The 54068-nt window shown below is 70.7% G+C and carries 62 protein-coding genes and 1 pseudogene (2 of these 63 running past the window's edge); 26 read left to right on the forward strand and 37 right to left on the reverse strand.

The features are described from left to right. Positions 1-49: the start of a phosphoribosylformylglycinamidine synthase subunit PurS gene (gene purS, locus CRYAR_RS40315; protein ID WP_245620636.1), read on the reverse strand. 212 nt of this gene lie to the left of the window's left edge; 49 of the gene's 261 nt are visible here — the first part of the coding sequence; the start codon lies at positions 47-49; its stop codon lies off the left edge, out of view. 193 nt (positions 50-242) lie between these two features. Continuing rightward, the gene (locus CRYAR_RS40320; protein WP_051571667.1) at positions 243-773 is read right to left on the reverse strand and encodes a TetR/AcrR family transcriptional regulator; all 531 of its coding nucleotides are present in this window, start codon (positions 771-773) and stop codon (positions 243-245) included. Between the two features lie 122 nt (positions 774-895). On the opposite strand from CRYAR_RS40320, the gene CRYAR_RS40325 reads away from it, so the two are divergent. Next, complete coding sequence (locus CRYAR_RS40325) at positions 896-1522, forward strand: NAD(P)-dependent oxidoreductase (RefSeq protein ID WP_035858707.1); 627 nt, start codon at positions 896-898, stop codon at positions 1520-1522. A gap of 59 nt (positions 1523-1581) precedes the next feature. Here the strand turns inward: CRYAR_RS40325 and CRYAR_RS40330 are convergent, their stop codons facing one another. The 7 genes from CRYAR_RS40330 to CRYAR_RS40360 all read right to left on the reverse strand — a co-directional run bounded on the left by CRYAR_RS40330 (position 1582) and on the right by CRYAR_RS40360 (position 6922). Next, entirely contained in the window at positions 1582-1929 is a 348-nt protein-coding gene (locus CRYAR_RS40330; RefSeq protein WP_169745156.1) for a hypothetical protein, read from the reverse strand. A 103-nt stretch (positions 1930-2032) separates the two neighbouring features. Beyond that, on the reverse strand, positions 2033-2479 hold the full coding sequence (locus CRYAR_RS40335) for a hypothetical protein (RefSeq protein WP_157018463.1): 447 nt from the start codon (positions 2477-2479) through the stop codon (positions 2033-2035). A gap of 140 nt (positions 2480-2619) precedes the next feature. After that, positions 2620-3084 (reverse strand): hypothetical protein, encoded by a 465-nt coding sequence (locus CRYAR_RS40340; protein ID WP_157018465.1) that lies wholly within the window; start codon positions 3082-3084, stop codon positions 2620-2622. A 164-nt stretch (positions 3085-3248) separates the two neighbouring features. Next, a complete protein-coding gene (locus CRYAR_RS40345) occupies positions 3249-3698 on the reverse strand; it encodes a hypothetical protein (protein ID WP_157018467.1) in 450 nt (149 codons plus the stop codon). Between the two features lie 140 nt (positions 3699-3838). After that, on the reverse strand, positions 3839-5593 hold the full coding sequence (locus CRYAR_RS44355) for a branched-chain amino acid ABC transporter substrate-binding protein (RefSeq protein WP_084701598.1): 1755 nt from the start codon (positions 5591-5593) through the stop codon (positions 3839-3841). A gap of 130 nt (positions 5594-5723) precedes the next feature. Further along, entirely contained in the window at positions 5724-6563 is an 840-nt protein-coding gene (locus tag CRYAR_RS40355) for a helix-turn-helix domain-containing protein (RefSeq protein ID WP_035858715.1), read from the reverse strand. Between the two features lie 125 nt (positions 6564-6688). After that, positions 6689-6922 (reverse strand): hypothetical protein, encoded by a 234-nt coding sequence (locus CRYAR_RS40360; protein WP_035858718.1) that lies wholly within the window; start codon positions 6920-6922, stop codon positions 6689-6691. A 382-nt stretch (positions 6923-7304) separates the two neighbouring features. On the opposite strand from CRYAR_RS40360, the gene CRYAR_RS40365 reads away from it, so the two are divergent. Both CRYAR_RS40365 and CRYAR_RS40370 read left to right on the forward strand, forming a co-directional pair. After that, positions 7305-7538: a hypothetical protein gene (locus CRYAR_RS40365; protein ID WP_035858721.1), complete on the forward strand. Its 234-nt coding sequence runs from the start codon at positions 7305-7307 to the stop codon at positions 7536-7538. Between the two features lie 101 nt (positions 7539-7639). Continuing rightward, on the forward strand, positions 7640-7858 hold the full coding sequence (locus tag CRYAR_RS40370) for a hypothetical protein (RefSeq protein WP_035858724.1): 219 nt from the start codon (positions 7640-7642) through the stop codon (positions 7856-7858). Between the two features lie 8 nt (positions 7859-7866). Here CRYAR_RS40370 and purB read toward each other — a convergent pair whose 3' ends face one another. The 4 genes and pseudogenes from purB to CRYAR_RS51140 all read right to left on the reverse strand — a co-directional run. Next, a complete protein-coding gene (gene purB, locus CRYAR_RS40375) occupies positions 7867-9285 on the reverse strand; it encodes an adenylosuccinate lyase (protein ID WP_035858727.1) in 1419 nt (472 codons plus the stop codon). 14 nt (positions 9286-9299) lie between these two features. After that, positions 9300-10226 carry a zinc-binding dehydrogenase gene (locus CRYAR_RS40380; protein WP_035858730.1) on the reverse strand — a complete coding sequence of 309 codons (927 nt, stop codon included), beginning with the start codon at positions 10224-10226 and terminating at the stop codon, positions 9300-9302. 46 nt (positions 10227-10272) lie between these two features. Then, positions 10273-11589, reverse strand: a complete 1317-nt coding sequence (locus CRYAR_RS40385; RefSeq protein ID WP_035858732.1) for an MFS transporter — start codon at positions 11587-11589, stop codon at positions 10273-10275. A 566-nt stretch (positions 11590-12155) separates the two neighbouring features. Beyond that, positions 12156-12338: pseudogene (locus CRYAR_RS51140) on the reverse strand (TetR/AcrR family transcriptional regulator); the annotation flags it as partial. Between the two features lie 46 nt (positions 12339-12384). Between CRYAR_RS51140 and CRYAR_RS40395 the strand changes: the two are divergent. Next, complete coding sequence (locus CRYAR_RS40395; RefSeq protein ID WP_035858735.1) at positions 12385-12837, forward strand: anthrone oxygenase family protein; 453 nt, start codon at positions 12385-12387, stop codon at positions 12835-12837. Positions 12838-12948: 111 nt separating this feature from the next. Here the strand turns inward: CRYAR_RS40395 and lpdA are convergent, their stop codons facing one another. Next, positions 12949-14349: a dihydrolipoyl dehydrogenase gene (lpdA, locus tag CRYAR_RS40400; protein WP_035858738.1), complete on the reverse strand. Its 1401-nt coding sequence runs from the start codon at positions 14347-14349 to the stop codon at positions 12949-12951. A 165-nt stretch (positions 14350-14514) separates the two neighbouring features. Here lpdA and CRYAR_RS40405 point away from each other — a divergent pair, with 165 nt between their 5' ends. From CRYAR_RS40405 to CRYAR_RS40425, 5 genes are all read left to right on the forward strand, one after another. After that, positions 14515-15924: a sensor domain-containing phosphodiesterase gene (locus tag CRYAR_RS40405; protein ID WP_211247880.1), complete on the forward strand. Its 1410-nt coding sequence runs from the start codon at positions 14515-14517 to the stop codon at positions 15922-15924. A gap of 62 nt (positions 15925-15986) precedes the next feature. Next, the gene (locus tag CRYAR_RS40410; protein WP_084701604.1) at positions 15987-17657 is read left to right on the forward strand and encodes a PAS domain-containing sensor histidine kinase; all 1671 of its coding nucleotides are present in this window, start codon (positions 15987-15989) and stop codon (positions 17655-17657) included. Positions 17658-17769: 112 nt separating this feature from the next. Continuing rightward, entirely contained in the window at positions 17770-18222 is a 453-nt protein-coding gene (locus tag CRYAR_RS40415) for a response regulator (protein ID WP_035858753.1), read from the forward strand. A 99-nt stretch (positions 18223-18321) separates the two neighbouring features. After that, a complete protein-coding gene (locus CRYAR_RS40420; protein ID WP_035858756.1) occupies positions 18322-18633 on the forward strand; it encodes a hypothetical protein in 312 nt (103 codons plus the stop codon). Then, positions 18630-19178 carry a GAF domain-containing protein gene (locus CRYAR_RS40425; protein WP_051571671.1) on the forward strand — a complete coding sequence of 183 codons (549 nt, stop codon included), beginning with the start codon at positions 18630-18632 and terminating at the stop codon, positions 19176-19178. Before CRYAR_RS40420 ends, CRYAR_RS40425 begins: the two co-directional genes overlap by 4 nt. 67 nt (positions 19179-19245) lie before the next feature. On the opposite strand, the gene CRYAR_RS40430 is transcribed toward CRYAR_RS40425, so the two are convergent. Both CRYAR_RS40430 and CRYAR_RS40435 read right to left on the reverse strand, forming a co-directional pair. Continuing rightward, positions 19246-19560 (reverse strand): STAS domain-containing protein, encoded by a 315-nt coding sequence (locus CRYAR_RS40430; RefSeq protein WP_035858759.1) that lies wholly within the window; start codon positions 19558-19560, stop codon positions 19246-19248. Between the two features lie 123 nt (positions 19561-19683). Beyond that, positions 19684-20109 (reverse strand): OsmC family peroxiredoxin, encoded by a 426-nt coding sequence (locus tag CRYAR_RS40435; protein WP_035858762.1) that lies wholly within the window; start codon positions 20107-20109, stop codon positions 19684-19686. Between the two features lie 149 nt (positions 20110-20258). On the opposite strand from CRYAR_RS40435, the gene CRYAR_RS44360 reads away from it, so the two are divergent. Beyond that, a complete protein-coding gene (locus CRYAR_RS44360) occupies positions 20259-20846 on the forward strand; it encodes a hypothetical protein (protein WP_157018469.1) in 588 nt (195 codons plus the stop codon). A gap of 7 nt (positions 20847-20853) precedes the next feature. On the opposite strand, the gene CRYAR_RS40445 is transcribed toward CRYAR_RS44360, so the two are convergent. Beyond that, positions 20854-21228 carry a cupin domain-containing protein gene (locus CRYAR_RS40445; RefSeq protein WP_035858765.1) on the reverse strand — a complete coding sequence of 125 codons (375 nt, stop codon included), beginning with the start codon at positions 21226-21228 and terminating at the stop codon, positions 20854-20856. Between the two features lie 72 nt (positions 21229-21300). On the opposite strand from CRYAR_RS40445, the gene CRYAR_RS40450 reads away from it, so the two are divergent. Together CRYAR_RS40450 and CRYAR_RS40455 are read left to right on the forward strand one after the other, a co-directional pair. Next, the gene (locus CRYAR_RS40450; RefSeq protein WP_035858768.1) at positions 21301-21744 is read left to right on the forward strand and encodes a MarR family winged helix-turn-helix transcriptional regulator; all 444 of its coding nucleotides are present in this window, start codon (positions 21301-21303) and stop codon (positions 21742-21744) included. Positions 21745-21816: 72 nt separating this feature from the next. Next, positions 21817-22566: a hypothetical protein gene (locus CRYAR_RS40455; protein ID WP_157018471.1), complete on the forward strand. Its 750-nt coding sequence runs from the start codon at positions 21817-21819 to the stop codon at positions 22564-22566. A 126-nt stretch (positions 22567-22692) separates the two neighbouring features. On the opposite strand, the gene CRYAR_RS50475 is transcribed toward CRYAR_RS40455, so the two are convergent. Together CRYAR_RS50475 and CRYAR_RS40465 are read right to left on the reverse strand one after the other, a co-directional pair. Further along, positions 22693-22899: a DUF397 domain-containing protein gene (locus tag CRYAR_RS50475; protein WP_035858774.1), complete on the reverse strand. Its 207-nt coding sequence runs from the start codon at positions 22897-22899 to the stop codon at positions 22693-22695. 23 nt (positions 22900-22922) lie between these two features. Further along, entirely contained in the window at positions 22923-23765 is an 843-nt protein-coding gene (locus CRYAR_RS40465) for a helix-turn-helix domain-containing protein (protein WP_035858777.1), read from the reverse strand. Positions 23766-24193: 428 nt separating this feature from the next. On the opposite strand from CRYAR_RS40465, the gene CRYAR_RS40470 reads away from it, so the two are divergent. Further along, the gene (locus CRYAR_RS40470; protein WP_035858779.1) at positions 24194-24682 is read left to right on the forward strand and encodes a hypothetical protein; all 489 of its coding nucleotides are present in this window, start codon (positions 24194-24196) and stop codon (positions 24680-24682) included. Between the two features lie 290 nt (positions 24683-24972). Beyond that, complete coding sequence (locus CRYAR_RS40475) at positions 24973-25551, forward strand: hypothetical protein (RefSeq protein WP_157018473.1); 579 nt, start codon at positions 24973-24975, stop codon at positions 25549-25551. 56 nt (positions 25552-25607) lie between these two features. On the opposite strand, the gene CRYAR_RS40480 is transcribed toward CRYAR_RS40475, so the two are convergent. From CRYAR_RS40480 to CRYAR_RS40490, 3 genes are all read right to left on the reverse strand, one after another. After that, positions 25608-26837, reverse strand: a complete 1230-nt coding sequence (locus tag CRYAR_RS40480; RefSeq protein ID WP_035858783.1) for an outer membrane protein assembly factor BamB family protein — start codon at positions 26835-26837, stop codon at positions 25608-25610. 88 nt (positions 26838-26925) lie between these two features. After that, complete coding sequence (locus CRYAR_RS40485) at positions 26926-28416, reverse strand: hypothetical protein (protein WP_051571676.1); 1491 nt, start codon at positions 28414-28416, stop codon at positions 26926-26928. Positions 28417-28427: 11 nt separating this feature from the next. Beyond that, positions 28428-29078 carry a TetR/AcrR family transcriptional regulator gene (locus CRYAR_RS40490; RefSeq protein WP_051571678.1) on the reverse strand — a complete coding sequence of 217 codons (651 nt, stop codon included), beginning with the start codon at positions 29076-29078 and terminating at the stop codon, positions 28428-28430. A 48-nt stretch (positions 29079-29126) separates the two neighbouring features. Between CRYAR_RS40490 and CRYAR_RS40495 the strand changes: the two genes are divergently transcribed. Both CRYAR_RS40495 and CRYAR_RS40500 read left to right on the forward strand, forming a co-directional pair. Further along, positions 29127-30245, forward strand: coding sequence for an NAD(P)H-dependent flavin oxidoreductase (locus CRYAR_RS40495; protein WP_035858786.1), 1119 nt, complete (start codon positions 29127-29129; stop codon positions 30243-30245). A 21-nt stretch (positions 30246-30266) separates the two neighbouring features. Then, on the forward strand, positions 30267-31082 hold the full coding sequence (locus tag CRYAR_RS40500) for a MerR family transcriptional regulator (RefSeq protein WP_035858788.1): 816 nt from the start codon (positions 30267-30269) through the stop codon (positions 31080-31082). Here CRYAR_RS40500 and CRYAR_RS49330 read toward each other — a convergent pair. Next, a complete protein-coding gene (locus CRYAR_RS49330; protein ID WP_051571680.1) occupies positions 31069-32298 on the reverse strand; it encodes a helix-turn-helix transcriptional regulator in 1230 nt (409 codons plus the stop codon). The two genes, CRYAR_RS40500 and CRYAR_RS49330, sit on opposite strands and share 14 nt — an antisense overlap. 306 nt (positions 32299-32604) lie before the next feature. On the opposite strand from CRYAR_RS49330, the gene CRYAR_RS40510 reads away from it, so the two are divergent. Further along, the gene (locus tag CRYAR_RS40510; RefSeq protein ID WP_035858791.1) at positions 32605-32838 is read left to right on the forward strand and encodes a hypothetical protein; all 234 of its coding nucleotides are present in this window, start codon (positions 32605-32607) and stop codon (positions 32836-32838) included. On the opposite strand, the gene CRYAR_RS40515 is transcribed toward CRYAR_RS40510, so the two are convergent. The 3 genes from CRYAR_RS40515 to CRYAR_RS44365 are packed head-to-tail and all read right to left on the reverse strand — an operon-like array spanning position 32828 to position 36122. Beyond that, entirely contained in the window at positions 32828-33580 is a 753-nt protein-coding gene (locus CRYAR_RS40515) for a VWA domain-containing protein (RefSeq protein ID WP_035858794.1), read from the reverse strand. The two genes, CRYAR_RS40510 and CRYAR_RS40515, sit on opposite strands and share 11 nt — an antisense overlap. Further along, entirely contained in the window at positions 33577-35052 is a 1476-nt protein-coding gene (locus CRYAR_RS40520; RefSeq protein WP_157018475.1) for a hypothetical protein, read from the reverse strand. Before CRYAR_RS40520 ends, CRYAR_RS40515 begins: the two co-directional genes overlap by 4 nt. Then, positions 35049-36122, reverse strand: a complete 1074-nt coding sequence (locus CRYAR_RS44365; protein WP_157018477.1) for an OmpA family protein — start codon at positions 36120-36122, stop codon at positions 35049-35051. The genes CRYAR_RS40520 and CRYAR_RS44365 overlap by 4 nt, the downstream gene beginning before the upstream one ends. A gap of 279 nt (positions 36123-36401) precedes the next feature. Between CRYAR_RS44365 and CRYAR_RS40530 the strand changes: the two genes are divergently transcribed. Then, positions 36402-36983, forward strand: a complete 582-nt coding sequence (locus tag CRYAR_RS40530) for a sensor histidine kinase (RefSeq protein ID WP_157018479.1) — start codon at positions 36402-36404, stop codon at positions 36981-36983. On the opposite strand, the gene CRYAR_RS40535 is transcribed toward CRYAR_RS40530, so the two are convergent. From CRYAR_RS40535 to CRYAR_RS40545, 3 genes are read right to left on the reverse strand one after another with little or no spacing between them, the layout of a single operon-like run. Continuing rightward, positions 36942-37613: a response regulator transcription factor gene (locus CRYAR_RS40535; RefSeq protein ID WP_211247882.1), complete on the reverse strand. Its 672-nt coding sequence runs from the start codon at positions 37611-37613 to the stop codon at positions 36942-36944. The two genes, CRYAR_RS40530 and CRYAR_RS40535, sit on opposite strands and share 42 nt — an antisense overlap. Continuing rightward, positions 37604-38377, reverse strand: coding sequence for a sensor histidine kinase (locus tag CRYAR_RS44370; RefSeq protein WP_051571685.1), 774 nt, complete (start codon positions 38375-38377; stop codon positions 37604-37606). The genes CRYAR_RS40535 and CRYAR_RS44370 overlap by 10 nt, the downstream gene beginning before the upstream one ends. A gap of 55 nt (positions 38378-38432) precedes the next feature. Then, positions 38433-39416: a nitronate monooxygenase gene (locus CRYAR_RS40545; RefSeq protein ID WP_211247883.1), complete on the reverse strand. Its 984-nt coding sequence runs from the start codon at positions 39414-39416 to the stop codon at positions 38433-38435. Between the two features lie 64 nt (positions 39417-39480). Between CRYAR_RS40545 and CRYAR_RS40550 the strand changes: the two genes are divergently transcribed. Next, positions 39481-40260: an alpha/beta fold hydrolase gene (locus tag CRYAR_RS40550; RefSeq protein ID WP_035858801.1), complete on the forward strand. Its 780-nt coding sequence runs from the start codon at positions 39481-39483 to the stop codon at positions 40258-40260. On the opposite strand, the gene CRYAR_RS40555 is transcribed toward CRYAR_RS40550, so the two are convergent. Further along, on the reverse strand, positions 40245-40793 hold the full coding sequence (locus CRYAR_RS40555) for a DUF6300 family protein (RefSeq protein ID WP_035858805.1): 549 nt from the start codon (positions 40791-40793) through the stop codon (positions 40245-40247). The genes CRYAR_RS40550 and CRYAR_RS40555 overlap by 16 nt on opposite strands. Before the next feature lie 3 nt (positions 40794-40796). After that, entirely contained in the window at positions 40797-44339 is a 3543-nt protein-coding gene (dnaE, locus tag CRYAR_RS40560) for a DNA polymerase III subunit alpha (protein ID WP_035858807.1), read from the reverse strand. Positions 44340-44628: 289 nt separating this feature from the next. Between dnaE and CRYAR_RS44375 the strand changes: the two genes are divergently transcribed. Together CRYAR_RS44375 and CRYAR_RS40570 are read left to right on the forward strand one after the other, a co-directional pair. Then, positions 44629-45933 (forward strand): serine/threonine-protein kinase, encoded by a 1305-nt coding sequence (locus CRYAR_RS44375; protein WP_051571693.1) that lies wholly within the window; start codon positions 44629-44631, stop codon positions 45931-45933. A 4-nt stretch (positions 45934-45937) separates the two neighbouring features. After that, the gene (locus CRYAR_RS40570) at positions 45938-47368 is read left to right on the forward strand and encodes a nitroreductase family protein (RefSeq protein WP_035858810.1); all 1431 of its coding nucleotides are present in this window, start codon (positions 45938-45940) and stop codon (positions 47366-47368) included. Here CRYAR_RS40570 and CRYAR_RS40575 read toward each other — a convergent pair. Continuing rightward, the gene (locus CRYAR_RS40575; protein ID WP_051571694.1) at positions 47365-47589 is read right to left on the reverse strand and encodes a helix-turn-helix domain-containing protein; all 225 of its coding nucleotides are present in this window, start codon (positions 47587-47589) and stop codon (positions 47365-47367) included. The genes CRYAR_RS40570 and CRYAR_RS40575 overlap by 4 nt on opposite strands. Positions 47590-47621: 32 nt before the next feature. On the opposite strand from CRYAR_RS40575, the gene CRYAR_RS40580 reads away from it, so the two are divergent. Beyond that, on the forward strand, positions 47622-47867 hold the full coding sequence (locus tag CRYAR_RS40580; protein WP_211247884.1) for a VOC family protein: 246 nt from the start codon (positions 47622-47624) through the stop codon (positions 47865-47867). Here CRYAR_RS40580 and CRYAR_RS44380 read toward each other — a convergent pair. Continuing rightward, positions 47854-48597 (reverse strand): maleylpyruvate isomerase family mycothiol-dependent enzyme, encoded by a 744-nt coding sequence (locus tag CRYAR_RS44380; RefSeq protein ID WP_051571696.1) that lies wholly within the window; start codon positions 48595-48597, stop codon positions 47854-47856. The genes CRYAR_RS40580 and CRYAR_RS44380 overlap by 14 nt on opposite strands. Positions 48598-48677: 80 nt before the next feature. Continuing rightward, positions 48678-48857: a glycine zipper domain-containing protein gene (locus CRYAR_RS40590; RefSeq protein WP_035858814.1), complete on the reverse strand. Its 180-nt coding sequence runs from the start codon at positions 48855-48857 to the stop codon at positions 48678-48680. Between the two features lie 77 nt (positions 48858-48934). On the opposite strand from CRYAR_RS40590, the gene CRYAR_RS40595 reads away from it, so the two are divergent. Together CRYAR_RS40595 and CRYAR_RS40600 are read left to right on the forward strand one after the other, a co-directional pair. Then, a complete protein-coding gene (locus CRYAR_RS40595) occupies positions 48935-49729 on the forward strand; it encodes an alpha/beta fold hydrolase (protein ID WP_035858817.1) in 795 nt (264 codons plus the stop codon). A gap of 23 nt (positions 49730-49752) precedes the next feature. Further along, positions 49753-50841 carry a hypothetical protein gene (locus CRYAR_RS40600; RefSeq protein ID WP_035858820.1) on the forward strand — a complete coding sequence of 363 codons (1089 nt, stop codon included), beginning with the start codon at positions 49753-49755 and terminating at the stop codon, positions 50839-50841. Here CRYAR_RS40600 and CRYAR_RS40605 read toward each other — a convergent pair. From CRYAR_RS40605 to CRYAR_RS40615, 3 genes are read right to left on the reverse strand one after another with little or no spacing between them, the layout of a single operon-like run. Continuing rightward, positions 50802-51308 (reverse strand): GNAT family N-acetyltransferase, encoded by a 507-nt coding sequence (locus CRYAR_RS40605; protein WP_035858824.1) that lies wholly within the window; start codon positions 51306-51308, stop codon positions 50802-50804. The two genes, CRYAR_RS40600 and CRYAR_RS40605, sit on opposite strands and share 40 nt — an antisense overlap. Positions 51309-51318: 10 nt before the next feature. Continuing rightward, positions 51319-52893 carry a tetratricopeptide repeat protein gene (locus CRYAR_RS40610; protein WP_035858828.1) on the reverse strand — a complete coding sequence of 525 codons (1575 nt, stop codon included), beginning with the start codon at positions 52891-52893 and terminating at the stop codon, positions 51319-51321. A 49-nt stretch (positions 52894-52942) separates the two neighbouring features. Then, entirely contained in the window at positions 52943-53338 is a 396-nt protein-coding gene (locus tag CRYAR_RS40615) for a VOC family protein (protein WP_035858831.1), read from the reverse strand. A 78-nt stretch (positions 53339-53416) separates the two neighbouring features. Here CRYAR_RS40615 and CRYAR_RS40620 point away from each other — a divergent pair, with 78 nt between their 5' ends. Both CRYAR_RS40620 and CRYAR_RS40625 read left to right on the forward strand, forming a co-directional pair. Next, positions 53417-53959: an RNA polymerase sigma factor gene (locus tag CRYAR_RS40620; protein ID WP_035858834.1), complete on the forward strand. Its 543-nt coding sequence runs from the start codon at positions 53417-53419 to the stop codon at positions 53957-53959. After that, positions 53956-54068: the start of an anti-sigma factor family protein gene (locus CRYAR_RS40625; RefSeq protein ID WP_035858837.1), read on the forward strand. 694 nt of this gene lie beyond the right edge of the window; the window shows 113 of its 807 coding nt (coding positions 1-113); the start codon lies at positions 53956-53958; the stop codon falls past the right edge of the window. The genes CRYAR_RS40620 and CRYAR_RS40625 overlap by 4 nt, the downstream gene beginning before the upstream one ends.

Raw genomic sequence — 54068 nt, forward strand, 5'->3', positions numbered from 1 at the left:
TCTCGGGCTTGGGCATGACATCGACGACGACGCGGGTCGGCGCGGGCACGGAAACTCCTGGATAAGGATGAACGGGATGCTGTGCTCTCAGGCCAGAGCCTACCGAGCCCGTCGGACACTCTGACCGTGCCCGCCGCCCGCACGCCCGGCCCCCGGCGCGCCACCCCGCGTGTTCGCCCCGGTCAACCCCGCTCCGATGCACTTCCGTCGCAGTTTCCACCGGCTGTGGACGAACGACACGATCAGAGGCCGAGCGCCGGTGCCAGCGCGGCGACGAAGCGATCGGCGGCGTCGGGCTCGGCGTCGTCGTCAGCGAATTGCCGGAGGAAAGCGTGCTGGAAGCACGCGCCGAGCAGGAGCGCGGCGAGCGTCGCCGGGTCGGCGTCCGCGCCGATCCGGCCGAGTTCCTGTTCGGCCGACAGGTACGCCGTGAGGCTCTCGTTCGCCTTGTGGGGCCCGGATCCGGTGCGGCGCAGACCGACGCGATGGGCGTCGAGCACCTTCGGCTCGGCGAAGATCGAGCCGGAGATCGGGAAGCTGTCGGTGTAGAACTCGATCGCCGAGGCGGCCACCGTTCGCAAGTTCTCCAGCACGGTTCCGGCGCCGGGGCTCAGCTGCTTGACGATCGGCACGAACCGCGGCAGCCGCTCGGAGAGCACCTGGACGAAGAGCTCGGTCTTGTCGGTGAAGTGCTTGTAGAGCGTCGCCTCGGAGAACCCGGCGGCTCGGGCGATCTCCTTGGTCGTGGCGTGGGCCAGGCCGCGCTCGCGCATGACCGCGACGGCGGCGTCGAGGATCCGATCCCGGGTGCTCAGCGAACTCTCCCTTGACGACGGACGGTGCTTCCGTTCAGTCTAGGGTGGTAAGTACTTACTAACCATCTCAGGGAGACCTCGTGAAGATCACCGTGCTCGGCGCGACCGGAGGCGTCGGACGACAGGTCGTCACCCAGGCGCTGGCCGACGGGGACCAGGTCACCGCGGCGGTGCGCGATCCGTCCCGGCTGGCGGCCCATCCCCAGCTGGACGTCGTCGAGACCGACGTCCTGGATCCCGCCGCCCTGGCTCCCCTGCTGCTCGGGCGGGACGCGGTGGTCTCCAGCCTCGGCCATCGCGGCGGCGGACCGCAGACGGTCCTGGCCGACGGCGCGCGCTCGCTGGTGACCGCGGCCGCGGAGGCCGGGGTGCGTCGAGTGCTCGTCGTCAGCGCCAGCGGCGCGTACACCGAGAAGGACGACGACCTGGTGACGCGAGCGGTGGCCAAGCCGCTGGTGCGGCTGTTCCTGCGCCAGAACTTCGTCGACACCGAGAACATGGAACAGGTGATCCGGACCAGCGGCCTGGACTGGACGATCGTCCGGCCACCGCGGCTGACCGACAAGCCCCACACCGGCCGCTACCGGACCGGCTACGACGGTGTCCGGGGCGGGTACACGGTGGCCCGCGCGGACGTGGCCGACTGCCTGCTCTCGCTCATCGACCGCACTGAAGCCGTCGGCCGGACCGTGACCGTGGCCAACTGAGCACACGAACACGGGCCCCCGCTCCGCCGGGCGCGGAACGGGGACCCGTGTGGCTCTGCTCAGCGAGCGGAGAGGCCACGCAGCTTGCTCGGGTAGAAGGCCGCACCCCACTGCTGGGTGCTGGCGTTCGCGTTCCCGAACTGAATGTTCCCGGCGGTCACGTTGATCGCGACCAGACCCGCGGTCTGGTTGTTGGTGTTGTTGAAGATCTGCCCGACGCCGGCCGAGGAACTCGCACCCTGCCGGTAATCGAACTTCCCCGGAGCGTCATCCGCGTGCGCGGCGGTCGCGCCCACCACCATCAGACCGGCCGACAGAACGGCGACACCAGCTCCACGACGAACCCAGGTATTCACAGATTCCCTTTCTTGGCAACAAGAAGAATAACGATCAACCAGCAATTTCACCGATGACCGCTGGGCTGGAATATCGTGAACATCGAGATTGGTACCGACACTCCGTCAGCGGATCGACCGATTGATCGGGCGGCTCGCTCGAGCCGCCCGAACATCAGCGGAAGCCGGCCAGGTTGGACAGCGGGCTCCGGAAGAACTTCGGGCCTTCCTGCAGCGTGATGGCGTTCGCCTCGCTGTAGTTGACGTTCCCCGCGGTGACGTTCACCGGCGCGAGGCCCTTCTGGTAGTTGACGTTGTTGAAGGTGCTCGTGCTGTTCGCCGTGGTCGACGCGTTCTGCTCGAACTTGATCGACTGGCGGGCCTTGTCGATGTCGGGCTTGTCCGCGGCCGAAGCGGCGGTGGCACCCGCGGCGACGAGTCCGGCCGAGATCATGACGACGCCGGCAGTGCGCTTCATCCACACGTTCATGTACGTGGTTTCCTTTCGGATTGATTGAGGACCTCGGCGCTTGTCGTGAACTTTGTTGACGCGGAACAATCGCAATCCGAGCCGTTCAACGAACAGCGAAACCCCGAATGCGAATGCGGGGTCGACGTCCACCTGGGACAGATGCTCCGACGTGTGGAGCTCACCGCCGGAACGGGGCAAACGTTAATCGTTCGGTTCGAATCGCCGCAACCCCGGCACTATCGGGCCAGAACCGAATTTTTCGGAGTTACTTTCACGACTAACGAAGCTCGCTACGGAAGAAGCAATTCACCGACCAGGTCCTGCATTTCCGTCCGCAGCTCGGCCTTCATCTGCGTCGCCTGGGCCTTGGCCTTCGCCTTCGCCGCGGCCGCCTGCCGCTGGGCCCGGACCTGAGCCTGACGCGCCGTGGCCAGGCACTGGGCAGCGCTCATCCGCGACACACCCGGAGCGCTGACGAGCACGACGGACTGCCGACCGACCTGACTCACCTGCAGGCTGGTACCAGGAACGCTCCGCCCGCGACCGTCCCGGTGCTCCACGCAGACGATCCGGGTGTTTCCCCGGACTACGACCCGGACGTCGGACCCACCGCTTCGAACCGTCGCCTCGTTCATCGTCGGCCCTCGGCCGCTCCCGGCAGCGTGCGCCGAGACGGCGTGCGCCGAGGCGGCCGTCGCCGGGCCGGCGACCGCGATGCCGATAGCCAGACCGGCCACCACTACGCGCTGATTCATCTCCGATTCCCTCCGCTGGAAGCTGCGTCCAGGTAGGGACCGCGGCACTGTCACCCGACAGGGAGTCGCGAGAATGGTGAAACCGTCGCATCCCCATTGGACTCGTGCCGAATCAGCCTATACAGAAATCTGCACCGCGAGATGCCCCTAAATCGGCGAAAGGGTCAGCTGTACATCCAGCGTTCCGGTGCGCGTCGAGCCCGTCGGATGCCGAGGGTGATGAACAGGATCGCCGCGCCCACCAGCAGCGGCGGGCCGGCCAGACCGGCGGCGGAAGTGATCGCCGGGGGCTCCGTGCGGGCCGTGTCGCCGACGGCGCGGGCCTTGATCATGTCGTACTCGAACGCCCCGCCGCCCTGCCGGTAGTCGACGAGCGACCCGGAGTGCTCGCTACCTCCGACCGGCCAACTCGCGTCCCAGCACTCGATGGTCTCGGTCGTGCCGCTCTGGTACTTCCCGAGGCATTCGTCACCGATGCTGACCGTGACCGCGCTCCCGAACTGGTACGAGTACGCCATCCACGACCAGATGCAACATAGTGCGGCCACCACGGCCAGCCCGATCGCCAGCACGCCGGTAGTCCCGATGGAACGCTTCGTGTTCGCTCGTCGCATGACGCTAATTGATGGGTCAACTAGACGCCTCGGGGGTCATGTTTACTGGATCTTTACCCCACGAATCGCGCCGCGCCCCCGGCTGGGGGCGCAGCGCCGGTCAGACGGACTCCACGCTCACGAGGGGTAAGAAGACCCCACTACTGGATGCGGCTCTTCCCGAGGAACCCGTCGGTGCCGACGACGAAGTACCACTCCGGCGGCGTGCCCTTGAGTTCACCCTTCTCGTCGAACGCGATCTGCCCCGTGACGCCCTTGGCCGAGTACGTCGAGAGGAACTTGTTGACGTCTGCGCGGGTCTTGTTCCCGGCTGCGAACGCCGCCATCAGCGCGTTCGCCGCGTCGTACATCTCGCCGACGTAGAGGTTCGGCCGCGTGGTGGTCTTGTCCTCGACCCTCTTCTTGAACTCGTCGGACAGACCCGCCCCGGGAGTGCACGCGCAGACGATCACCGTGTCCTGGCCGGTGTCGACGGTTTCGGTGACGTACGCGCTGTCGATCATGCCGGGACCGCCGACGAGGTCGATGTCCTTGCCGCCGGCGGCGGTGATCGCGTTCCGGATGCCCGCGCCCTCCGGAGCGAACCCGGCGAACGCGACCACGGTGGCGCCGGCCTCCACGACCGACGAGGCAAGCAGCGTGAAGTCGGTCTGGCCCGTCTTCACGGTCGAGGTGCCGACGACCAGGTCGCCCAGCTCCTTCTTCGCCGTGGCCACCATCGCCTTCGGGTACTGCGTCCCGTCGTCGACGACGTAGACCTTCGCGGCCGGATCGCCGCCCTTGATGTACTTCGCCATCGCGACGCCGGAGTCGCCGTCCGTACCCACCGTGCGGTGGAAGAACTTCATGCCCATCTCGCCGAGCGACACCGTGGACGTCGTCGGGTTCACCATCGGCAGACCGGCCTTGTCGAACAGCGGCGACGCGGCGATCGCTTCCTTCGAGTACAGCGGCCCGACCACACCCAGGATCGACTTGTCCTTGATGATCTTGTCGGCCAGGATCTTCGCCTTGCCTTCCTCGCCACCGCTGTCGAACTCGCGCACCGCGACCGTGCAGTCGGGATTCTTGGCGTTGTACTCCTCGGCCGCGAGCGTCGTGATCGCCACCGCGGCCTCACCGGGGTCGTCCGACGAGCCGCCGGTGTCACCGACGACCGCGACCGTGCCACTGGCACAGCCCTTCTTCTCGTTCGCCGGTGCCGTGGCCGTGTCGGCCTTGCCGCCGTCGTCCTTCGTGAAATACCAGGCGGCACCGCCCCCACCACCGACAACGACCAACGCCAGGACGACGACGAGCACGATGCCGACGACCGAGCGCTTCTTCTCCGGCGGGGCCGGGGGTGGCCCGGCGGCGTACTCCTGCCCGTAAGCAGCCTGCTGGTCGTACTGGCCGTACTCCTGCGGCTGCGCGTACTGCTGCTGCCCGTACTCCTGGGGCTGCTGCCCGTACTCCTGGCCGTACTCCTGGCCGTACTGCTGCGGCTGCCCGTATTGCGGCTGCCCGTACTGCTGGGGCTGCCCGTACTGGGGCTGGCCGTACTGCTGCGGCTGGCCGTACTGCTGCGGCTGCCCGTACTCCTGAGGCTGCCCGTACTGCTGGGGCTGCCCGTACTCCTGAGGCTGGGAGTACTGCTGCCCGTACTCCTGGCCGTACTGCGGCGGCTGGCCGTACTGAGGCTGCTGGCCGTACTCCTGGGGCTGGGCGTACTGCTGCTGCCCGTACGAGGGCGGGTACTGCCCAGCTGGCGGTAAGTCGCTCTGCGGTGGCCCCGACGCCTGACCGGGCATCGGTGGCCCGGTCGGCGATTGCTCCGGTGGGAGCGTCCAGCCGGGCTCTCCGCCGGGATGCTCGCCTTCGCTCGGTTGGCCGCCGCCGGCCGGATACTGGGTCATCACCGTTCCCCGTGGTCACACTGAAGTCACTCGGAAGCTTTCGTTCTCCCGAGAAGCGCCCAGAATACGTACCGCCAGCTACTTGTGCGACGGACCGGGGTGATGACGGCCGAATAGCAGGATGCCGAGGTCACCCTGCGTACCGACGCGTTGCGCCGAGTATCAGGTCCGAGACGGCCGAGCCCCGAACCGCCAGTCGGGAGAACGTCTCGAAGATGCGCTCGTACACCGCGATCTCGTCGGGCTCACGGAGCGTCAGCTCGGCGCCCAGCGTCTCCACGAGCGCGTAGTCACGGTCGAAGATCCAGAATCCGTTCAACGGCCCCACCGGCCACCGCGCTCCCAGCGGCACCACCGCGAGGTCGACCGCCGGAATTCGGGCCACTGCGAGTAAGCGCTCCAACTGCGCCCGCATAGTCGCCGAATCGGCTATGCGGCAATAAAGCGCCGTTTCGGCCAGGACGAAGTGATATCGCCGTCCGGGCTGGAGAAGGAGCTCTTGCCGGCTCAGTCGCGCCCGCACGCCCTCCTCCACGTCGTCGGAGATTTGGTAGGTACTGACGAGCCCTTGGAAAACGGCGCGGGCGTAATCCGCGGTCTGGAGCAGCCCGGGCAGCACGCCGGGCTCGAACGCGCGGATCAGCGTCGCTTCGGCTTCGGCGTCGCGGCGCTGGAGCTGACGCGCGCGGGTGCCGGTCGACAGCCGCTGCCGCCACTCGGTGTACTCGGTGCGCGCCTTGCGGAGCGCCCCCTGCAGCCGGTCGGCGTCGTCGGATCCGGCCCCGGTTGCCTGCACCCAGGCATCGACGTCCGAGACGGTCGCGGTCTGCTGACCGCGCTCCAACTTGGACACCTTGGAATGCGGCCAGCCGGTGCGGTCCGCGACCGCTCGACCGGTCAGGCCGGCGTCTTCGCGCACTTGGCGCAGTTGCAATCCGAAGACGCGCAAGGCGTCATGAGGCTTGGCCACGGAACCGGTCTTCCCTCCCGGCACGAGGGTAACGGTCGGGGTCCGAGCACTCGGACACCGACCACCGCCTTGGACGACACCACTGTCCTCAGTGGTCTATCCCAGCCACAGGGGTCACTTCCGTATCAGGATCGGGTCGAAGAAGACCCCAAACCGTGGTCGGCCGGGAAGTACCCGAGCAGCTCCAACGGAATCTCCACCGCCGTCTCGTGCGCGGGCAGCCCCCGCTCGGCCAGCGCGGCGATGGCCTCCGCGTCGGTGACCCGCCAGCCCTGCACCACGAGCGTGCCGCGATCGGTCTCGTAGACCGACGGACAGGAGCCGTACGAACTGTTGGTGCCGCGGAATGTCAGCTTCATGATTTATCCCCCCGGGTCCACTCTGGACGGCTCAGCACCATGCGGCACAGCACTGAGCACACAAATGGTTGCTAAACGCGGCGAAAATCCCAACCCCGCAAGGGGTACTTGGAAGCTATTTCTCGCAATTTCTTGAACTTCAGTGGCGAAAGCCGTCATCCTCGAAGATGGGTGCCGAACGCCAAGGATGTCGCACGGCGCCCCCCAACTCCGTCACCGTGAGTGCTCCGGTGAAGGCGATCGGAGGGCGTATGCCACGCACAGCCAGGGACGGCGTTCAGTCGCGGCCGCACGGTGACAGTACGACCCGCCCCCGTCCGGGACGTCCGCGGCCAGCGGGGCCACGTCCACCGCACCCGTCGAGCGGCTGCCGGACGTCGGAGTGAGCCTGCCTCTGCCGCCCTCCGACGCGGGTGACGCGGAACTCTGGCTCGCCGGCTACGAGCTGCGGGCCGCCCACCGGCCGGCGGACGGCTCAGCCGAGTGCCCGATCTGTCACACGAACTGGGAGTGCGCGGCCTACCGCAACGGCGTCGAGATGATGCGTTCCGCGACCGAGGGCCCGCCGTCGCCCCTGGAGGACCGCTGGTTCGGGCGCGGGCGAGCGCTCGGCTGAACCCGGCACCCGAACAGCAACCGTCGCGCGACTGTCGGCACTCCTGCGGGATCGCACGGTTGCAGTGTCGCCTCGGGGGAGGCGCGGTCAGGGGGAAGATCATGACGCTCACCGTCAAGGCCGAAGCGCTGTTCGTCAGCGCGGTGCAGCCCTCCGAGGACACCACGAGTGCCCTCCTGGAAGCGGCGATCGAGGCCAGCCTGGAGCGGTTCGGCGGCCCCGCCGGGTGCGCTCAGCGTCTGGCCGCCGAGTTCGGCGACCACCCCGAGACCGCCGTCCCCCGCATGCGCTGGGCCCTGGACGCCGTCTCCGACTCCTAGCTCGACCCCTACAGGATGTCGCCCGGGGTGTAGAGGGCGGCCTTCGGGTGGCGGCCGGCCACCTCGCCCACCCGCCGAGCCACCTCGGCGACCTGCGCCGACGCCGCCCCGGTGAACGACGACGGGTCCGCGACCAGCGACGCGACGGTGGCGGAGTCCAGCCGCAGCCGCTCGTCGGAAGCCAGGCGGTCCAGCAGATCGTTGCGCTCGATGCCCTTCTCCCGCATCTCCAGCGCCACCGCGACCGCGTGTTCCTTGATCGCCTCGTACGCCACCTCGCGCCCGACCCCCCGCTGCACCGCGGCGACGAGCACCTTCGTCGTCGCGAGGAAGGGCAGGTAACGGTCGAGCTCGCGCTGCACCACCGCCGGGTACGCGCCGAACTCGGTGAGCACGGTGAGGAACGTCTGGAACAGGCCGTCCGCGGCGAAGAACGCGTCCGGCAGCGCGACCCGACGGACGACGCTGCAGAACACGTCCCCCTCGTTCCACTGGTTGCCGGCCAGCTCACCGGTCATCGACGCGTACCCGCGGATGATCACCGCGAGCCCGTTCACCCGCTCGCACGAACGCGTGTTCATCTTGTGCGGCATCGCCGACGACCCGACCTGCCCGGCCTGGAACCCCTCGGTGACCAGTTCCTGGCCCGCCATCAGGCGGATCGTCGTCGCCAGGCTCGACGGCCCGGCGGCGGCGACGACGAGCGCCGACACCGCGTCGTAGTCCAGCGACCGCGGGTAGACCTGCCCCACGCTCGTGAACACGCGTGCGAACCCGAGGTGCCGCGCCACCGCCTCTTCCAACGCGGCCAGCTTCAGCGGGTCACCGCCCAGCAGGTCCAGCTGGTCCGCCGCGGTACCGACCGGCCCCTTGATCCCGCGCAGCGGATACCGGTCCAGCAGCTCGGAGAGCCGCTCGTAGGCCAGCAGCTGCTCCTCGGCGGCCGAGGCGAACCGCTTGCCGAGCAGCGTCGCCTGCGCCGGCACGTTGTGCGAGCGGCCGGTGAGCACGAGCGCGTCAAACTCGACCGCCCGGGCCGCGAGCCGCACCAGCGACGACACCACCCGGTCGCGGATCAGCTCCAGCGACGCCCGGACCTGCAGCTGCTCGACGTTCTCGGTCAGGTCCCGGGAGGTCATCCCCTTGTGGATGTGCTCGTGGCCGGCCAGCGCCGAGAACTCCTCGATGCGTGCCTTCACGTCGTGCCTGGTCACGCGTTCACGCGCGGCGATCGACGCCAGGTCGACGTTCTCCACGACGGCCTCGTACGCCTCGACGACACCGTCGGGCACCGGTGTGCCCAACTCGCGCTGCGCCTTGAGCACCGCGATCCAGAGCTGTCGCTCCAGCACGATCTTGTGCTCGGGCGACCAGATCTGGGTCAGCTCGGGCGAGGCGTAACGGGCGGCGAGAACATTCGGGATCACCTACCCATCTTCGCTCACACGATCAGCAGCGTCTTCCCGACCGTGGTCCTCGCCTCGATCGCGGCATGTGCGTCCGCCGCGCGCTCGAGCGGGAACGTCGACCCGATGAGGGGTTTCACGCCGGACTCGAGCGCGGCGCGAGCCAGCTCCGGGACTGTTCCACGCACGTCGCGCAGCGTGAGCACGCGCCCGGCCACCGTCTGCGGATCGGTCATCCGCCCCCCGGCACCCCCGTGGATCACGAACCGTCCCGCCGGCTTCAGCGCCCCGGCCGCGGCCGCCCCGATCTCCCCGCCCACGCCGTCGAACACCAGGTCGAGACCACCGGACAGCTCGCGGACCCGCTCCGCCCAACCCGGCTTCCCGTACTCGACGGCCACGGCCTTCTCGTTGACGACGCCCAGCTTGGCGCTACTACCCACCGCGCCGATCACGCGGGCACCGACACCGAGAGCGAGCTGAACCAGCAGACTGCCGAGCCCGCCGGCCGCCGCCTCGACCAGCACCCACTCCCCGGCCACCGGTGCGGCGAGCCGGAACAGCCCCACTGCGGTCCGCCCGTCGGTGGCCAGGCCGACGGCGTCGGCGGTGGACAGCTCGTCCGGGATCGGAACGATGTCCGCGACGTTCACCGCGGCCTGCGACGCGTAACCGCCCGTTCCGCCGGTCGTGCTGAACACGCGGCGCCCGATCAGGTTCTCGTCGGCTCCGGGCCCGACCGCGCTGATCACCCCGCCGACGCCGTTACCCGGCACGTACGGCGGCTCGGGGAGCGGAAACGGGCCCGGGGGCCGGCCGGCCCGGATCTGCGTCTCGACGAACGAAATGCTCACCACCTCGACGTCGATCAAGGCCTGGTCCGGAGCCGGGACGGGCGTGGGCAGCTCGACGGGTACCAGAACGGAGGGATCGCCGAAGCGGGTCAGCTGGATCGCGCGCATCGGACCAGCGTGCAACCTCAACCGCGGTTGAGATCAAGGCGCTCGTTCACGCGGGCTTCGGCGAGCCGGTGCCGTCGCTGACCGGCCAGCACGAGGTGGCCTGCGCCAGCGGCGCGCGCGGTGCCAGCCACATCGCGACCGCACCGAGGAGGCCGGCCAGCGCGAACACGTAGAAGCTCCACACCCCGGCGTCGGCGTCGAGCAGTACCCCGCCGAGCGTCGGCCCGACCACCGAGCCGATCCGCCCGACACCGGCGATCCAGCCGAGCGCGGTCGCGTGCGTCGCCGACGGGTAGTGGTAGCCGACGTGCGCGTAGAGCACGACCTGGGCCGTGAACAGGAAGAAGCCCGCCAGCGCGGCCGCCAGGTAGATCAGTACCGACGGCATCCGGATGCTGATCAGCCCCACGAACACCGCTCCGGTGAGGAACCAGATCGCCGAGGCCCGTTTCGTGCCGAGCCGATCGGCGATCGGTCCGGTCAGCAGGAGCCCGGCCACCGCCCCCACGTTCGTGATCACCAGGAAGGACAGCGCCGAGCCGAGCCCGTAGCCGGAGTCGCGCATGAGCTGCGGCAGCCAGGTACCGAAGCCGTAGACCAGGAGCAGCCCACAGAACGAGGCGACGAAGAACAGCAGCGTGGCGGCGAGGTAACCGCGCCCGAAAATCGTCCGGAGCGCCGCGGACCGATCGGGGGTGGCGGCGCCGATGCGGTTTCTCGCGGCGTCGAGATCGACGTCGTGGCGCCGGGCCACCTCCGCGGCCTCGTCGTCCCGTCCGCGCGCGAGCAGGAAGTCGACCGACTCGGGCAGGTACCGCCAGAGCAGCGGGAGCATGACGACGATCGGGATCGCGCCGGCCCAGAACATCGCACGCCACCCGAACGCGGGCAGCACGGCGATCGCGAGCGCGGCGACGACGAGCCCGCCGACGTGGTATCCGGTCATCATCCAGGTCGCGCCTGCACCGCGGCGGCGCTCGCCGATGTACTCCATGACCAGCGGCATCGCGGTCGGGATCAGGCCACCGAGCCCGAGGCCGGCGAGGAAGCGCCCGACGCTGAACACCGTGGGGTTCGGGGCCACCGCGCAGAACGCCATCAGCACCGAGAACCAGGTGGCGCAGGCCATGATCGTCCTGCGGCGGCCGAACCAGTCGGTGAGCGTGCCGATCGTGAGCGAGCCGATCAGCATGCCGAACGTGGCGTAGCTACCGATCCGGCCCGCTTCGGACGCGGTGAGCTGCCATTCCGGATCGTCGAGCAGGTCGGGGATGACCGTGCTGTAGACGAACAGGTCGAACCCTTCGAGCAGGACGACGATCCAGCACAGCGCCAGAACGGTACGGGCGATGCGGTTCGGCACGGCGAACCTCCCGGGGATGCGGCGTGCTCGCTCCCGTGCCCGTCGTCCCCCTGGGAAAACACCAGCGTTTCACTGGCCGGAACACCCTGGCGCTGAACGGCCACGCTGATCGCCCTCGTCCATGTCGAGCAGCGGCTCCGGATCATCGGAGCGATCAGCGCGGCCGCGCGCGCGACGTCGGCGGTGACCCGGGCGTGCAGGTCGGGGGCGGTCAGGTGGCGGCTGACGCTGTCGGCCTGCACGCGCCACAGCCCCGCGACCGCGATCGCCGCGATGCGCGACTCGGGAGCGGACCCGCCGAGGTGCTCGGCGATCGCGTCGGTGAGGCGCTCGGCCATCTCGTGCCGGTACGCGCGCAGGCCGGGCGTGCTCACCGCGAGCGCACGGAACCGGCCGATCTGCTCGACCGCGTCGGCGGGATCGGGATGATCGGCGATCCAGCCGGTCAACGCACCGAGTTCGGCATCGAGCACGCTGACCGCGGCGTCCAGCGGCCCGGCGTCCGCGGCGGACAGCGCGGCCCGCAGAGCCGTGAGCGTGTCGGCGAACCGGTCGAGCAGCAGCGCTTCCTTGGTGGGGAAGTAGTTGAAGACGGTCTTCTCGGACACTCCGCAGGCGTCGGCGATCTCAGAGACGCGGACCGCCTCGAAGCCGCGCTCGAGGAACATCCGCGTCGCGGTCGAGGTCAGCCGCGCCCGGAGCGCGCGCTTCTTCTGCTCCCGGAGGCCGGGCTGCCAGTCGACGGTCACGCTGTCACTTTACAGCGACGGTAAAAATACTGTTACTGTAAAAATCATGGTCGCACTGCAGATCGTCGGGTTGGTCCTCGCCGGGCTCCTGGCCGGCGAGGAGTTCATCGTGCGGTACGGCGTGCAGCCGGCGCTGCGTAGCCTGGACGACCGGTCGCACATCGGCGCGCGGGTCGCGCTGGTCCGCAGCTTGCGGATCGTGGTGCCCGCGCTGATGCTCCCGACGGTGCTGTGCGCGGTGGCGGTCCTGGTCGCCGGCGGAGCCGGCCCGGGCGCGTCGTTGCGGTGGGCCGGCACCGGGGCGCTCGTCGCGTTCGTGCTGATCTCGTTCCTCGGCACCGTGCCGATCAACATGAAGGTCGTCGACTGGCGCGCCGACGCTCCGCCGCCGGACTGGCGGGCGACGGTGCTGCGCTGGGAACGCCTCGACGGGGCCCGATCGGCGGCGGCGATCGTCGCGTTCGTCTGCTTCGTGGCCGCGCTCGCGGTCCAGGCCTAGGCGTACCCCGGCACCCTCGACCACAGGAGACTGGCCGCCGGCCGAGCGCTCGCACGAGCGTCGGCCGACGGCCAGTCGAAGGAAAGTGCGCCAGGGAGATGCGCTACGGACCTAGAAGTTGATCATGTGCCCGGCGAGGCCGTGGACGGCCTCCTTGACCGCCTCGGACAGCGTCGGGTGCGCGTGCACGTTGCGCGCCACCTCGTGCACGGTCAGATCCCACTGCTGTGCCAGCGTGAGTTCCGGCAGGAGCTCGGTGACGTCGGGGCCGATCATGTGCGCGCCGAGCAGCTCGCCGTACTTGGCGTCGGACAGGATCTTCACGAAGCCGCCCGGGTCGCCCAGGCCGTGCGCCTTGGCGTTCGCGGTGAACGGGAACTTCGCGACCTGGACGTCGTAGCCCTTCTCGCGCGCCTGCTCCTCGGTGTAGCCGAAGCTGGCGATCTGCGGCTGGCAGTACGTCGCCCGCGGGATCATCACGTAGTCGAGCGTCTGCGTCTCGGCGCCGGCGATCGTCTCGGCCGCGATGATGCCCATGGCCTCGGCGGCGTGCGCGAGCATCAGCTTGGCGGTGCCGTCACCGATCGCGAAGATGTGCGGGACGTTCGTCCGGCAGTACTCGTCGATGTCGATCGCGCCGCGCTCGGTGAGCTGCACGCCGGTCTTGTCCAGGCCGAAGCCCTCGGTGCGCGGCGCGAAGCCGATCGCCTGGAGCACCTTGTCGGTCTCCAGCACCTGCTCCTGGCCGTCCTTGGAGACCGTGACCCGCACCGAAGAACCGGAGTCGTCGATCGACTCCACCCGGGTCGAGGTGAGCACCTTGATGCCGAGCTTCTTGTAGCGCTTCGCCAGCTCGGCGGAGACCTCCGGGTCCTCCAGCGGCACCAGCCGGTCGAGGAACTCGACGATCGTCACGTCGACGCCGTAGTTCTTCATGACGTACGCGAACTCGACACCGATCGCGCCCGCACCGGCGATGACGATGCTCTCGGGCAGGTTGTCGGTGAGGATCTGCTCCTCGTACGTAACGACCCGCTCCGACAAAGAAGTGCCCGGCAGCAACCGGGTGGTGGCGCCGGAAGCGATGATCGCGTTGTCGAACGTGACGGTCTCGCTACCGCCGTCGTTGAGCGCGACCTCGATCGTGTTCGCGTCGGTGAACGTTCCCCAGCCCTGGAACTGCTGGATCTTGTTCTTCTTCATCAGGAAGTGGACGCCCTTGACGCGACCGTCGGCCACCTTGCGGCTCCGGTCGAACGCGGGCTTGAAGTCCACCGAGACCGTGCCGTCGACGGTGATGCCGAACTGCTTGGCCTCCTTCTGGAAGATGTAGGCCAGTTCGGCGTTCCGCAGCAGCGCCTTGGACGGGATGCAGCCCACGTTGAGGCACACCCCACCCCAGTACTGCTTCTCGATGATCGCCACTTTTTTGCCGAGCTGCGCGGCTCGGATCGCGGCGACGTATCCACCCGGGCCGGCACCCAGTACCACGACATCGAAGTGTGTGCTCACGCTTTCCACCCTATTCCGGATCCCGCGCCGAAGGTCAGGCGCCTGGCAGCCAGTTACCGCCAACGCGGCAAACGTGAAAATCATTCCCGATAGACCGATGGCCCCGCAACGTAACCGCACCCGCGAGCGACTCGGCGGACACCACCACGAACCGATCACACTGTCGTGACCGACACCCGCACTCCGTACCGTCCGGCGGCCAAGGCCCTGCCCACCGGCGCCGGTGCCGTCCGCGTCGTGCCGCGCCCCGGATCGATCGCCGCCCAGGCCCGCGGGGGCGCGGTCGGCGCGCCCCGTCCCGGCCGCGCCGACCGTGCCTCGAGTCGGTTCCCGAACATCGACGCGGTACTCGACGCCCGCGCGATCTTTCCGGTGTTCCAGCCGCTGGTCCGCGCCCACGACCGGGCCCTGGTCGGATACGAGGCGCTGAGCCGCGGCCCGGCGGGCACCCCGTGGGAGTCACCGACCGCGCTGTTCGAAGCAGCCGGTGAGGCCGGTCGGCTCGCCGAGCTCGACTGGGCCTGCCGGGCCCGGATCGGCCGCGCCGCGATCGCCGCCGGCCTCGACCGGTCCACGGCGCTGTTCGTCAACGCCGAGCCGCCCGCGGCCGCGCTGCCGTGCCCGGAGGACCTGCTGCCGGCGATCCGGGAGGCCGAGCGTCGGCTGCACCTGGTCGTCGAGATGACCGAGCGGTCGATCGCCGCCGACCCGGCCGGGCTGCTCACCGCGGCCTCGACGCTGCGCGCCGCCGGCTGCGGCATCGCGCTCGACGACGTCGGCGCGATCCCGGCCTCGCTCGCGCTGATGCCACTGCTCGACCCGGACGTCATCAAGCTCGACATGCACCTCGTGCGACGCCCCAACGACCTGGCCACCGCGCGGGTCGTCAACAGCGTGATCGCGCAGGCGGAGCGCTCCGGCGCCGCGATCCTCGCCGAGGGCGTGGAGACCGCGCAGCACCTGGCGACCGCACGCACGATGGGCGCGTCGATCGTCCAGGGCTGGCTCACCGGCCGACCGGCGCCGCTGCCGGCCGAGCGGGCCGCGTCGCTGCCGCCGGAGCGGCTCTACCGCCGGGTCGTGGAGGAGCCGACCGGCACGCCGTTCGAGATCCTCGCCGGGTGCAGGCCGGCCCGCCGCGGGGACAAGGAGTCCCTGCTGACGATCAGCCGCTACCTGGAGACGAAGGGCCTGGACAGCGAGGAGCCCCCGGTCGTCCTCGGCTGCTTCCAGCACGACCGCTACCTGACCCCGGCGACGCGCAAGCGGTTCGCGAAGCTGGCGGCGTCGGCCGGGTTGGTGGCCGCGCTCGGCGAGGGCGTGTCGAGCGAGCCCGCGCCCGGTGTGCGTGGAGCGGCGCTCAAGGCGAGCGACCCGCTCCGCAACGAGTGGAACGTCGTCGTCGTGGGGCCGCACTTCGCCGGCGCGCTCGTCGCCCGGGACCTCGGTGACACCGGCCCGGACGGTGAGCGCCGCTTCGACTACGTGCTCACCTACGAGCGTTCGCTGGTGCTGAAGGCCGCCCGTGCGCTGCTGCGCTGGGTGGCTCCGGTGGCTACGGACCACCACCGGTGAAGGCTATGCACGTCCCTGGGTAGGGACGAGAATTACACCGTTTCTGGATTAATGTCCGCGAGATGGCGCAGCCTTCTACGTCTTCCGCCCTCATCTCGGCCGATCAGGTCCTCCCGTTCTTTCGCGCGCTTGTCGAATCCCTGGAAACCGCCGTCGTGCTGTGCGATTCCGGCGGACGAATTCTGCTGTTCAACCGGGCGATGGCGCGGGCCTGCGACTCCGGCGATGCGGCGAGCTGGGAGAACCCGACCGGTCAGCTGCGGGTGGGAGCCGAGCTCAGCCGCATCACCAGTTGTCTGCGCAACCCCGACGGCTCCCGGGTGGTGCGCGCCCAGCTGCCGCTGAGCCGGGCGCTGCGCGGCGAACGGATCCGGGACGAGGAACTGCACCTGGGGCCGGACGGCCGGCGTCCACGCACCTACCGCGCCCACGGTGGGCCGGTGTACGGCCCGGACGGCCGGGTGGCCGGCGCGCTGCTGGCCCTGCACGACGTCACCGAGCGCCGGTTGGCCCTGCGCTTCGCCGACTGCGAGCTCGCGGTCTCCGCAGCGCTCGTCACCGAGGCCACTCTGGCCGAGGCGGGGGCAGGCGCGCTGGCCGCGGTCGGCACCCGCCTGTCCTGGCCCTACGGCGAGCTCTGGCTGACCGACGAGGCCGACGAGACCCTGTACCCGGCGGCCCGCTGGGTGGCGCCGGGCCACCAGCCCTCCGATCCCCGGCCCGAGCGGCTCGCCCGCGGCTCCGGGCTGCCCGGCGAGGTCTGGGCGAGCGGGGTGCCGTGCTGGTACTCCGACGTCACGACGAGCGGCCAGGCCCGCTTGGTCGCCACCGCCGGCCGGTACGGGCTCCGGTCGGCGATCGGCGTCCCGATCCGTACGCCGGAACAGTTCATCGGCGTCCTGGTGTTCTTCGGCTCCTGCGTCGAGGAGCCCGAGGAATCTCTGCTCGCGCTGCTGAGCGGGGTCGCCGCGCACGTCGGTCAGTTCCTGGTGCGGCGAAGAGCGGACGAGCTCGCGCTCGAGCTCACCCGGACCAGGGACGACTTCCTCGCGCTCGTCGGGCACGAACTGCGGACGCCGCTGACGTCGATCGTCTCGCACACCGAGCTGGTGCTCGCCGACGAGGACGGCATCACCGGCGACAACCGGACGCTGCTGACCGCGGTCGACCGCAACGCCCACGCGCTGCGCCGAATCGTCGTCGACCTGCTCGACCTGGCCGGCCTCGAGTCCGGCGACCTCCCGCTCGACCTGGCGCCCGTCGATCTCGCCGAGCTGGTGACCACGGCGGTGTCCGCGGCCCGGCCGACGGCCGAACCCAACGACGTCAAGATCGAGGTGGACGCTCCGCGGGTGCTGCCGGTCCGCGGCGACCCGACGCGGCTGCGGCAGCTGATCGACCAGTTGCTCTCCAACGCGGTGAAGTACTCCCCCGACGGGGGCGACGTCCGGGTACGGCTCGAGCGGGACGGCGACCGGGCCGAACTCACGGTCACCGATGCGGGCATCGGTATTCCGGAGGCCGAGCGACCCCGGCTGTTCGAGCGGTTCTTCCGCTCGACGACCGGGACGGAGCGCGGGCTCGCCGGCACCGGTCTGGGCCTGCCGCTGGCGCGGGCGATCACGCTCCGGCACGGCGGCACGATCAAGGCGCGGCACGGCCACCCGGGCACGACGATCGTCGTCACGCTGCCCGTCGCCGGAGCGGCCGGAGGCCGGTTCCAGGGCGGTTGACCGCCGTATCGTCGGGAGTCCTACCGGCCCGTACGATGAGCGCCAGTCTCCCGTCCAGCAGCGCGCGGGACGTCTTTACCGACTGCTGCCCGCTGCCCGTAGGAGGCCCTCGATGGCAGAGTTCTCGCCCCCCACTCCGTTCGAAGTCCTGATCGTCGACGACGACGCGGGCGACGTGATGATCATCGAGGAAGCGCTCGAGACCCACGGGCTCGGCAGCACCTTGCACGTGGTTCCGGACGGCGTCGTCGCGATGCAGTTCCTCCGCCGCGAAGGCGAGCACAAGGACGCCCCGCGGCCGCACCTCGTGCTGCTCGACCTGAACATGCCCCGCAAGGGCGGGCGCGAGGTGCTCGAGGAGCTGAAGGAAGACGACGAGCTGGCCAGCATCCCGGTGGTGGTGCTGACGACGTCGGCCGCCGACGAGGACATCCTGCGCTCGTACGACCTGCACGCGAACGCGTACGTCACCAAGCCCGTCGACTTCGCCGAGTTCGAGGGTGTGGTCGTGCAGATCGAGTCGTTCTACGGCAACACCGCCCAGCTCCCGGGCCGCCGTCGCTGACCGCTCGAATCGCCCGAGGTTGGCGAAATCGGAAAAATGGGTGATCATTCTCGTAACCGCCAGTTGTCTCACGGTGGCGGAACGTGAGGATGGACGACAATGATCGATCTCCCGCACCCCCCGCCCGGCGCGTCGTCCGGGCCGTACGGCCTGCCCAGACCGGACCTCGACGAGGCCCACCTGGCCTTGGCCGAGATCTACGCCGAGATCACCGACCGCATCTGGACCCAGATCCTCAACGAGACCGGGCTCTCCGGGCGTGAAACCGACCCGGATGCGCTCGACCGTGTCATCGACGCGATGAAGTCGAGCGATCCGATCACCGCGCTGTGCGGCCGCTCGCTGGAGATCCGGGTAGCGGCCTTCGACGCGATCGCCACCGACCGGGAACTGATCGGGAGCCCCGCATGAGCACCCTGCTGCACCACCGCCTGGCCGGCCGCGAGCGCCTCGAGGCCCTGGCCCGCTACGACGTCGACGATCCGCACCTCAAGCAGCAGCTGGACGCGATCGCCATGCGCACCGCGATGCACCTGCACATGCCGACCGCGCTCACCACGCTGGTGCTCGACAACGCGACGCTGATCGCCGGCGCGCACGGCGTCGACGGCTGGATGCGCGGCGGGCCGGGCGGGCCGGCCGAGTGGTCGTTCTGCGCGCAGACCGTGCTCGCCGGCGAGCCGTACATCGTCACCGACGCCAGCCGGGACCCGATGCAGTGCACGAACCCGGTCGTCGAGCTCGACGGTGTCCGCGCCTACGCCGGTGCGCCGCTGATCACCTCGTCCGGCCAGGTGCTCGGGTCCCACTGCGTGATCGACACCGCGCCGCACGTCTTCAGCGAGGACGAGATCGCCGAGCTTCAGGCCGCCGCGGCCGACGTGGTCGTCGCGTTCGAACAGCACCCGAGCCGGTACTCCACCGAGTACCGGCCGTCGTTCTTCAACCTCGACTGAGCCACCTGCCACCCGCACGACGCCGGCGCCGGACCTCGTCGAGGTCCGGCGCCGGTCGGCGTTCTGGTCAGGCGACCGGGATCAGGTCGCTCAGCCCCACCAGGTCGAGGACGCGCTGCGCGTACCGCCCGACGTTGCGCAGGTGGAACCGCGCCCCTTCGGTGTCGGCGGCCTTCCAGCCGTAGACGAGCACTCCGATGCCGACCGAGTCGAGGAACGGGCACCCGGTCAGGTCCACGATCACGTTCCGGCCCGCGTCGAACTCTTTGGCGAGCATCGTCCGCAGCTGGGGCGCCGAGTCCGAGTCGAGGTCACCGACGACGCCGATGACCGTGCTGTCGTCGGACTTCCCGACGTCGAAGTGCGTTGGCGGCCGTTCCATGGCTGCCCTCCCTCACCAGGTGGCACTCGAAGGGCTACCCGGATAACGACCTCGACTCACGTCCAGTTCACCCGAGTTTTGCCGCTTGAGGCCCCGGGGCGTCCCCAAGGCCTCCGCGACGACTCAGGCGAGCGCGGCGTCGAGCGTGATCTCGACACCGGCGAGCGCCTTGCTCACCGGGCAGCCGGCCTTGGCGTCGGCGGCGGCCGCCGCGAAGTCCTCGGCGGAGATGCCCGGCACCTCGCCACGGACGGTCAGCTTGATGCCGGTGATGCCGGTGCCGGGCTGGAACGTCACGTCCGCCGTCGTGTTCAACGCGGTCGGCGGCGTGCCCTTCTGGGCCAGCCCGTTCGAGAACGCCATCGAGAAGCAGGCCGCGTGCGCCGCGCCGAGAAGCTCCTCCGGAGTGGTGGTCGACGCCGCGCCTTCCGAGCGGGCCTTCCAGTTGACGTCGAAGGAGCCGAGGCCCGAGGAGTCGAGGTTCACCGACCCCTTGCCCTCGAAGAGGCTTCCTTCCCAGTGCGCGGTCGCGGTGCTGGTCAGTGCCATGTCCGTCTCCCAAATCGCGTAGTAAGGGTCTTCGGTGAACGTACCGTGTCGACATATCGAGAACGGCGACCCGCTCCGAAAGATCTATTCGCCCGGGTGTGTCCTGTTTTCTCACGCGCTAATCGTGCGCGCGAGAAAAGGAGATCGGGTTGAGAACGATTCGGACCGTCGTGGCCGCCGCGGTGACCGTGGTGACCGTGGTGGGCACTCTGGGCCTGACCGCGGCACCCGCTGCAGCAGGTACCCAGATCGCCGGAGTTCATGACCGCCATCAGGCACGGACCATGCCCCAGTTCCACTACGTCATCAACGTCCGGGTCCCGCAGAACAGCCGACTGACGCTGTACTACTCGTCGCGGTTCGACCACGCCCGCCGGTTCGTCACCGTGCGCGCGGGCAGCGGACAGGGAACGCTCGACGAGTGCGCGAAGAACCGGGGCGTGCTGCCGGTCGGGCGGTACACGGTGCGGTTCTGGCCCAACTACCGAGCCGGCAACCCGGCCGTGCGCGGTGACGTCTGGCGGATCTCCGACCGGGTCTGCCGCAACCGCAAGACCGTGCGCAACGACCTGTTCATCCATTCCAGCGGCGTCCCCGGGGCGCCGTTCCGCCATTACCGGACGCTCGGCTGCATCAAGGTCGACCAGGCCGACCGGGCCCGCCTGGCCGCCGCCTGGCGCTCGGCCTGGGGCAACACCCGCGGCCGACTGATCGTGACCCGGCGCCAGGGGCGGTGAACCGGCCCTAGGCCACCCAGGGAGGCGTCATCGTGGTGCCGTCGGACAGCTGAGCGGTCAGCCCGACCGTCGTCGTGACCCAGGCCCGCAAGGGCTCGTCGCCGACGACGTCGACCTGGAACTCGGCCCCGGCCGGCACCAGGATGACGTCCCCCGCCGACGCCACGCGCGTCTCACCGTCGAGCGTCACCCGGGCCGAGCCGGCCAGTACGGCAAGCACCTCCTCCCGGCTCGGCCGGTGCGGCACCCCCGACGTACCGGCCGGCACGTCGAGGCGCCACGCGCACAGCTGGGCACTCCCGGTCGACGGCCGCACGTACGACGTGAAGCGGCTTCCGTGCACCTCGTACTGCTCCGCCGAAGCGGCATCCATGATCGGCATCTCGCATCCCTATTTAGTCAAGTAGATTGACTAAATAGTCAAGCAGACTGACGAGTATGTCAATCTGATTCCATGGCGGACGAAATTGCGCTCTCGGCGCTGCTGCTCGGCGCGGCCAGCACGCTGGTCGAGGCGATCCACGAGGGCACGTCCCGGCGCGGCTTCGGCGACCTTCGCCCCACCCACGGTTTCGTCTTCGCCCGGCTCGCCCCGGACGGCGCGACGATCAGCCAGATCGCCGAGCACCTGGGCGTCACCAAGCAGGCCGCGAGCCAACTGGTCGAGGAGCTGGTCGGCAAGGGCTACGTCGAGCGCCACCCGCACCCCGGCGACGCCCGCGCGAAGGTCGTCGTCCTCACCGAGCGGGGCTGGGCCTGCACCCGCGCGGCCGACGAGGCCGCCATCGAAGCGGTCCGGTCCTGGATCGACGTCCTGGGGCCGGACCGGGTGTCCGAGCTCACGAACGATCTGCGCCGGGTCGTCCGGCCCGGGCGGCTGCGTCCCGCCGTCTGGTGAGGCGTTAACAGCACCCGCCGAGCGGGCACTGATCTCCCTGTGGAGCCCTTGAGCAAGTCGGACCAAATCCTGGTGGCAGGGGTCGCCGTTGCCATCTGTCTGCTGGTCCTGCTCAGCCTGCGCGGAACTCGCCCCGGCGCGCCCGCCCGGATGGGGGCCATCGTCGCGGGCATCGTCATGCTGCTCGCGTTGATGGTGGGCTTACGGGCCCACGACCTGACGAACCCGCGCTCCGACGACCAGCAGACCCCGGTCGCACTGCGGCCGACGACCGCGCAGCCCTTCGGTGGCGCCGTGGTCAGCGGCGACCCGCAGAGCGGGCTGAATGTGCGACCTCCGGCCACGGTGGCGTCGGCCACCTACCCGGCCGGTGCCTACATCTCCGACGCCCGGTTCTGCGACGGCCGGCTCGACACCGTGGTTCGAATCGACCCGACGGAGACCGCGCCGGAAGCCGGGGCGACGCCGGACACCACAGAGGCGGTGCCGGTGGCCCGGAACACCCCGTCCGGCCTCATGCTCGGCATCCGAGCCGGATCCGATCCGGCGGCGCAACCCGCCCTGTCCGTCCTGTACACGCCGGGAGACCAGCAGGCCCGCCTCGTGGGCGCCGACGGTACGACGTTGGGATCTCTGACCAGCACGTCCGCTGAGCCGAGCATCCGCGTCGACCTCCGTGACTCGAAGGCCGAGGTGTGGTTCGACGGGCAGCTGATGACCGGCGAAGCGGTTCCGGTCGCCGGTGGATGCGGCGCGGTGCGATTCAGCGCTTGGGGTGGAAGCGCAGCGCTGCGCAACCTCGTGATCCAGCCGGCGAACTGACGGGCGGAGTATCGACCAGCGCTACCCGGCTGGTCGAACACCGCCCCGCTACGAAGGCCGGCCGCGGCTTGACCGGCCGGCCTCAGTTCCCGCGTAGGGAGCCCAGGTGGATGGGTGTGTGGTGTTTCAGGCCAGGTTGAACTCGCCGGACTTGGCGCCCGCGATGAAGTTGCTCCAACCGGCGGCGGGCAGCACCAGCGCTGGTCCGCCACGGTCCTTGGTGTCACGCACTGCAACGACAGAGGTCATCAGTGCAACCTCGACGCAGTTGCCGTTGCCCGTGCTCGCCTTGCTCTTGCGCCACGGAGCGTAAGTGAGATCGATGCTTGCCATATTTTGCCTCAGCTTCCTGCCGACTACGACATGTCACCAGCGGCATCGCGTATCCGTTGTACGGATTGCTCCGGTGTGAGCGCTATGCCAACTAGCTTTTGGTGCACGAGGGTATACCCCTCCACCTGGTCCGGTTCCTCCAGAGCGATACCCACAGTGAGGTTATCCAGGTAGACGACAGAATTGTCGTCAGGATCCGGGAAACTAAGGATGACATAGGGTGTCGTCATCGCGGGGTGCCCACCGACAGAGAATGGCAAAACTTGGATAGTTACATTCGGTAGCGCCGATAGCTCGACTATGTACTCAAGTTGCTCACACATCACCGTCACGCCGCCGAACGGCCGCAACAGAACAGCCTCGTTGAGGACGACTGAAAACTCGGCGGGCGACTCGCCGCGCAGCAGGTCCTGGCGGCGGAGGCGAGCCGCGACCTTGCGATCGACGTCGTCGTCGCCGGCCGTGGCCCGGAACGCCTCGCGGGCGTAGGCCTCCGTCTGCAGTAGGCCGGGGACGGCCTCGGCCTCGTACGTGCTGACCCTCACCGCTTCGGCCTCCAGGCCGACGTAGAACTCGAACCACGCCGGCAGCACGTCGCCGTAGTTCTGCCACCATCCTCGCTGCTGTGCACCACGCGCGATCTCGATGAGTGGTTCGGAGTCCTCGCCCGTGACGCCGTAAAGGGCCAGCGCAGCCCGGACGTCACGAGGCTTGATTCCGATTTGGGCAGTCTCGATCCGGGAGAGGTTGCTCCGGGACATGTCGAGCTGGCGGGCGGCTTGTTCGAGCGTCATCCCCGCCTTCTCACGGAGGTGGCGGAGTTCTCTGGCGATGCGACGGCGGCGAACCGTGGGGCTTCCTGACACGGCGGAAGTGTGGCATTACGCGAACTGGCACACCAGCCTCGATACCGCACCACGCCGAAGTGGGAGTTGCATTGCAGGGGACACGGATGCACTATCGAGACAGAGGTCGTCAGCATGTGACCCACGGCGTCTACCGGGACCGCCGAGGTGTCATCGCATGTGCACAGCTCAGGCGATGACGCGTGCCCAGCACTTCGAGACCCGGAGAGACCGAATGGCCACGAACGTTGTCGGCTGCCTAACGGCGTCCCATACGGACGATCATGACGTTCCACCGTGTCGCGGTGGGATTCTCACCCCGGCGCCGGTCGGCCCCGCGCCCGCCGGAACGTGAGCGATCGACCGTGAACGCGCTAGGAGCACCGACCTACATGACCACCGGGCTAGGCCACCGACTCGCGGCGCCCGTCACCCTTCCGGCGGCCCCCATGGCTCCGACCGCGTGGCCCTCGTCCGTGATCTGCGAGCCCGACGCCCCCGTGGTCCGGCTACTGACCTCAGTCGACGCTGCGGCGCCGCAGCCGGAGCCCGCCCCTCCGCTCGCCCAGGTTTCCCGGGTGGTGGTCGGTTACCTCCGGGCGGCGTCCGCGCCGAGCGATCCGCTGACCGCCCTTGTCCGGGGTACCGACGACGTGGACGACGACGACACCGCCCCGTTGGTCGCGGCGATCGCCCAGTACGCCCGGGAGCGGGGCCTGACCCTCCTCCGGGTCCACCGCGACGACGTCACCGATGACGACGCCCGCCGGCCCGGCTTCTCCGCCTGCCTGCGCCACCTCTACCTGCGCGAGGCGTCCGGCATCATCGTGCCGACCTGGTCCCACCTGGCCCCCAACGACGTGCTGCGGCGGGCCCTCTGCCACAACGCGACGTCCGCCGGCGGCACCATCCAGGTGGTCGACCCCGGGTCGGACTAACTTTTCCGCACGTCACGACGGACCGGATCACTCCGGTCCGTCTTTTTTATGCCCGGATGTTCGAATTAACATACTTCGCACTTGGGTCGTGGTGGTGAGGTAACGGGCATCCCGGAAAAACCGGCCGAACGGCCAAGCAGTTCGTTCCGAACGGATCTGCCGGGATCACTCTGCTGGGCAAACCTCTCTATTTACACAATTAGTGAATGCCGTAGGGCCCAATCGGGGCTGAATTAACAGCGATGTGCCTGCTTTGCTCATTCCGCCTGAAACACCAGAGGAGGCAGTAAATGGGAAGCAAGGCACGACGGACGGCTATCTCGGTTGCGGGACTGGCCCTGGCCAGCGGCGCCACGATGGGCCTCGCCGCGCCCGCATCCGCGACCACACCCGCCGGTGACGACGTCGCAGCGGGGGCGTACGAGGCCGAGTACCTCTCCGACCACGAGTCGTCGGCGGCGGTCTCCGGCACTTACACGAAGGTCGAGAAGACCGAGGTGAAGTGGGCCGCGGCGGACAAGCAGAAGGACTACGCGGCCGGCAAGGTCAAGGCCGGTTGGGCCAAGGGCGGCCACGGCTCGGACTGCGACGACAAGTGCGAGGACGACTCGCGCTGGCACAAGGACCGGGACAAGGGTCACTGGCACGGTGACAAGAAGTGGAAGCGCGACCGGGTGAAGGGCTTCCACCGCAGCTACCGCGCCTGCAAGGCGGCCGGTATCCGTGGCGTGCACAAGGGCTGGTGGGACTCGTACGACTGCGACTTCACCAAGCGCGGTTACAAGGGCTGGCACCAGAGCTGGAACAAGTGGGGCAGCCACGACTGGCGCTGCCGCGGTACCTGGGTGCTCAACATCCGGGGATTCTGAGACCCGTTCACGATTGCCCTGTACGCCACGACGTTGGCGTACAGGGCATTCGCATGTCAGCCCACCGCGAGAAACAGCGTCAACGAACCCGAAGCGGCGGAGACACCGGCGTACTCATTGACCACGGACGGCGCCGCTCCGGCGTTGAGGCTGCGCACCGCGCCGGTTCGTCCGTCCAAGGTGACCGGCTTGTCGCTCAGCAGTCCGTACACCGCGCCGTGCCAGGCCGCGGTCACCCGCGGCGCCCGGCGGTCACCGACCGGTAATTGCCAGATCTCACGCAGGTCGGCCGAGTCGTAGCCGACGACGACCGGCGTCGTCGCGGTCCCCGAGCAGACCACCGTCGTCCGGGCATCGAACCAGCAGGAGTCGAACGCCCGCAGGTCGGCCGGGTCACCCGGATAGCGGCTCTCGCCGGTGGCGGGGTCGACGAAGTCGAAGTACGCGTCGGCGCTCGTGAACTCCCGCCCCCGCACCGCCATCAGCCCCGCCCCGAGCGGGAACGAGCGGCCCTGCTGCAGCGGCGTGTCGCTGGTCCACAGCCGGACGCCGTCGGTGAGGCGCAGCCCGACCGTGGACGTCTTGGTCTCGGTGGCCTCCTGGCCGAGTTGCCCGGCCACGACGGTGCCGTCGACGACGGTCGGCTCGAAGTACGGCACCTTCCAGCGGGTACGCCGGGTCTGCGCGTCGACGACGTACGTGGTGGTCGACGTGTCGACGACGATCGAGTCGACAGTGACCCCCACCAGCCGGACGTCCTGCACCGGATCACCGGGGATCGCGTCGATCGTCGCGCTCCAGATCACCGCGCCGGTCTGCGGATCGAGCGCGGCCAGCGAGATCGCCCGGTAGCCGGTGACGCGGGTGCTGCCGGGAATCGTGATCGCGGCCGCGGCGTAGACCCGGCCTTCGAACAGCACCGGTGGCGTCACGACCGAGGCGTCCGCCGCGGACACACCCGGCATGTTCGTGACCCACTCCTCGTCGCCGGACACGATGTCGCGTCCGGACAGCGTGGCGCCGTCCACGAACACGACCGACTGGTCGATGAGGAGCGCCGCGGTCTGCGGTTCGCCGAAGTCCTCCTCGTTGCGCGGGGCGGCGGCGAGCCGCTGGCCGCCGCTCTGGAACCGGCCGGGCGGATCGAACAGCACCGGCTCCGGGGCGGCCGGGGCCGTTCCGGTCGACGCGGTGGGCGTCGGCGCGGGTTCCTTCGGATCGTTACCGCAGCCCGCAGCGGCCAGGAGCACGACGCACACGGCAGCGAGCAGAGCCCTCTGGCGCATCACAGCTCCCTCGGTGACCGACTCTGGTCGCACGGTAACCAAGGTGGCGCTGCGGAATCAGGTGATCACCCATTTATGGCCGAGAGGCTCAGTCCAGCCTCTCCAGACGGGGGAAGAGATCGGTGACCCGGACCCGAGCCCGACGTCCGACCTGGGACGGCCGGTTCGTCAGCGACCACTCGGCAGCCGCGACGGCGTCACCGCGCGGCGTCGCGACCGCCGCCCGCACGCCGTTCTCGGTGCCGACCACGACGAACGCCTGCCTCGGCGTCGCGCTCCGGTCGTACTCCACGGTCGCGGTCTCGACGACGACGTCGGTCCCGTCGAGATCGCGCGCCTCCGCCACCTCCAGGCCGTCCGTCCGGGTCCGCACCGGGCCGCTCTGGTACCCGGTCGGGCGTCCGCCGAGGACGATCGCGTGCTGGTAGCTCAGGAAGCCCCCGTTCGCGTGCACCAGTCCCTTCCGGTCGGTGCCGCGCAGCCGCTCGTACGCCCGGGCCAGCGAGTGCAGCGAGTAGCTGTTCAGCGGGCCGCCGAACGACGAATGGCCGCCGGTGATCGAGAGCACGGTCTCCCTGGGCAGGCCGAGCGCGAGCCCGGCCAACTTCGGAACGACCGGGAAGCAGCTGTAGACGTCGACGAAGTCCAGGTCGGCCGTCGGCACCGCGGCGCGGTCGATCGCGCCGGTGAGCGCGTCGGCCAGCGCCGTCGAGCGGCCGAGCTTGGGGCGGGCCAGCACGTCGGGGAGGTCGTCGGAACCGGCGGCCGCGTGCAGGTGCACGATGCGGTCGGCGGGCACCCCGGCAGCCCGCGCGGCGGCCAGCGACGTGACGACGACGGCAGCGGCCTGGTCGACGAACGGCAGCGCGTTCATCGAGAGCGGATACGGCTCGCAGACCAGGCGGTTCTTCGGCGTGACCGTGCCGACCTGCTCCGCGGTGAGAGCGGAGGTGTTCCAGGCGATCGGGTGGGTGGCGGCGACCGCGCTCAGCTCGGCGTAGAGGCGCGCCGACCAGTCCGCGTTCTCCGCCGGGGTCAGCCCGAGATCGGCCTGCAGGCGGTTCTCGTAGAGCGGGTAGACCCGGGTGGGCAGCAGCAGCCCGGCGGTCTGCATGGCCGGGCTGCCCATGTCGGCGGCGTCGATCGGCGTCGGGCCGCCGGGCCTGGTGCTCCAGCCCAGGTCGGTGATCGGGTCGACGCCGGCCTTGAGCAGTGCGGTGGCCGAGGCCGTCGCCTCACCGCCCACCAGCAACGCGACGCTGCTCTCCCCCGCCGCGATGCGTCCGGCCGCCCGGTCGAGCAGGCGGATCGGCCACTGCCCGCCGATCGGGCTGTCGTCGCGGTGCGCGGGCTTGGCCCCGACCGCGGCGGCGACGTCGGCCGACAGCTCGTCGTACGCCCAGCTGGCCACCCGCACGGTGTAGATCGCGTCGGCCGCGGCCAGGAGCTCCGGCGACGCCGCGAGGTCGAGCGCCTCGAGGATCAGCGCCAGCGGCTCACGCGCCTGCGCGACGGCACGTTCGCGGTTCGCGCGCACCTCCCCCACCCCGACGAGGACGGGAAGCCGGTCGTCAGTCATGTCCGTGCCTCTCAGAGTTGGGCCGCCGCGGTGAACAGCGCGGTGAGGTGTTCGACGAGTTCCTCGGCACCGCGTCGGCGAACTACCAGCGCGCCGAGGTCGGTGGGGCCGGAACCGGTCTCGTTCGCGGTGGCGCCGGCGATCAGCACCTCGACCACGCCGCCCACCAGCAGGCCGGCCGAGAGCAGATCGCTGCGCTTCGCGACGTCGGCGTTCGTGGTCCGCAGCGGCCGCATCAGACGGGCCGCGAGCTCGACGAAGCTCGCCTGCAGCAGCCGCCGCTGCTCGCGGAACTCCGGCGTGGCGAGCGACTCCATCAACGCGACCCGCACCGTCCGCGGGTCGGCGATGAAGTACTCGGCCAGCGCGGTCAGCACGTGCCGGGCCTGCGCCTGCACGTCACCGCCGCCGGTGGCGAGCGCGCCCCGCACGACCTGCTCGACCTGCGACGCGATGCGGTCGGTGGTGGCGAGGAACAGCACCTCGCGGCTCGGGAACTCGTCGTAGAAGAAGCGCGGCGAAAGCTTCGCGGCCCGGCAGACGTCGGTCACCGTCGACGAGGCCCAGCCCTTGGTGGCGAACACCTCGACGGCCGCGTCCAGGAACTGCTCGCGGCGCCGCGCGACGCGCTCCTCGGGGCTCAGCCCGCCATAAACTCGCATCGTGAACGAGACTTTACAACATGAACGACGGCGTTCACGATGGTGCGCATGAGGACCCCCATCTGCGATCTGCTCGGGATCGACCTGCCTCTCCTCGCGTTCAGCCACTGCCGGGACGTCGTCGCCGAGGTGAGCCTGGCCGGCGGGTTCGGCGTCCTCGGTGGGTCGATGTTCACCCCTGAGCAGCTCGAGACCGAGCTGGCCTGGATCGACGACCACGTCCAGGGCCGTCCCTACGGGGTCGACATCATCGTCCCGGAGCGGGCGGCCGCGATGCAGCCCGGCGCCGCCGTCGACATGGACGTCCTACGTGCGGCCATCCCGGCCGAGCACCGCGCGTACGTGGCCGAGATCCTGGCCGCGCACGGAGTTCACACGTCCGCCGACGAGACAGCATCGTGGAACGTCCCGTCGCCCGACGACCTGCTCGACGTCGCGTTCAGCCACCCGATCAAGCTGATCGCGAACGCGCTGGGGGTGCCGCCGGCGGTGATGCTCGAGCGGGGCCGGGCGGCCGGGGTGCCGGTGGCCGCGCTCGTCGGAGCCAAGGAGCACGCGATCAGGCAGGTCGCGGCCGGTGTCGACATCATCATCGCGCAGGGCACCGAGGCCGGTGGGCACTGCGGCGAGGTCACCACGATGGTGCTGGTGCCGGAGGTCGTCGAGGCGGTGGCCCCGGTTCCGGTGCTGGCCGCGGGCGGGATCGTGACCGGGCGGCAGATGGCCGCGTCGATCGCTCTGGGCGCGGCCGGCGTCTGGACGGGCTCGGTCTGGCTGACCACCCCGGAGGCCGAGACGGCGCCGTACACCCGGGAGAAGTTCCTGCGGGCGACCTCGCGGGACACCGTGCGCTCGAAGGGCCGCACCGGCAAGCCGTCGCGCCAGCTCCGCTCGTCCTGGACCGAGGCCTGGGAGCGGCCCGACAGCCCCACCCCCCTGCAGATGCCCCTGCAGACGTTGATCAGCGAGCCGGCGCTACGACACGTGGACGCGCTGGCCGCCGCCGGTGACCAGGGTGCGCAGGAGCTCGCGACCTACTGGGTGGGTCAGGGCGTCGGCCTCATGAACGAGGTGAAGTCCACGCGGGACGTCGTCTACGAGATGGCCTCCGACTACGCCGACGCCGTGGAGCGGGTCGCCCGGACGCTTGACCCTGACACCGTGTGAGGGCTGATCGTCACTCTCGTCATGTTCACCATCGGAGAATTCGCCACGCTCGGCCGGGTGTCGGTACGCATGCTGCGTCACTACGACGCCCTGGGCCTCCTGGTCCCCGCGCGGGCGACGTCGGGATACCGCTACTACGCCGCTGGTCAGCTCCATGAGCTGAACCGGATCACCGCGCTCAAAGGGCTGGGCTTCTCGCTCGCGCAGGTCAAGACGATCCTGCACGACGACGTCAGCGCCGACGAGCTGCGCGGGATGCTGCGGCTGCGCCGGGCGGAACTCGACGCGCGCATCGCGCAGGACCACGCCCGTCTCAACGCGGTCGAGGTGCGGCTCCGAATGCTCGAGAGCGAGGGAACCATGAGTACCGACGACGTCGTGCTCAAGACGGTCGACGCGGTGCGGGTGGCCGCACTGACGACGAGCGTGAGCGCCTACGAAAGCAGCGTGATCAGCCCGGCGATCCAACCGCTCTACCAGCAGTTGTGCGAGCGGCTGGAGGCCACCGGGATCCGGCCGGGCCCGGGTATCTCGTACTACGACGGCACCGGCGAGGACGGGAAGCCGATCCGGATCGGTGCCGCGTTCCAGGTCGACGTCGACCCGGACCCCTCGTTCGGGTTCGAGATCGTCGACCTGCCGAAGATCCCGACCGCCGCGACGCTGATCCACCGCGGTTCGTTCGACACCGTGGACGACAGCTACCAGGTGCTGGCGTCCTGGATCGCCGACCACGGCTACCGGCCGCTGGCGCACTCCCGCGAGGTGACGCTGGAGTTCCCCGACGAGCAGGAGAAGTGGGTCACCGAGATCCAGATGTCGGTCACTTCGACCTGACCGCGTCGAACAGGCGCTGCACGGCCACGGGGCGGTCCGGCCGCCGCCGCAGCACGGTGACGAGCCGGCGCAGCTCCAACCGGATACGCACCGAACTGACGTCGCTCGCGGTGTCGTGCGCGGCCAGCCCGATCCGGGCAGCTTCCTCCGGCTGCCCGGCCCGCGCGAGCGACGTCCCCATCAGGCACAGGAAGTAGGCCCGGTCGCGGCGGGAGAAGCCGTGGTGGGCCTGCCACCGGGCGTGCGCCTCCAGCGCACGCTCGGGTTCGCCGGCCTCGCAGTAACAGAGCGCGGCCTGAACCGAGAACAACGGATAGGTGTAGCCGGCTCCCAACTCGTGGTCACCCGGTGCGTGGTCGCCCGGCTCGCTGCCGCCGAGCAGGTCGCGGGCCTCGCGCAGTTTCGCCTCCACGGTGGGTAGGCGCGCTCCCAGCATCGCCTGGGCGCGCGCCTCCTGCTGGGCGGCCTCCGCGCGGACCCGCGCCGGCACCTGCCACGGGCCGTCCTGCGCGGCCTTGGCCAGCGTGAGCATGCGCGGAGCGTCCCGATCGTCCCAGGCCGCCTGGCTCTTGCGGAGCAGCACGTACCCCTGCATCGCCAGGTCACCGGCCTCCTGGGCCCACTCGGTCGCACGATCGCGCCAGTACGCGGCCTGCACCCGCCCACCGGCGTCCCGGTAGAGCCAGCCGGTGAACTCCGCGGCACGCGCGCCGACTGCCAGCACCTGACGGCGGAGATCGGTGCGGACGGTCCTGGCGCTGCGGTCGATCGCTCCGACCAGCCCGAGCGCGGCCGGGAGCGCCGCTCGGGGCCCCCACGAGCCGTCGTCGCGGGCCAGGAGCCGGAGCCGCTCCCGGAACTGTCCGACCACGTCACCGTCGAAGTAGCTCCGGGCGTCCTCCAGCGCCGCGCTGATCTGCCCGAGGTCGTCCGCGGTCACGGCGGGCAGTCGGTCTTCGGGCTCCGGTGCGGCCGGGAGCACCTCCGACGTCAGGTGCGTGAACCGGTCCCGCTCGGTGCCCGACGCCCTGGCCAGCGCGGTGTCCAGCACCGCCTGCATGTCCGGCCGGGGTCGGATCTCGACGCCCGCGGACTCCCAGTTGGAGATCGTCCGCGCCGCCACGCCGAGCCGGTCGGCGAAATCCCGGATGCTCAGCCGCAGCGCTTCACGCAGAGCGCGCGCCTCGCGACCCGTCCAGTGGATGACAGCGGTCATCCCGCCTCCGGTGCCTCGTTGGTAGACGATGCCCGGATCAGCGTCTTCGGTGCTGTTTTCAGCGCCGCTGCAGCAGCATTGCAGCGCCCCGGGCTGTCCACTGAGTCCCGTGCGTATCAGGCTAGAGCTATCCGCTCCGCCGCGCCGTCCGGGAGCTGCGACGGGAGCCCCTCCGGCCGCCCTGCGGCCGCGCCCGCTCCTCTCCCGGCGGTGCGTGGGATCGCGCGGCACGGCTCTCCCGGTCGCCGGCCCTGCGTCCTCCCTACCGCCGGGAGAGGACTCATTCTCGGCGGAAGGACCCCTTCGATGACCCAGCAGAGCGTCAGACCCTTCCGGCCATCCGGCTGGAGCCGCGACGCGACGAGCGAGGACGTCGAGACCGCTCACCGGATACTGCCGATGCACGCCCCCATCGACTCCTCACGCGGACTGTGCGCGAGCGCGCTCCACCTGATCAACGCCCCCGCATGGCCCTGCGAGCAGTACCAGTGGGCCAAAGCCGTGATCGACGCCGCCGAGCGACGCGAGATCAGCGACTGAGCTTCTGACCGGTCAGCTCGGCCACCGTCCGGCCGATCGCGACCGCCGTGGCGTCCGGGTCGTACCCGTCGAACTTGCGCGGTTGCGCGTCCGGGAACGCGGTGAGCCAGCTGTCGGGCACCTCGATGCCCTGACCGGGTACGAGCAGTTTCACGTCGCTGATCCGATGCTTCCGCAGTAACGCCCGCGCGGCCGGCTCCGAGGTCGGGATGTCGGTGACCTGCGCGTCGGAGAGCAGCAACAGTGCGGTCTCGCACCGCGTACGGCGGAACGCGTCGACCTGCGCCAGCGCGGGTTCGAGCAGCGTGCCGCCGCCGTCGGCGACGCCGGTCGCGGCGGGCGCGCCGGCCGACTTGGCGGTCGTCGGCGGCAGGCGGACGGTCGCCGTCTCCGCGAAGTCGACGACGGACAGCTGGTCGGTGTCACGCAGGTTCGTGGCCAGCCACGGCACGAGCCGGGCCAGCGCGGCGTCCCTGGCCCCGGCGTAGTCCTGCATCGAGCCCGAGGAGTCGACCATCAGGGTCAGCCGCAGGCACTCCTTCCCGCGCTTGCCCTCGAGCGCGTAGCCGCCCAGCTCGCCGCTGACCGGCGCCGGGTCCTCCTGCCGCTGGCAGTTGGTGAACAGAAGCCAGAGCAGCGGCAGGAGCAGTAACAGCGCCGCGAGCGTCCACCAGAGCCGGCGGGACGGCCCGCCCAGCCGCGGCGACCGGCCGAACCGTGGCCCCGGGGCCAGCGTCGTCACGGGCGCTGCTCCGGCACGTATCCGTTGACCTGAGCCGGGTCGATCGGCACCGACGGCGGGGGCACCGGCGAGGTGAGCGGCTCCAGGTGGAAGAGGCGTTCGCGCAGCTCGGTGATGCGCCGGGACGCGGTCGACGAGTCCTCGGGGCGGCAGCGCGAGAGGTGTTCGATCGCGTCCTCCACGCGGCGGAGCGGGCCGATCGCCATGCCGGTGCCGAAGAGCGTGAGCGGCCGGGTCGAGGGCAGGCCGGTGAGCCCGTCACGCGTGCCGTCGTGATCGGTCTTCGCCCAGTTCCCCAGGTGCGCCGACCGCGGATCCCCGACCGGGGCCGGCCCCGGCAGCGGCCGGGTCGGCGCGTTCTCCGCCGCCTGCACCGGCAGCGTGGCGCCGGGTGTCTGATCCGGTGGGGTGAAGGGCGGTGGGGCTCCCGGGTCGGGTGGGGACAGCTGCGGGGCCGCGCCCGGGTACGGCTCGGGGGCGACGTAGGTCGGCGTGCCGTAGGCGGCCGACGGGTACGGCGGCGCCGTCGCCCGGGAGTCCGCGATCATCCGCGCCCCGACCGCGACGATCCGCTCGATCGCGTTCAACTGCGTCTGCACCTCGGCCCGCAGGTCCTCCCACGCCCGGTGGTGCGCGACGTCGGCCTTCGTCTTCGCGGCGACCAAGCGGTCGAACACCTTCGAGCGCTCGGAACTCTGCCCGCGGATCTCCGACACCAGGAACACCCGGGCCAACGCGTCGGCGAGCAGCACCGCGACGAAGATCGCGGCCATCGGCAGCGCGGGCGGCGGCAACGACCCGATCGGCGCGGTCGCCTCGTCGAACCGGAAGTTGATCAGCCACCCGACCGCGGCCAGCGCGAGCACGAACGCGACCACCGCGAGAACCGCGCCGATCCGGTCCTTGCGGCCGACCCCCGGATAGCCGGCCAGCCACCGGTGTCCCAACGGCCCCACGACCCGGGCCGTCGCGACGCCCACGACCGGGATGAACAACGCCAGCAGCGCGGCCGCCACCCGCGACGGGTCGTACCAGGGCGCGTCCGGCTCCACGACGTCGTCGAAGATCGAGTACCAGAAGAACACTTCGACGACGACGAAGATGACCTCGACGACCGTCAGCACCCGGTTGGTGATCAGCGGCCGGTGCGGGTCGAAGTCCTCGACGAACGGGCCGTCGGGGTCGTGGTCCCGGCCGCCGCGACGGCCACGCCAGATCGGGTTCGTCCGCGTCGCGTCCAGGCGCTGGGCGGCCAGCACCGCGGCGAAGTCGGCGGCGTCCAGCGCGTGCTGTTTGCGCAGCAGCCGGCGGGACGCTTTCGCGTCGGCCGCCGCGATCGTCGAGTTGACCTCGACCAGCACCGCGACCTGCCCCGGCGTCATCGCGCCGGGAGCGACCGGCTCCCGCTCGAGCACCCGCTGGCGTGCGCGTTCGACCCCGCGGGTGCCGAACAATCGGGCGAAGAAGCTCATCGCGTGCACCCTCCGGGTCGGATCTCGATCTCCACGCGCCGGTTCTTCGCGGCGGCGACGGTGTCGTGGCGGCCGTCGACGAACTCGTCCACGGCCGGGCGTTCGGCGCCGTAGCCGACCGACTCCAGGCGCGCGGTGTTCACGCCGCGCTCGGTCAGGGCGCCGACGACCGCCTGCGCCCGCCGGGTGGAGAGCTCCCGGCGGTAACCGGAGTCGCCGTACCGCGCGGTGTGTCCGGACACGACCGCCGTCGCCTCGGCGTCGCTCTTCAGGTCGGACGCGATCGGTTCGAGCACGCCGTCGGCCTCCGGTTGCAGGTCGGCGCGGTCGGGGGCGAACAACAGCGACGCGGGGATCGAGACCCGGGTGGCGCAGCCGTCGCGGACCTCCGTCGCGGCCGGCACCGTGACCGGGTCGGCCGGCAGCCCGGCCGGGGGCGCACCGGCGGACGGCGCGTGGGCCGAGTCGAACGTGACGGTGGCGCCGGCCGCTGTCAGCACGCTCTGCCAGATCTTCTGCAGCGAGGTGCGTGCCGACTGCGGTAACCGCTGCTCGGACGAGGTGTCCCCGAGCCCGCTCCAGACGACCTTCTGGGCCTGGAGCGCCGGCGGCAGCGCGTTCGCCGCCTTGAGCGCCTCGGCCAGCCCGGCGGGGTCGACGTCGAACCGCTGTTTGTTCAGGTCGAACTCGCCGCTGGTGGAGACGCCGTCGGAGACGACGAGGATCTCTGCTGGCTTGTCCTCGGCGGCCCGGCCGAGCGCACTCAGGATGCGGCTGCCCGTGCCCTTCGGCCGCAGATCGTCGCCGCGGGCCCAGGTCGGCACGCACTCCAGCGCGAGCGCCCGGGCACGCTGGGAGGCCTGGGAGTTCGAGCCGGGAGCCGGGTCCAGCGCGATCGTGCGGCTCGGGGGCGCACCGGCACCGTCGACGCCGACCAGCACCAACGCGTCGCCCCGCTGCTGCGCGGTCCGGAGCGCGGCCGTGACCGCCGGCGGCAGCCCACCGGAGACGCCGGAGGCGGTGTTGTCGACGACGAGCGCGGTCTTGGGCGCACCGGCCTCGGGAGCCACGTCCGCCACTCGAGCGCAGTCGGAGTCCGAACGGGTGGTGGTCGTGTCGTCAGACGGTTCGTCACCGGAGCAACCACTGAGGATGATGAGGCCTGTGGTAACTACTGTGAGTATCGAGAGACGGAGCCGACTCGGCATCGATACTTCTCCCCACTTCGCTTCGGACTCGCTGCTCACAGCGTTTCCTCCGAACGCAAGCCCGACGAGGGGGAACTCCCTATGCGCTACGGGGCGTTATCCCCCTAGAGAAATCAGTACACGCAGGTGCGGGGGTGTTTCGTGAACGAGAACGATCTCCACGATCGGGTTCAAGTCCAGATCACTGCCGCACTGCAGCGGTTGGCGCTCGCCGCGCACTGGAACTCCGACCCGCGTGTCGGTGAGTTGCTCGACGAGTCCAAACAGCTGCTCGACGTCGCCGCCCGGGACGTCCGCCTGTTCGCCCGGGGCATCAACCCGGCCGTGCTGGAGGCCGACGGACTGCGCGGCGCGGTACGCGCGCTGGCCGACCGCTTCCCCGGACTGGTGACGACCCGCGCCGTCGCCGAGCGCTACCCGCCGGCACTGGAGTCCGGGCTGTTCCTGGCGCTGTCGGAGGCCGTGGCCAACGCGGTGCGGCACGCCGGGGCGTCGGCGATCGTCGTCGAGGTGGACCGGGACGGCGAGTTCGTCGTCGGCCGGGTCACCGACGACGGCATCGGGACCGCGCAGCCGAGCCCGTACGGCGGGCTGGAGAACCTCCGCCGGCGCGTCGCGGCACTGGGCGGCGACACCGAGCTGCACAGCGAGCCGGGCCGCGGAACGCGGGTGACGATCCGGCTAGGACCGGTCGTGGGCTCGGAAGTAACGCAGCACCGCTAACACCCGCCGGTTCTGCGTGGTGTCGGTGGGCAGATCGAGCTTGGTGAAGATCCGGGCGATGTTGTTCTCGACGGTCTTGGTGGTCAGGTGCAGCTCGTCGGCGATGCCCTCGTTGGAGCGCCCCGCGGCCATCGCGCGGAGCACCTCGCGCTCGCGGCCGGTGAGCCGCTCGAGCTCGTGCGGCCCCTCGGCGGCCAGCCGGTCGATCAGCTCGGGCTCCAGGACGGTCTCGCCGTCCATGATCCGCACCAGCGCCGTACGCAGCGCCGCCACGTCGGCGATCTGATCTTTGAGGCGGTAGCCCAGGCCACGCGAGCCCAGCTGCCGGAGCAGACGCATCAGGTGCGGGGCCTCGGCCCACTGGGAGAGCATCAGGATGCCGATCCGGGGGTAGCGGGCACGCAGTTTTTCGGCCGTGTCCAGGCCGCCCTCCGGGTACGGCGCCATCCGGATGTCGAGTATCGCGACGTCGGGCACGTCCTCGTGAACCATCGAGAGCAGCTCGGTGCCGTCGCGGGCCTGGTGCACCACCTCGACGTCGGCGGCTTCGAGCAGCAGCCGTAAGCCTTCGCGGAACAACGCGGCGTCGTCGGCGATCGCGACCCGGAGCGGGCGGGCGGTCACCGGCACGGGATGCGCACCTCGACGCGGGCGCGACCGCTCGGTGATTCGGCTATCGACACCGTGCCGCCCGCCGCCCGCACCCGCAGCGCGATCGGCGAGCCCAGCAGCACGGCGACGTCGGGCCGGGGGGCCGAGCGGGCCGAGACCCGCAGGTGGAGCTCCGCGCCGGTCACCGTCGCGTTCACGTCGACCACCTCGTCGGTCGTCTGCAGGTAATCGGTGAGTACCCAGCAGACAACGTAGTAGGCCAGCGCCTCCGCGGCCGGGTCGAAGCGCTCTGCGGGCACGGCCACCCGCATCGGGACGCCCTGGCGGCTCGCCCTCGATTCGAGCGCCGCTCCCAGCCCCGACTCGGTGAGCATCGCCGAATGGATTCCGTGCGCGAGCTCACGCAACTCATTCAGCGCGAGGTCCAGCTGCGCCTGCGCGTCGGCGAGCACCCGCCCGGACCGCTCGTCGCTGCTGTTGCGGGCGGCGCCCAGCCGCATCGTGAGCGCGGAGAGACGGGTCTGCGCCCCGTCGTGCAGCAGCTGTTCCAGTTCCCGGCGTTCGGCCCAGCTGGCCGCCAGCGCACGCGACTGTTCGTCGATGCGCCGCTGGAACTTCCGGTACCGAACGATCCCCAGCAGCGCGAACCCGGCGGCCAGCACCGTGTTGACGGCGGCCAGCAGCGCATTGCCGGCCCAGAGCGGCTGCTGGACCGCCGCGGCGAGCGCTCCCGCGACAGCCGTCACCGCCCAGGGGCTGGTGAGCGCGCGGCGAACGTCCATCGATCCAGGAAACGTCCCGACGGCCGCGTCGGCCAGGGTGCCCGCACCCAAAAACTTACGGTGTGAGTGAACGCACGATTACAGCAGCGGGGGCATCGAGCGCGGACGCGTGGCCGGTGCCGGCCCAGAGCGCCATCCGATCCGGGTCGCCGGCCTTGGCTGCGGCGGCACGCAGCGGGCGGGTCAGGTGGTGCACCTGGGGATAGGCGTCGAGCGCCGCGCTCTCGTGCTCGCGGATGAACGCGTTGACGATCCCGCGGGCCCGACGACCGGTGAACGTGCGGGTGATCGCCGTTTCCGCCGGTCGCGCGAGCGCGTCCTGGTGGGCCTTCTGGGCGCCGCTCTCGGGCGAGCGCAGGAGCGCGGTGCCCACCTGGGCGTAGGTGGCGCCATCGCGGAGCACCGTGCGCACGTCCTCGGAGTCGGCGAGGCCGCCGGCGGCGACCAGCGGTAGGTCGGTCGTGGCGCGTACGTCGGCCAGGAGCGTGGCCAGTGGCACCGGCTCGACGTCGGGGGTCCAGGATCCGCGGTGCGCACCGGCTTCGGCTCCCTGCAGCAGCAACGCGTCGGCGCCGGCCTCGGCCGCTCGACGCGCTTCGTCGACCGAGGTGACGGTCACCGCCACGGCGGAGCCGACCTTCTGGAGTGCGGCGATCGTGTCGGCGGGGCAGCCGAACGTGAGGCTGACGACCGGGAGCGGGTCGGCCAGCAGCAGGTCGAGCTTGGCCGCCCAGTCGTCGTCGTCCCAGCGCGGGGTGCCGAGCGCGACGCCGAGCCGGTCGGCGTCGGGGGTGATGTGCTCCGCGTAGTTCGCGACCGCGGTGTCGTGCCGTGGCCACGGCACGAACAGGTTCGCGCCGAACGGCGTGCGGGTGCGCTCGCGAACCGCCGCGATCTGGTCACGAAGCTGCTCGGCGGTGAGGTAACCGGCGGCGACGAACCCGAGCGCCCCGGCGTCCGCGACCGCCGCGACCAGATCGGGGGTGGTCGCCCCACCGGCCATCGGCGACTGGACGATCGGGCGCTCAATTTGCGGCAAGCTAGGCACCCCTCCAGCTTTCCACAGCTGTGGATAGAACCTGTGTACGAAGAATCGAGGTGCGATGGACCTCTATGTCGACGAGCGCGGGGACGGCCCGCCGGTGGTGCTGCTGCACGGCGGGTTGCTCGACCACCGGATGTGGGACGGGTTCGTCCCCGACCTGGCCGGAACCCACCGGGTGATCCGGTACGACGCCCGCTCGCACGGCCGCTCGGCCACCGCCACCGGCGACTACTCGCCGGCCGACGACCTGCACGAGGTGGTGCGTGCGACGGCTCCCGGCGGAGCCGCGCTGGTCGGGCTCTCGCTGGGCGCACGCGCGGCGATCGACTTCGCGTTGCGGTGGCCGGAGCTGGTCGAGCGGCTGGTGCTGGTCTCGCCCGGAGCCAGCGGCATGGAGTTCGCGGACCCGTACGTCCAGGAGTTGCAGGCCCAGCAGGTGGCCGCGGCCCGGCGTCTGGACGCCGACGCGTTCGTCGAGTGTTTCCTGCGGCTCTGGGTGGACGGACCGCACCGGGAGCCGGCCCGGACCGACCCTGGTGTCCGCGAAGCGTGCCGACGGATGGCGATGACCGTGGCGTCGAATCACTTCACCGCCCAGGGACGGCTGGTCGAGGAGCACGCGGTCAACCGGCTGGCCGAACTGCGTCCCCCGCTGCTCGTGGTGACCGGCGCGCTGGACTCGTCCGACATCCTGCGCCTGGCCGACGCCATCGTCGACGCCGTCCCGGGTGCCGAATCGGCGCGGCTCCCCGACGCCGCCCACACCGTTCCGCTGGACGCCCCGGACGATTTCCGCGCCGCGGTCGTGCCGTTCCTGGCGGCTCAGGGCCAGCGGTAGATCTGGGGGCGGGGTGGCCAGGGGCGGGCGGCCCGAGGCGCTGCCCCCTCGAACGCGACCCAGGATTCGGTGCGGTCGTCGCCCACCATGTCGGCCAGACCGGTCCACGCCCTCGCGTCCACGTACGGGCGGCACCCGTCGCAGGCGAACCAGTCCCCGGCCGGAACGGACGCGGCGGTCTCGTCGGCCCGATAGGCCCAGCGAGGCACGGCGGCTTCGCAGAAGTCGCACATCAGCCCGGCTCCTGTCGCCGCCGGCGCGGCCGTCTTCGCCGCCCACGCGTCCACGGTGGCCTGCAGGGCCGTGCTGTCGACGCTCGGCGGCGAGACGTCCTCCACCCACGGGCGCAGCAGCCCGGCGAGCTCGTCCATCTGCGCGGGTGTGTTGATCCGGCCGTGCACGGCGAACCACAGCACGACCGCACCGCCGGACGGATGGTCGAGATCGCACGCCGCGCACAGCACGGCGCTGCTGGCCGGGGCAACCTCGACCGCCAGCAGCGCCGGCCCGCCACAGCGGGGGCAGGAGACCACGATCTACTCGATCGCCGCCGGGCCGAGCAGTGCCTTCAGATCGGCCATCAGCGCGGGCGTCGGAGCCACCCGGACGTTGTCGCCGAGCCGCCAGCGTGTGGCCCGCGCCTTGTGCTGCAGCTTCAGGTGCACCTCGGTGGTACCGGGGTGGGTCGACAGCGTCTCGCGCAACTGCGCCACGAGCTGGTCGTTGACGCGGTTCGCGGTGATCAGGATGACCACCGGCTTCTCCGAATCGGCCTCACCGAGATCCAGCAGCGCCAGATCCTGCGCGAGCAGCTGCGGCTGATCTTCGCGCTTGTCGATACGGCCCTTCACCAGCACCATCGCGTCCTCGACCAGGTGCTGGCCGACGAGCTCGTAGGTGGCCGGGAAGAACCGGACCTCGATACCGCCCTCGAGGTCTTCCAGACGCGCGCTGGCCCAGAGTTTGCCCTGCTTGGTGACCCGCTTCTGCAGCCCGGAGAGCAGGCCTCCGACCGCGACCGTCCGGCCGTCCGGATAGTCGTCGCCCACGAGCGCCGAGATCGGGCAGTCGACCTTCGCGGCCAGCAGGTGCTCGACGCCGGAGAGCGGGTGGTCGGAGACGTACAGGCCGAGCATCTCCCGCTCGGTGGCCAGCTTCTCGTTCTTCGGCCACTCGTCGGTGCCGATCGGGGGGGTGAACGCGACGCTCAGGTCCTCGGCCTGGTCGTCGCCGAAGCCGGAGCCGAACAGGTCGAACTGGCCGACCGCCTCGCTCTTCTTGATCTCGGCGAACGACTCGACCGCGGCCTCGTGCACCGCGAGCAAGCCCTTGCGGGTGTGCATCAGCGAGTCGAACGCACCGGACTTGATCAGCGCATCGACGACCTTCTTGTTGCAGACGATCGCCGGCGTCTTCTTGAGGAACTCGTAGAAGTCCTTGAAGGCGCCCTTCTCGGCCCGCGCGGCGATGATCGCCTCGACCGCGTTCGCGCCGACGTTACGCACGCCGGTGAGACCGAAGCGGATGTTCGTGTCGCGCGGGGTGAAGTTCGCGTCCGACTCGTTGACGTCCGGCGGGAACACCTTGATGCCCATCTTGCGGCACTCGTTGAGGTAGACCGCCATCTTGTCTTTGTCGTCCCGGACGGACGTCAGCAGCGCGGACATGTACGCGGCCGGGTAGTTGGCCTTGAGGTACCCGGTCCAGTACGAGACGAGCCCGTACCCGGCCGTGTGGGCCTTGTTGAACGCGTAGTCGGAGAAGGGAACCAGGACGTCCCAGAGCGCCTTGATCGCGGCGTCGGAGTAGCCGTTGGCCTTCATGCCCTCGGAGAAGGGCTTGAACTCCTTGTCGAGGATCTCCTTCTTCTTCTTGCCCATCGCGCGCCGCAGCAGGTCGGCGTTGCCGAGCGAGTAGCCGGCCACCTTCTGGGCGATCGACATGACCTGCTCCTGGTACACGATCAGGCCGTGCGTCGTGTCCAGGATCTCGGCCAGCGGCTCGGCCAGCTCCGGGTGGATCGGTGTCTTCTCCTGCTGCCCGGTCTTACGCAGCGCGTAGTTGATGTGCGAGTTCGCGCCCATCGGGCCCGGCCGGTACAGCGCGAGCACCGCGGAGATGTCTTCGAAGTTGTCCGGCCGCATCAGGCGCAACAGCGACCGCATCGGCCCGCCGTCGAGCTGGAAGACGCCGAGCGTGTCGCCGCGGGCGAGCAGCTCGTAGGTGGCCTTGTCGTCGAGCGGAAGGTCGAGCAGGTCGATCTCCGGGCCGCCGTCGGCCACGATCGCCTTCAGGCAGTCGTCGAGCACCGTGAGGTTGCGCAGGCCCAGGAAGTCCATCTTCAGCAGGCCGAGCGTCTCGCAGGTCGGGTAGTCGAACTGCGTGATGATCGCCCCGTCGGAGGCGCGCATCCAGACCGGGATGTGGTCGGTGAGCGGCTCCGCGGACATGATCACGCCGGCCGCGTGCACACCGGCCTGACGGATCAGGCCTTCCAGACCGCGCGCGGTGTCGATGACCTTCTTGACGTCCGGATCGCTCTCGTAGAGCCCGCGGATCTCACCGGCCTCGTTGTACCGCTTGTGGCTGGGATCGAAGATTCCGCTGAGCGGGATGTCCTTGCCCATGACGGCGGGCGGCATCGCCTTGGTGATCCGGTCGCCGACGGCGTACGGGTAGCCCAGCACCCGGGCCGAGTCCTTGATCGCAGCCTTCGCCTTGATCGTGCCGTACGTGACGATCTGGGCGACCTTGTCGGCGCCCCACTTGTCGGTGACGTAGCGGATGACGTCACCGCGCCGACGCTCGTCGAAGTCGATGTCGATGTCGGGCATCGAAACGCGGTCGGGGTTGAGGAACCGCTCGAAGATCAGGCCGTGCGGGATCGGGTCGAGGTCGGTGATGCCCATCGCGTAGGCGACCATCGAGCCGGCCGCCGAGCCACGACCGGGACCGACGCGGATGCCGTTGGCCTTCGACCAGTTGATGAAGTCGGCCGTCACCAGGAAGTAGGACGGGAAGCCCATCTGCAGGATGATGCCGATCTCGTACTCGGCCTGCTTGCGGTGCTGCTCGTCGATCCCGGTGGGGAAACGGCGCTTCATCCCCTCCCAGACCTCGTGGCGGAACCAGCTCTCCTCGGTCTCGCCCTCGGGCACCGGGAACTTCGGCATCAGGTTCTTCTTGACGAACATGCCGCTGGTGTCGACTTTTTCGGCGATCGCGAGCGTGTTCCGGCAGCCTTCCTGCCAGGCGTCCGACGAGTCGACGCCGTACATCTCCGCGGCCGACTTGATGTAGTAGCCGGTGCCGTCGAACTGGAACGTCGGCGCGGCCAGCGTGGAGCCGGTCTGCACGCAGAGCAGCGCGGAGTGCGACGTCGCCTCGGCCTCGTGCGTGTAGTGCGAGTCGTTCGTGACGACCGGCGGGATGCCCAGCTTCTTGCCGATCTCGAGCAGCCCGTCGCGCACCTGGCGCTCGATGTGCAGCCCGTGATCCATCAGCTCGAGGTAGAAGTGCTCCTTGCCGAAGATGTCCTGGAACTTCGCGGCAGCCGCGAGCGCCTCGTCGAAGTGGCCGAGCCGGAGCCTGGTCTGCACCTCGCCCGACGGGCACCCGGTGGTGGCCATGATGCCCTCGGCGTGCTCGGCCAGGAGTTCGGCGTCCATCCGCGGCCACTTCACGAAGTAGCCCTCGGTGTAGGCCCGCGAGGAGAGCTGGAGCAGGTTGTGCAGCCCGGTGTCGTTGCGCGCCCACATCGTCATGTGCGTGTAGGAGCCCGAGCCGGAGACGTCGTCGCCCTTCTGGTCGGGGCGGCCCCACTTGATGCGCTTCTTGTCGTACCGGCTGGCCGGCGCGATGTACGCCTCGGTGCCGATGATCGGCGTCACCCCGGCGTTCGTGGCTTGCGTGAAGAAGTCGTACGCGCCGTAGGTGTTGCCGTGATCGGTCATCGCGATGGCGGGCATCTCGAGGCGTTGGGCCTCGGCGAACATCGGCTTGAGTCGCGCCGCTCCGTCAAGCATCGAATACTCAGTGTGCACATGCAGGTGGACGAATCCATCGGCGGCGCCGGGCATCGGAAGAGCGCCTCCTGGGGCGGGAGTGGCCGGGAACAACCAAGGACCCTACCCGCCCGACGCACGCCTCGGGACGCACGACGCGGCGGTGTGGAAAATGGCGCTGACCGGCCGAATGACGCTTACACCGTCCGGCGGAGGAAGCGTGTCAGCGTCACCCTGAGGGGCCGTTTCAGGGGCTGGATCGCGCTGCGTCACGAGAGCCGCCGATGACACGGCGAGCGTCGTTCTGGCACGGGCCGATGATTACTTTCTGTTACAGCTGGGCTGGTGCAGTACCTTTGCGAACATGCCGCAGCAGGGCGATCCGGGGGCGCTCCGAGCCGAGTTAGGCGAGGTCCGCGCCGCACTGGACGAGACGGACGCACGCCGGAACGGCGCGCTGGACCGCACCGCAGCCCTGAGCCTGGCGCTGATGGTCGTCGGGCTCGCGGTTTTCGCCTCGGTGTCGGTGTACTCGTTCACGGCCGGGCAGCCCGGGCGGGGGCGGGCGTTCGCCGTCCTCACCGTCATCGCGCTGCCGTTCGTGCTGTACGCGGCCTGGAGCTCGGTCGGCCGCTACGTGCTGCTCGGCCGCGAGGTCACCCGCATGCGCCGCCGCGAGCTGGACCTCACCACCCGGCTCCAGGCCCCGCCCCCCACCCGGGTCGAAGCGCCGGAGGCCGGCCCGGAGCCGGTGCCGGTACCGGAGCCGGTGCCGGTACCCGAGCCGGAGCCCGAGCCCGACGCGGCGGCGGCCATGATCGAGGCCGCGCTCCCCGCCTACGCCGTGCAGCGGATGCTCGGAAAAGGGGGCTGCGGCATCGTCTTCCTGGCCGAACACCGCCAGGCCGGCTGGCTGCGCGCGCTCAAGCTCCTCACCGAGCCCGATCTCCTGCCCGATTCGCAGTCGCGCTTCCTGCGTGAGGCCCAGGTCATGGAGAGCCTCGACCACCCGCACGTCGCTCGCGTCTACGAGTACGTGGAGCACGCCGGGTTCAACCTGATCGTGATGGAGTTCCTGGCCGGGGGCAGCGCGTCCGCCCGGCGCAACGAGCTCCTCGGCCGCCCGGAGCCCCTCTGCGCGCTCGGCCTGGCGGTGGCCGACGCGCTCGTGGCCGCCCACGCCCGGGGCGTCGTGCACCGCGACATCAAGCCGGGCAATCTGCTGTTCGCCGAGGACGGCGCGGTCAAGGTCACCGACTTCGGTATCGCGAAGCTCCTGGCCAGCGGCGTCGACGGGGAGCAGGCGAGCGTTCTCGCGCTCACCCCGGGCTACGCGGCCCCCGAGCAGCTCAACGGCGACGAGATCACCGCGCGCACCGACCTGTTCGGGCTGAGCGCCACGCTCTACAAGCTCTTCACCGGCCGCACACCGCCGCTGCCCGGCCCCGACGGCTCGCCGCGGGCGAACCTGACCACGATCCCACCCGCGATCGCGTCGGTGCTGGAGCGCTCGCTCAACGGGTTCCCGGAGAGCCGCCATCCGAGCGCCATGGAGTTCGCGCTCGACCTGGCCGCCGCGTCCGGTGCCGTGCTCCGCCCGGGCTGGCTCGACTCGGCCGAGATCCCGTTCCGCGGCACCGCCGAGATCCGCGCCGCCGCGACGGCCTGACGCCGTGGACAGGGAGAACGGCGCCGGCCTCCTGCACCGGTTGACCGCGTACTCACCCGACCAGGAGTGGGACGTCCCCGTCGACGATCCCCGGGTCCGGGCTGACCTCACCCCGAACGACCCCGAAACGCACCCGCCGTTCACCAAGATCTACCGGGACCGGCCGCGCCTGGCCCTCCCGCGCGACCTCCCTGACCCGGGCGTCAGCGCCGCCGGCGTGCTCGCCGGCCACCGAGCGGAACCCCGTCCCCTGGACGCGGCCCAGCTCGCCCGGATCCTGTTCCTCGGCGCCGGCATCGTCCGCACCGCGGTGCGCGCCGGTCGTCGGCACCCGTTCCGCGCCTCGGGTTCGGCCGGGGCCCGTTTCCCGCTCGAGCTCTACGTGAGCGCCCGAGATGTCGCCGGTGTGCCCGACGGCGTGCACTGGTACGACCCGGAGGCGCACGCGCTGGTCCCGGTCGCTCCGCCGGCCGGCGGCGCCGCCACCACGATCGTCGTCACCGGCATTCCCTGGCGCACCGGCTGGCGGTACGCCGAACGCGGCTGGCGCCACCTGTACTGGGACGCCGGAACGCTGCTCGCGCAGCTCTCCGCCGCGACCGCGAGCGCCGGACGGCAGCCTCGCCTCCGAACTCTTTTCCCCGACGCCCAGCTGCGGGCGCTGGTCGGGGCCGACGGTGTGCACGAGTACCCGTTGGCCCTGCTCAGCCTGGCCGACGGCGAGCCGGCGATCGAGCCGTCGGGCCCGGCCGAGCACGGCGAACTGCCTGCGGTGGAGTTTCCGCTCGCCACGGCGGCCCAGTGCGCCGGTGAGCGTGACGTGCTCGGCGAACCCTGGCCCGACGGCCCGCCGCTCCCCGACGCGCCCCCGTCCGGGACGCTCGACGACGTCATCCGGCGGCGCGGCTCCCAGCGCCTGATGGACCGCGGCCGCACCCTGTCCCGCGCCCAGCTCGACTGGCCACTGCGTGCCGCCCTCCGCGGCATCACGGTGCCGCACTGGGTGGTCGTGCACGGCGTCGACGACGTCGCTCCCGGCGTCTACCGCTGGCCCGACGCCGTCCACACCGCCGATCTGCGTGCGGAGACCACCCGGGTCTGCCTCGACCAGGAGCTCGGCGGCGACGCGGCCTACGTCGTGATCGCCGCGGTACCCGACGCCGACCTGGACGACCGCACGTACCGGGACGCCCAGCTCGCGGCCGGTCTCGTCGAGGGGCGGCTGCACCTGGCCGCGTACGCACTCGGCGCCGGCGCGTCCGGCATGACGTTCGCGGACTCCGAGGTGCCCGGCCTGCTCCGGGAACCCGACGACCTGGTGCCACTGCTCTTCACCTGCGTCGGTGTCCCCGCCTACACGTCCCGCCGCGGTGGGACGCCGGGTGCCCCGTCGACGGTCCGCATGATCTCCCCGCGCATGCGGGGAGACGCCTAGGCTCCGACCTCGTCGGCCAGGCGCTGCAGGTAGCCGGCGTCGGTCGCGGCGGACACCATCCGGCTGGCCCCGGACTGGTCCAGCCCGAGCTGCCTGGCGACGTCGTTCACCCCGGCCTCCGCGCCCGCCGCCCGCACGGCCTCCACCGTGAGCACGACCCGGGGCGCGCCCGGCCCCCGCGCCCACCGCCGCGCCCGGAACCGCACGAGCCGCGGCCGCATCCCCGGCCCCCCGGGCCGGCCCGTTCGCGCCGGTGCCGGTCAACGACGACCTCACGCTGGACTTCGACGACCGCGGCTCGGTGTCGGCCGGGCACTACGGCTTCCTGGTCGACGACGTCGAGTTCGACGCTTTACTGATCCGGCTCGACGGCCTCCGGTTCGGTTCCGGCCCCGAACACGGCTGGGACGGCCGCATCAACCCCTTGGCCGGCGGTCGCGGCGTCTACGTCGACTCCCCCGACGGTCACAGCTACGAGTTCTTCACTAGAACGCCGTAGCCGCGCTCCAGCGGGCCAGGAGGCCGGCGTCGCCGGTGATCTGGGGTACCGACGGGCGGCCCCAGAGGAACAGGTAGAGGCCCGCCACCGGCGCGGTGGCCGTGACGGTCGCCTCCCCGGTCGACGAGTGGGACCACTCGTACGCGGTGGCCCCGACCTCGATCCGCCAGCGGGTGTCGACGTCGGTGGCGACCAGCTCGATCGACTGACCTTGCCCACGCACGGCGCCGAACCCGGCGAGCCGGGGCGCGTACGGAAGGATCGTGAGGATCTCGTCGATGCCGTCGACGGCCACCACGGGGTCGACGGTCGCGGGGACCTTGAGCGCGAGCGCGGCGTCCACGCGGTGGACCGTGGCTTCGTGGAGCATGCGCCGGGCCCAGAACAGCGTGGGCCTGGTCTGCCCGCCGAGCGTCCACACCTGCTGGTGGGCCGGTGCCGCCACCAACGCGCTGATCAGCGCGTCGACCCCGGCGGCGACCCAGTCCGACACGGCGGTGGACTCGGCGGGCACGTTCTGCTCGAAGTCGGAGAACGGCAGCTTCTCGACCGACCCGGAGGTGATCATCGCGGTGACCCACCGCTCGGTGGCACCGACGTGGGTGGCGAGCTTCGCGAGGTCCCAGGCGGGGGTGCTCGGGACCGGCGTGCTCAGATCGGCGTCGGACAGCAGTGCGGCTAACCGATCGATCTCGCGGAACAGCGCTTTGCAGTATTCCCCGTGGTCCATGTCGTGACGTTAGCTCGCTTAACGCCGTACCGCTGTCATCGTTCCGCGCGTCGCGACGACACAATCGACTCTGGAACGATTTATCGCCGCCGACCGCGCCGGAAGTCCTTCCACGAGACGCCGTAGCCCGCGCCGATCGCGATCCCCAGGGCGAGGCCCAGCGCCAGGTTGTGGAAGAGCAGACCGAACGCGGCGCCGAACACGAGGCCTAACGCGATGCCGGTACCGGCCTTGTTGTCCGCAGGCTTCTTCTCGCTCATATCTCCACGGTATGCGGGTACGCAACGTGTTGAGATGGAGAGTCGAGAAGGGGACGCCCGCCATCGGGAGGCGCCAGATGCCCCAGACCAATATTACTTTCCGTAGCCACGACGGTACTCAATTAGCCGGAACGCTCGTGGCGCCGCCCGACGCCGGGCGCGCGGTGGTGCTCGTCCACGGCGGTGGGGTCACCCGGACCGAGGGCGGGTTCTACGTCCGGCTGGCCGACGCGCTGGCCGAAGCCGGCGTCGCCTCGCTCCGCTTCGACCTGCGTGGACACGGCGAGAGCGGCGGACGCCAGCAGGACCTCACGTTGTCCGCGGCCGCCAACGACGTCCGGGCGGCGGTCGAGGAGATGCCCGCGCCGGTCACCGTGATCGGCACGAGCTTCAGCGGTGGCATCTGCGCGCTCGTCGCCGCGGCCGGGACACCGGCGTTACGCAGCCTCGTACTGTTCAACCCCCTGCTCGACTACAAGCGAAGATTCGTGGACGAGAAGCCGTACTGGTCGGCCGACCGCATCGACCCGGCGTACGCCGACGAGCTCGACCGGCGCGGCTACGTGGAGCACTCACCGACGTTCCGGCTCGGCCGCGCGATGCTCAACGAGGTCTTCCACCTCTCGGCCCGGGACGCCCTTCCCCGCATCGCCGTGCCGACCCTGCTGGTCCACGGCACCAAGGACACGTTCATCAGCGTCGACTCGTCCCGGGAGGCCGTCGACCGGCTGACCGAGAGCACGTTGATCGAGATCGAGGGCGCGCAGCACGGCTTCGCGGTGCACGACGACCCGGCGTACGCCGAGCCGCAGACCCGCGCCTGGCAGGACCTGGTGATCCGGGAGACGACCGAATGGATCACCCGCCACTGAGGACGTCACCTATCCTCGTGCCAATGAGTCCGGACGCGTCCATCTCGGCGCTGATCGCCGCGGATCCGCTGTGGTGGCTGCGAGACCCGGCCGTACCCGCCCACCTGTGCCGGGCCGTCGCCCGGCTGCGCGGAACCCGGAACCGCGACGCCGACCGGGAGCGGGTCCTCCGCGCGCTCACCGACGCGCTGAACCGGGAGCACGTCGACTTCGCGGACGACGTCGTTCCCGGGCTGGACCCGTCCTGGCCCGGCCGCGAGGCCTTCCGCGAGTGGTTCGTCGCGCACCCGAACCCCTCCGCCACCGGGGTCCGGGTCCTCGGCGCGCTGTTCCCCGGCGACGACCTGGTTCGGTCGCTGCTCACCGCCGGGTCCCCGACGGTCCGGGGCGCGGCCGTGCGCGCTCACGCCCGGCCCGGTGCCGAGGCTCTCGTCCGCGAAGCCGCCGTCACCGACCCGGACGCCTCCGTACGCAGGCACGCCCTGGAGGCCCTGGTCGACACGTGGCCGGACGAACCGGGAACGCGGGAGTTCCTGCACGAGCGTGCGGTGCTCGACGTCGGCACCGAGCCTCGCCTCTTCGCCGTACGGACGCTGGCCCGGCGGTGGCCGCGGGAACCGGGCACCAACCGGTTGCTGGCCGACCTCGCGCGGGCCGAACGCGGCACGCTCGTCGGTTCGGCCGCCGCCGGCCACATCGGCGACGAACCGGCCTGGGACGACGCCGCGATCCGCGCGGCGCTCGACGACCGCTGGCTCGGGCCGGTCGCGGTGCAGGCGCTGGTGTCGAACCACCCCGACGACCCGGAAACGTTCACCACCCTCGTCGGGCTCGCCGACCACGTCCACAACGACACCCGCGCCGCGGCTCTGGACGTCCTGGGCGCCTACCGGCCGCACCGACCCGAGGCCCGCGCCCTGCTCACCGGGCGGGCCGTCGCCGACGCCGACCACGTCGTCCGCCGCACCGCGCTCGCCCGAACCGCACTGACCTGGCCCGGCGAGGCCACCTCCCGGTTGCTACGGGACCGGTCCACTCACGACCCCCACCCCGCCGTCCGGGCGCTGGCGGCTCAGATCCTCGCCGCGCTGGACTCGTCGAACACCCAGTGATTCGACGTGAACTCGCGGCCGCCGAACGGGATCACCTCGACGCCGAGCAACCGGAAGCCCAGCGTGCGGCAGATGCCGTTCGACGGTGCGTTGGTGACCGCCGGAAAGGCGTGCACGGCGCCCCAGCGCCCGTCGGCGGCCGCCCGGTCGAGCACCGTCCGCACCCCCCACTTCCCGACGCCACGCCCCTGGTGCTCGGGAAGCACCAGCCAGCCCACCTCGGAGATCCGCTCGCCGTGGTCCGCGTGCGACCAGAGCGTCACCGAACCGAGCGCCTCGTCCGAGTCGTCCGGCGTGATCATCGAGACCCAGTACTCGTCGGCCTCGACCGCGCGCACGTCCGATTCCACTTTGGGCGGGATGGTCTCCACCGGCTGGGGCCCGCCGAGCTCGGCCATCATCACCGGATCGCACCGCATGCGCCGATAGGCATCGACGTCGTCCCGCCGCACGTTCCGAAGACGCATCGCAGGGCCCTCAGGCGTCTTCGCCCGGCTCGGCACCCGTTTCCTCGCCCGCGGGCGCGTCGGTGAGGACACGGAGGTTGGCGCCGGCGACCGTCACGGCCGCGGGCTGGTGGGTCTCGGCGGCCTTCTCGTACCAGGACCGCGCCTCCTCCACGTCGCCCTGCTCCTCGGCCAGCACGCCGAGGTCGACCATCGCGTTGGCGGCCTGCACCGAGTCCTCGCTGGCGAGCGCGTCGGTGAACCACTGCTTGGCCTGCTCGGGGTTGCCCTGCTCCTTCTCCAGCACGCCGAGGCCACGCATCGCCCGGGCCGATTCCGCGGCGTCACCGCTGTCGACCGCCTGCTGGAACCAGGACCGCGCCTCTTCCGCCTTGCCCTCGGCGGCCTCCAGCACACCCAGGTCGACCATCGCGGGCACCGAGCCGTCGGCGATCGCCTTCTCGTACCAGCGCCGGGCGATCGCGACGCTTCCCCCGCGGTGCGCGCGGTACGCGATCACGTACTTCACGTGCTGGGGGACGTGGTCGAGCTGGTCGAGCAGGTCACGCGCGTGCGGGTAGTCGCCGCGGTCGAACGCGGTGAGCCCCGCCGCGCGCCGGGCCGCCGGATCGAACGCGCCGGCCACGTACCGCCAGAACGGCCCGCTCACCGGCCGCCGCTGACCGTCGGCCACCGCGGAGAGCAGCGTGTTCCCGTAGTAGTACTCGTTGCCGCGACCGAACACCTCGGTGATCAGGCCCAGCTCGAGCGCCCACTCGATCGCGCGCTCCCGCCCCGGGTTCGACACCGCGGCCCGGCCGTCGAGGTGGGCGAGTTCACGCCGGTAGTCGCCGTAGAGCGTGGTGAGCATCTTCGCGGTGAGCGCCACCGGAGGGTCCATCCGGTGCCAGTCGGTGAGCGCGTGCAGCAGGGCCTGACGGTCGAAGCGGATGCTGCGTTCCTCGCTGTCGCCGGAGAGCGCGGTGCGCACCGGCTCGAGCGGAACGAGCAACAGCCCCACCCGGTCGCCCTTCGCGTCGGCCGGTACCTCGTTCTCGCCCTCGCGCAGGGCGTCGGCCTCGGCCGTGGTGAGCGAACCGACGTCGACCACCGCGCCCGGCAGCGGATCGGGCAGCCGGGTGCCGCCGAGCAACGCGGAACGTGCCGTGACCAGCACCCGGACACCAGGCGGGATCTCCGCCGCGGCGAGCTGCGTGAGCTGCTCGGAGCCGGCGTCGTCGAGCCAGAGCACGGCGCCGTTCTTCGCCGAGCGCTTCGCGGCCGAGATCAGCTCGGTGAGCGGCACCCGCGGGTCGGGATGGAACGCGTAGAGCGTGTGGTCTGGCAGGTGCGTGCGCGCCGCTTCGGCCAGCGTGCGGGTGGCGCCCACGAGCCGTTTCCCGTGGACGACGACGAGCTGCGCCTCGTCGGCGAAGTGCTTCTCCAGCACGGTGTCGGCCTCGCGCGGCACGTACGGGCCCTGGGGTGCGTGGACCCCGAGATCACCCAGCGAGGCATCGGCGAGACGCGGGGGCCGGCCGCGTTCGTCCGCGACCTTCAACACGGGCTTCGGGTTGGACCGGCCGGTCAGGGACCATCCCGCCACGCCGTGCTCCTCTCACACCGTTCACCGAAGGCACCACCGTAACCCTGAGCTAGCCGACGAAGATGCAGAAGGGGTGACCGGACGGATCGGCGAACACGTAGAGCGGCTCCTCGGGGTCGTCGAAGCGGTCGCGGATCACCGTGGCGCCGAGCTGCACCGCCCGCTCGCGCTGCTCGACGAGCGTGCCCGCATCCGGCACCGCGAAGTCCAGGTGGAGCTGCTGGGGCACGCCCGCCTCCGGCCAGGTGGCGCGGGCCAGCTCGTCGACCTGCTGGAACGCCAGATCGACACCGACGGGGTTACGCAGCACCAGCCAGCCCTTGTCGCCGTTCTCCGGCTCGTCGCCCGGCCGGTAGTCCCAGCCCAGCAGCCGCCGGTAGAACTCGGCGAGTTCGCGGGTGTTCTCGGTGTCGAGCACGGTGCTGCGCAGAGTGGGATAAGTCATGCCAAGGGCGTACCACACGGGCCCGACAACTTCGGCCCGCGTGTGAACCGCTCGCGCGACTCAGTGCGATGGAGGGGTGTGAACGGTTCATCGAGCGACGTCGACCTGCTGGCCCGAGTGGCAGCCGGCGAGCGGGCCGCGTTCGAAGCCTTCTACCGGCGCCACGCCGGGTGGCTCGTGCTGCGGCTGCGGCACCGCTGCTCCGATCACACGCTCGTCGACGACGTCGTGCAGGAGACGTTCCTCGGCGTCTGGCGCGGCGGGGCCGCCCGCTACCGCGAGCAGGGTGACGTCACCGGCTGGCTCTGGCGGATCGGTTCGCGTCGTCTGGTCGACGCCCTGCGCAGGCAGAGCGCCAAGGAACGTCTGCGTCAGGTGCTGGCGCGCGTGCGGGGGGCGCCAGCACCGTCCGCTGAGGACCTGGTGCTGCGCGGCGTCGAGCACGGGGATCTCGCCGGGGCGCTGGCCCGGCTCTCCCCGGAGTTACGCGCGGTGCTGCAAGCGACGGTGCTCGACGGGCTGACGACGGGCGAGGCCGCCGTGCTGCTCGGCATCCCGCCCGGAACCGTGAAAACGCGGGCGATGCGCGCCCGCCGGCAGCTACGCCAGGAGCTCGCATGAGTTGGCACGTACCGGATCCGGACCTGACGGCCTACGCCGACGGGTCGTTGCCCGCGCCGGGCGTGTGGTCGGTCGAGGCGCATCTGGTGGCCTGCGCGGACTGTCGGGA

It is taken from the genome of Cryptosporangium arvum DSM 44712 (assembly GCF_000585375.1).
GTDB lineage: Bacteria > Actinomycetota > Actinomycetes > Mycobacteriales > Cryptosporangiaceae > Cryptosporangium > Cryptosporangium arvum.

What these genes read in the sequence shown, in the direction of transcription:
- CRYAR_RS40320 (WP_051571667.1), bottom strand. Translation starts at nt 773, where the DNA reads ATGCGCGAGCGCGGCCTGGCCCACGCCACGACCAAGGAGATCGCCCGA.
- CRYAR_RS40340 (WP_157018465.1), bottom strand. Translation starts at nt 3,084, where the DNA reads ATGAATCAGCGCGTAGTGGTGGCCGGTCTGGCTATCGGCATCGCGGTC.
- CRYAR_RS40345 (WP_157018467.1), bottom strand. Translation starts at nt 3,698, where the DNA reads ATGCGACGAGCGAACACGAAGCGTTCCATCGGGACTACCGGCGTGCTG.
- CRYAR_RS44355 (WP_084701598.1), bottom strand. Translation starts at nt 5,593, where the DNA reads ATGACCCAGTATCCGGCCGGCGGCGGCCAACCGAGCGAAGGCGAGCAT.
- CRYAR_RS40360 (WP_035858718.1), bottom strand. Translation starts at nt 6,922, where the DNA reads ATGAAGCTGACATTCCGCGGCACCAACAGTTCGTACGGCTCCTGTCCG.
- CRYAR_RS40370 (WP_035858724.1), top strand. Translation starts at nt 7,640, where the DNA reads ATGACGCTCACCGTCAAGGCCGAAGCGCTGTTCGTCAGCGCGGTGCAG.
- CRYAR_RS40380 (WP_035858730.1), bottom strand. Translation starts at nt 10,226, where the DNA reads ATGCGCGCGATCCAGCTGACCCGCTTCGGCGATCCCTCCGTTCTGGTA.
- CRYAR_RS40395 (WP_035858735.1), top strand. Translation starts at nt 12,385, where the DNA reads ATGGTCGCACTGCAGATCGTCGGGTTGGTCCTCGCCGGGCTCCTGGCC.
- CRYAR_RS40410 (WP_084701604.1), top strand. Translation starts at nt 15,987, where the DNA reads ATGGCGCAGCCTTCTACGTCTTCCGCCCTCATCTCGGCCGATCAGGTC.
- CRYAR_RS40415 (WP_035858753.1), top strand. Translation starts at nt 17,770, where the DNA reads ATGGCAGAGTTCTCGCCCCCCACTCCGTTCGAAGTCCTGATCGTCGAC.
- CRYAR_RS40420 (WP_035858756.1), top strand. Translation starts at nt 18,322, where the DNA reads ATGATCGATCTCCCGCACCCCCCGCCCGGCGCGTCGTCCGGGCCGTAC.
- CRYAR_RS40425 (WP_051571671.1), top strand. Translation starts at nt 18,630, where the DNA reads ATGAGCACCCTGCTGCACCACCGCCTGGCCGGCCGCGAGCGCCTCGAG.
- CRYAR_RS40430 (WP_035858759.1), bottom strand. Translation starts at nt 19,560, where the DNA reads ATGGAACGGCCGCCAACGCACTTCGACGTCGGGAAGTCCGACGACAGC.
- CRYAR_RS40435 (WP_035858762.1), bottom strand. Translation starts at nt 20,109, where the DNA reads ATGGCACTGACCAGCACCGCGACCGCGCACTGGGAAGGAAGCCTCTTC.
- CRYAR_RS40445 (WP_035858765.1), bottom strand. Translation starts at nt 21,228, where the DNA reads ATGCCGATCATGGATGCCGCTTCGGCGGAGCAGTACGAGGTGCACGGA.
- CRYAR_RS40450 (WP_035858768.1), top strand. Translation starts at nt 21,301, where the DNA reads ATGGCGGACGAAATTGCGCTCTCGGCGCTGCTGCTCGGCGCGGCCAGC.
- CRYAR_RS50475 (WP_035858774.1), bottom strand. Translation starts at nt 22,899, where the DNA reads ATGGCAAGCATCGATCTCACTTACGCTCCGTGGCGCAAGAGCAAGGCG.
- CRYAR_RS40470 (WP_035858779.1), top strand. Translation starts at nt 24,194, where the DNA reads ATGGCTCCGACCGCGTGGCCCTCGTCCGTGATCTGCGAGCCCGACGCC.
- CRYAR_RS40475 (WP_157018473.1), top strand. Translation starts at nt 24,973, where the DNA reads ATGGGAAGCAAGGCACGACGGACGGCTATCTCGGTTGCGGGACTGGCC.
- CRYAR_RS40480 (WP_035858783.1), bottom strand. Translation starts at nt 26,837, where the DNA reads ATGCGCCAGAGGGCTCTGCTCGCTGCCGTGTGCGTCGTGCTCCTGGCC.
- CRYAR_RS40485 (WP_051571676.1), bottom strand. Translation starts at nt 28,416, where the DNA reads ATGACTGACGACCGGCTTCCCGTCCTCGTCGGGGTGGGGGAGGTGCGC.
- CRYAR_RS40490 (WP_051571678.1), bottom strand. Translation starts at nt 29,078, where the DNA reads ATGCGAGTTTATGGCGGGCTGAGCCCCGAGGAGCGCGTCGCGCGGCGC.
- CRYAR_RS40495 (WP_035858786.1), top strand. Translation starts at nt 29,127, where the DNA reads ATGAGGACCCCCATCTGCGATCTGCTCGGGATCGACCTGCCTCTCCTC.
- CRYAR_RS40500 (WP_035858788.1), top strand. Translation starts at nt 30,267, where the DNA reads ATGTTCACCATCGGAGAATTCGCCACGCTCGGCCGGGTGTCGGTACGC.
- CRYAR_RS49330 (WP_051571680.1), bottom strand. Translation starts at nt 32,298, where the DNA reads ATGACCGCTGTCATCCACTGGACGGGTCGCGAGGCGCGCGCTCTGCGT.
- CRYAR_RS40510 (WP_035858791.1), top strand. Translation starts at nt 32,605, where the DNA reads ATGACCCAGCAGAGCGTCAGACCCTTCCGGCCATCCGGCTGGAGCCGC.
- CRYAR_RS40520 (WP_157018475.1), bottom strand. Translation starts at nt 35,052, where the DNA reads ATGAGCTTCTTCGCCCGATTGTTCGGCACCCGCGGGGTCGAACGCGCA.
- CRYAR_RS44370 (WP_051571685.1), bottom strand. Translation starts at nt 38,377, where the DNA reads ATGGACGTTCGCCGCGCGCTCACCAGCCCCTGGGCGGTGACGGCTGTC.
- CRYAR_RS40550 (WP_035858801.1), top strand. Translation starts at nt 39,481, where the DNA reads ATGGACCTCTATGTCGACGAGCGCGGGGACGGCCCGCCGGTGGTGCTG.
- dnaE (WP_035858807.1), bottom strand. Translation starts at nt 44,339, where the DNA reads ATGCCCGGCGCCGCCGATGGATTCGTCCACCTGCATGTGCACACTGAG.
- CRYAR_RS44375 (WP_051571693.1), top strand. Translation starts at nt 44,629, where the DNA reads ATGCCGCAGCAGGGCGATCCGGGGGCGCTCCGAGCCGAGTTAGGCGAG.
- CRYAR_RS40575 (WP_051571694.1), bottom strand. Translation starts at nt 47,589, where the DNA reads ATGCGGCCGCGGCTCGTGCGGTTCCGGGCGCGGCGGTGGGCGCGGGGG.
- CRYAR_RS44380 (WP_051571696.1), bottom strand. Translation starts at nt 48,597, where the DNA reads ATGGACCACGGGGAATACTGCAAAGCGCTGTTCCGCGAGATCGATCGG.
- CRYAR_RS40590 (WP_035858814.1), bottom strand. Translation starts at nt 48,857, where the DNA reads ATGAGCGAGAAGAAGCCTGCGGACAACAAGGCCGGTACCGGCATCGCG.
- CRYAR_RS40595 (WP_035858817.1), top strand. Translation starts at nt 48,935, where the DNA reads ATGCCCCAGACCAATATTACTTTCCGTAGCCACGACGGTACTCAATTA.
- CRYAR_RS40600 (WP_035858820.1), top strand. Translation starts at nt 49,753, where the DNA reads ATGAGTCCGGACGCGTCCATCTCGGCGCTGATCGCCGCGGATCCGCTG.
- CRYAR_RS40605 (WP_035858824.1), bottom strand. Translation starts at nt 51,308, where the DNA reads ATGCGTCTTCGGAACGTGCGGCGGGACGACGTCGATGCCTATCGGCGC.
- CRYAR_RS40615 (WP_035858831.1), bottom strand. Translation starts at nt 53,338, where the DNA reads ATGACTTATCCCACTCTGCGCAGCACCGTGCTCGACACCGAGAACACC.